Source organism: Moorena bouillonii PNG, assembly GCF_001942495.1.
GTDB classification, from domain to species: Bacteria; Cyanobacteriota; Cyanobacteriia; order Cyanobacteriales; family Coleofasciculaceae; genus Moorena; species Moorena bouillonii.
The window spans coordinates 7383039-7440709 of the sequence record NZ_MKZS01000001.1; the positions used below are offsets into that span (position 1 = coordinate 7383039).

Below are 57671 nucleotides of genomic sequence, written 5' to 3' on the forward strand. Positions count from 1 at the left end.
TGCGGCTTACCCATAAGACACTTTTTCAGGACTTTCGCTACTGTTACCCATGTCACCTCCCCGTTAACGCCAGTGTCAAGCATCTGAAACTTGTCTGATTGCGTCCTGGTGCCAGCTTCACTCTGCTAGGATGTCGCCTCGGAGATGAAACCTTAGACAGTTGAGCCTTATTACAAAAGATTTAACCCTTTTATGCAAGACCGATCGCCCATAAAGGCTCAACTGTCTTACGGTAACTTCAAACTCGGTGTGGCCAAGGTAGGGAGTCACCTGTCTCTCCAGGGGGTCGGGTTTGCACCGCCATCCAGATGGACAGTTATAACTTTTGGGGTTTTCCCCGCGAGTTACCTAAGTCATACCCCTCCTGTTTCAGGAGGCTCCTACTTAGAACAAGCCGCACTACCAGGTAAGTTTTCGGCAACCCAGGAGAAAGTGACAACCACAAGCCCACGTTCTGCCAACTTAATAGCAAGCCACTGATATACTTCAGGACTACAGTTTATGCCATTAAAGAAAATGACGACTTTGAAGGGAGACTGCTGAGGATCAGCAGGAACAATACCCATATTTTGTTCCTGATCGCTGCCTGACATCAGGGCTGGATAGAAAACTTTCAAATGAATGGTGTCATATGGAGAGGAAGCATCTTCTACTTTGGTAGACTGAAAAATTGCTCGAATAACCATACCACAAAAACTTGTTGATTCAGACTTTAATGAGCTTATCAATTACAGTGAGCTTTGAAGCACACCCATAGATGGAAGGCTAACGGCATTGAGGCTAGCGGCGCGAGACCAACTCTGGGAAAAGCCAATCCTTTCGCCTTCGGGTCCGTTTCAGTCAATGGTGTGGGATTCGTTGATCCTCAATGAGTCGTTCTGACTCAGAAATGGCAAAGTCTCCAACAGCTGACTTCTGAATAGCGGTGAGGGTAGTCTGTTATGTTTTTGGTCTTCTCCCCTGGTGCTGGGGTGACAGAATTACTGCTACAGTAGAGAATCCACTGCCCAGAGCATCCGCTGTGATCAATGGTTAGGAAACCGAGCAACCTCAAGAAATCCAGCACTTCTGTGCTTAGCAAACTAACCGTGAATTAATGATGCGTTACGCTATCACTAACGCATCCTACAAGATCGAATGATCGTACTAGCTTTATGAAAAATGGGGAAAATGGGAAAGGAATCACCTCACGCTGGTATCCCGAAACCCTGAAAAAGCGTATACTTTCCATTGATAAAATCCGGACAAAAATTCAATTTATTGCCGGGGATGGGTTTGAGGTTTGTGAGCAAAATTATCACCGAAACGATGCTATTTATTTCATTGATCCACCTTATCTAAAAGCTGGGCGCAGGCTCTATCGATATTCAACAGTTGATCATGAAGCTGTATTTCAACTTGCTAGCCAATTGGAAGGCGATTTTTTGATGAGCTATGACAATACAGAATAAATAAGTGATCTAGCAAGTGGCTATGAATTTGCTGTACAACCTATTGCTATGAAAAACACTCATCATGCTGAGAAGACAGAATTGTTGATTGGCCGAAATTTGGATTGGTTTTTAGGGTAGTTATTATGTGAAGGGTTTGAGGTCTGGGGCTGCTGGTGAAGAGGGGAAGTTAGCAGCTTGAAATTAGCCTGATACAACAGAAAAGGGATAAATCAAGATTGTGAGGTTGATGAAGGGCTTACGATCCAAGGTCAAATCGTGAAACCCGCGAATGTGGAATGACCAGGAATCTTTATAACTCCGATGCTAAAAGTCGCCCTTCCATTGGCTCGTATTCATCTTCCAACAGCCAAGTTTGGGTTTCATCATAGGTTGCTCCAGTAAACACAACCTTGTAATTCTCAGCAGGATCGTACACACGACAACTACCTGATGAATTACCCAGTAACAGCAGGATGTAGGGAGGGGATAGCATGGGGTCAATCCAAACTTCAGCGAAATCCCACTCACTATTGGCTGGGTCGAGTACGGGGAATAACATGGTATTGGTTTTTTCCATCAATCTTCACCTCTCCATAAAACAAGGGAGTGCTTGGGCTACCATCGGGGCTGATTCTGTAACCAATTGAATCAGCGAAGAACAAACCGTAACGCTCATATCCTCGTATGACTCCGGTAAACTCTCCTGTCTCTATGATGGCTTGAGCAACTCTTTCCATTGTGGCTTGATTGTTAAAAACATGAGCCGATCGGCCTCGCCTGAGTAACCGCTGTACTTGTGGTGTGCCAGGTAGATGCTTGGCAATGTGTCTAGAATCCAGAAAAATCTCACGATCGATGCCACTCATACACTAGAAATATCGAGTGTTTTGAGCATACCAAATTTATGGTATGGAGCAAGACCACAAAACCCCCTCAACTGCAGCAGACAAAAACCTCTCCTTGAGACTAGAAATACATCAGCAACTTTCGGGATGACTGATCGCCTCCACCCCCTAGAGCATCTGCTGTGATAAATGGTTAGGAAACCAAGCAACCTCAAAAATTCCAGCACTTTTGTGCTTAGCAGACTAACCGTCAATTAATGATGGGTTACGCTATCACTAACCCATCCTACTGGACTTACTGATTACTGACGGCTTTGAGGTCTGGGGGTGCTACTTAAGATCGTATTGGTTTTCTTTCTCCATGCTTGATTGAATGTTCAGCAACAATCGGAGCTTAAACGGTTTATGGAATTCTCCCATCAAGCTTTAGTCTAAACTCCAGTTCTACGATACGGCTTGCTTGCATTACCTTGAAGACTTTGCATCTCTTCTTGAACAGTTATTCCAATTTGGATAGCTTCATTGAATAACCGACCATATTCACTCGATTGCTCACTCAGCTTTAGAATCTGTAAAGGTTCTAAATTGACGGCAAAACTATTTGAAGTGAAATCTGGATTTTCTCTGAATATTTTTTCGAGTTTTAAGGCAGCAATTAAATCAGCTCTAATAATTGTCAGAGCTTCAATCACTTTTTCTTTATTTTCCAATCTATCTAAACCAACTGAACGCCCAGCCTGATCCAAGGCGTCAACTCCTTCAACAAGAGAATTAAAGTTTTTCACTGATTTATATAATCTCTTGAGATGCCTGAATTTATGGTAACCTTTTTTAGCCTCTTTAATTAAAGTATTAATTAACACAAAAGTAATTATTAAAGAAGTTGAATCTACTAAAAATTTAAAAAATCCACTAAAATCATGGTTATCAATATTCAGTGCATAAAACAATAAAAATAATTAATACAATAATAATCAAAAAAGAATATGTAAAAATAATCATAAAAACATGATTATTTTTATCATAAACTAACTCAAAAACATTTTTTTATAAGTAAGTTTTAAGCCTGTAAAACCTCTGTATGGGATATCTTTAGATTTGCAGGGTCATATTTATGCATAAGTACTTGGCAAGTTTTGTCTAAAGTTAACTGTGCAAGCAAGCAGGGATCTATAGGAGAGTATCTATAGAAAAAAGATCAAGAAAAACTCCTGAGAGGGAGCAATTCGAAAAAATAATAGGGAAAAATCAGCTACAATTAGTCAGTGGAGATGAGGCGTCAATCCTACAGAACTGATTTGATTAGCCAACAATGGAAATTAATTCAGCCTTTTTTTTACCTCTCCTAAATCGGAAACAGGAAGAGAAAAAAATTGCCTGGTTAGGTAAACAAAGAGATTTAATTAAGATTATGAGAGACGGCCAGAGGTAAGTTAATCGGTTGCTTATGTGGCACGGATTCCACTAATGTAAAATTCTCTGACTACTTAATAGTCTAGTTATAGAAACTTTCTAATGTCAAGCTCACTGGCGGTAGAAATCTTTCGGCAACGCAACAGATCGCCAGTGCTTCCAGTGCATCGACGCTTCCGATAACTGCAATTTTGTTGCCTGCAAGCCTTTTGTCTGATAACTACGGCAAGGTCTGATGGCACCGTTACTATCTCAAGCGACACCATAGTCAGTGTACGGACGTTTATAAGGAGCCTGTAAACCCAAGACAATATCCTCTCTGGGAACGCCCATCTCAACTAACTCCTCAGCAGGATTAAGATCTGTGAGATTTTGCTGGAGCCAAATTTTTCCGTCTTTGATATCTAAATGAACTATAGAACGGTAAATCCGATTACAATCTTCCCAACCCACATTCATCCACTGGTAATGATCCCGAACAGTGTCAAAAATTAGTTGTACTTCCACCTCATCATTAGAAATATCATCCTTGGCGTAGTCGTTCAGTAATCTCTGAACGTACTCGCGGTATTGAGCTACTTTCTCCATTGAACAATCACCTCTTTGGCGGAATCATACACAATTATCAAGACCTGATACTGTTGTATACCAGCATGCTTTAGCGTAAAGATCCGCTGTAAGACTTGGAAGTTATAGCACTAGGCATTAATATGTTTGACATTTCTAAACTCCGAAACCTAATCCTAGCTTACTTTTGACTTCTGACTTTTAACTTCTGACTTGCGCGTAGCGCTATATCACCCCTATTGCTCAGGAGCTCAAGCCTACACTCCCCTACCCTCGTGAGTCTAGCTAGGTCACTACAAAAGACTACAGGACGAATTATGCCTTGGAGTGTCAAACACAAAATCCGTTACAGTATGTAAATAAGCGAAGTTACCTTTTTAACCCAGGCACAATGGTATCCTCATCCTCGATTGCTGTCAGAGAACTCCCCATATTTCCCCTACCTGAAGTCGTTTTATTTCCTGGACGCCCTCTGCCGTTACACATTTTTGAATTTCGCTACCGAATCATGATGAACACGATTTTGGATAGCGATCGCAGATTTGGTGTCTTAATGTGGGATCCTGTTAAACAGGAACCAGCTACAATTGGCTGTTGCGCTGAAATTATCCACTTTCAGCGTCTTCCCGATGACCGGATGAAAATAGTAACCTTAGGTCAGCAGCGGTTTCGGGTCTTAGAGTACGTTCGTGAAAAGCCCTATCGGGTTGGACTAGTGGAATGGATTGAAGACCAGCCACCAGCTAAAGACCTCAAACCAAAGGCAAAAGAAGTGGCACAGTTATTGCGGGATGTTGTGCGTCTTTCCGCTAAGTTGACCAACCAGAAAATTGAGCTACCAGAAGACCTGCCCGATCTACCCATTGAGTTGTCTTACTGGGTTGCTAGCAATCTATACGGCGTAGCCTTAGAACAGCAGGCACTTTTAGAGACCCTAGACACGGAAAAACGTCTAGAACGGGAAACCGAAATTCTCACTTCTACTCGCAATCACTTAGCGGCACGTACTGTACTCAAAGATGCCTTAAATTAAGCTTTGATTATAAGCTTAAGAGAGAATAGACCTCGTAGCATTAGTATTTTCTTGATACTGTTTTCATCAATTACTCTCCCTTCCCTTGTCCGAAGTTTCCTATTCCCTATTCGTTGCTCCCAGCGCTATAACAACATTTTTGTTCACCGTTGACGGTTAACTGTTGACAGTCAAATTATCGACATTGATGAGGGTGTAGCTGCCAAAAATCTTGAGGATTTCCTGATCAGGGATTATTTCCTCAAGAGCGGCTTTAAATAATGGTGCATAGAGATCTGATTCCAGTTCAATAAAGAATATGTACTCACCAAGTAATCGCTTGGTGGGACGAGACTCAATCCGACTTAAATTAATGCCTCGACGGGCAAATACCTGGAGTGGTTTAGACAAGGATCCAGGTATATTAGCAGGAGGACTAAATGCTAAGGAGGTATGACTACCTCCAGGAGATGGCTTTAAACTCAGCACCCAAAATCGAGTGAAATTATCGGGATAGTCATTAATGTTAGATGCCAGTACTGGTAGAGTATAAAGCTTTGCTGCTCGTTCAGAAGCGATCGCTGCTGCATTGTGATCTTTGTCCAAAAACTGTAGCGCTTCAGTGGTGGAGTTGGTCGGTACCAGTTGCACTGATGGCAGAAACTGCTCTAACCACCGCTGACACTGAGCAAGGGCTTGGGGATGGGAATAAACCGTTTTAATTTCTGCTATGGTTGATGCCCGTGACATCAGAAAATGTCTGATTGGCAAAACCAGAGCCTGTTGAATTTGGAGCTGATCTAGTTGCCAAAGCCGATCTAGTGTCATGGCGACACTGCCTTCAATGGAATTCTCTACAGGTACCACTGCTAGATCAACTTGTTGGTTAGCTACTGATTGTAAGGTTTGGCCAATGCTGGGATAAGGACACAAGAGGGATTGTTGACCCTGTTGTTTCTGGAGTCGCTCAGCATAAGCTGTGGCAGCGGCTTCTGTATAAGTTCCTGGTGGTCCGAGATAGGCAATAGAAAGTGACATAATAGACAATATAATTTGAGTTGTGAACAAAATCGTTTAGGGAAGGGCAAGAGGCAAGAGGCAAGAGGCATGCTAGCAATAGGCATGCTAGCAAGAGGCAAGAGGCAAGAGGCATGCTAGCAATAGGCATGCTAGCAAGAGGCAAGAGGCAAGAGGCATGATAGCAATAGGCATGCTAGCAATAGGCAATAGTTAATCAAGTAGATAAGGATTTTTAGTCAGGTCAAAAACTGTAATCCTTGTATTGATGCAGTCGCTATGATAATTTTTTGGTGTGATCATAAATCAGTATTGAGTTTGATGATATAGTTGAAAATGGTATCTAGATGATGCAGGTTTAATGGTCATAAAGTAATTAATAATAAATTAGGATTAGATCAGATTTTTAGGTGCTTTGTATTGATTAAGAAGTTAACTGTAAGCTCTTGAAAAAAAATAGCCCTAAGTTAGTCAGTATATCAGTTATTAGTAGCTGTGGTATTTTTAGGCTTGTTTGGTAATCGAGGAACCGATAAACAGCAAGCGCAAATATTCTATTTTAAAAGTAAAGCAGGGTATCTTTATCTGCCCTAGTTAACGTTTATTTCTTTCATGATGGCATCGGTTTTTGAAAATTTCCAACCCCTAGCTGCGATCGCTACCACTCCTACTGGGGCTCAAATCCTGCAACCCCTCTGTCAAACTACTGGTGCAACCCTTTGGGTACCGAATTCTCTGAGCACCCTAGAACAGGTTGCTGTCTACAAGGGTTCCCTCAAAGACCACATTGCCTCCCTCTGGCCAAACCACCGTGCTTTGGTGTTTTGTTTGGCAGCCGGAGCAGCGGTGCGCTTAATTGCTCCTTTGTTAACCGATAAATCCAGTGATCCAGCGGTGGTGGTAGTTGATCAAGGGGGAGGTTTTGTAATTAGTTTGTGTAGTGGTCATCAAGGGGGAGCAGATCAACTGACACGGTTAATTGCTTCCCAACTGGACTCAACGCCTATTTTAACGGGAGCAGCAGCGGATTTAGGTCTACCTGGAGTTGATGTCTTAGGTATTCCCTTTGGCTGGTATCGGGGAGAAGGGGATTGGACTAGAGTCAGTGCTGTGGTTGCCCGTGGGGAAATAGTACAGGTAATTCAAGAGGCTGGTTCCACTCTTTGGCAAGCTCATCTTAGAGATGGACATCCTTTCTATTTCGGATTTCCAGAGGATAGCGCTACAACTGAATCCGAGTCTATCTCACCCAAAGCCAGGATTTGGATTAGTGCCACCCACCAGCAATTTGCTTCAGGATCGGATTTACCAAACGTCCAGTGGTATCCACGGGTACTGTGGGTGGGTATTGGTTGTGAGCGAGGGACATCGAAGCAGTTGATTGAAATGGCGATTCGGCAGACCTGTGAGGGTTATGGTTTATCAGAAAATGCGATCGCAGGAATTGCGACTATTGACCTGAAAGCCGATGAAGTCGGTATAGTCCAATTGTGCCAAGAGCGCCATTGGCCCTTACGCACTTTCCCAGCTGAGGTACTCCGTTCCGTAACTGTACCCAACCCATCGGATGTGGTGGCGGCAGAAGTTGGTACTCCCAGCGTTGCCGAAGCAGCAGCTCTCTGTGGCGCTAGAGAGTTAAAGGTTAGCACGTTGGAGGTTAGCACGTTGAAGGTTAGCACGTTGAAGGTTAGCACGTTGAAGGTTAGCACGCTTTCGGCAAAGCCGACGCTGCGCGAACGCGAACAACCCTTATTAGTTCCCAAACAAATAGTTAAATCAGCGAATCAAGTAGGAGCAGTAACTGTAGCAATTGCTCAATCCCCGGTAGAATATACTGGACGTTTGGGGAAACTGTTGCTAGTGGGTATCGGTCCGGGAAATCTTGAGCAAATAACCCCAGCAGCTAAAACGGCTATATCCAGCGCTGATGCTGTGATTGGTTACTCCCTCTATATCAATTTAATTGCAACCTTGCGACGTCCAGGACAAATTATCGAAGCATTACCGATTACCCAAGAAACCCAACGAGCAAAACGTGCCATTGAACTGGCTGAGTGGGGATTAACGGTAGCAGTGGTTTCCTCTGGTGACTGCGGTATCTATGGTATGGCGGGGTTAGTGCTAGAAGAATTGCGCTCTAGGGGCTGGGATGGTAAGACACCCCAGGTGCAAGTATTTCCTGGTATTACAGCGTTACAAGCTGCTGCCTCTCGTGTGGGAGCACCCCTGATGCATGATTTTTGTGCCATTAGTTTGAGTGACCTATTGACCCCTTGGGACGTAATCGAAAAGCGTCTAGAAGCCTCAGCCGCAGCAGATTTTGTGACTGCGTTGTACAATCCGCGATCGCGTAATCGCACTGAGCAGATTGCGATCGCACAACGGATTTTTCTCAAGCATCGGAAACCTGATACTCCTGTAGCCATTGTGGTTTCCGCCTATCGAGAGGATGAAAAAATCACTCTCACAACGCTTGACAAAATGCTGGAAATACCCATTGATATGCTGACTATGGTGCTGATTGGTAATCAAAGCACTGATGTTCATCAGGATTGGATGATTACACCACGGGGATATCGGCTTGAAGGTTGAAGGTTTAAGGTTGTTCGCGTAGCGTGGCCATTCGCGTAGCGTGGCCCAAAGGCCAAGGCCAAGGTTATTTGGTTGAAGGTTTAAGGTTATTTGGTTGAAAGCAGATTTGGCAAGTTAAATCAGAGAAACAACTCAAACACCTGACGACAGAAATGTTTTAGCTTCTCCCCCACTTCAGCTGATGGCTGACAATTACCGATAATTTGCCAACGCTCCACTGTGGAGAGTCGCCAAGCTTCTCCTTGATGGTTAAAGGCGGTAGCTTCCAAACCAATCAGCCGATGAGATTGATCTAACTGGTCTTTATGAAACCGAATCTGTAACAAAATACTTCGACTTTGGAAGCGTCTACTCCAGCCAGGGAAGTGAAAGCCAATGTCAATGGAGTTAGGATCCACGAGTTCTCGGGTTTCCGGGTCATTTGTCCAAGGCTTGAGGTCAGCCTTGGCATCAGGGAATTCAGACTTAAACAAATTCACAACAGCCGCAATTTTGGTGGTGACTTCTAAGCCGATTGCTTGTTCAGCTGCGTTCACGCCTAATCTCCTATGGTTAACTGCTAGTAACGTAATTTGTATCTTTTTATTACAACCTAATACAAATCTACCCAATTATTTATAAAAATTTATACTTTTGTAGTATAAGTTAAATATTTAATCAAAACTAGAACCAGGTCTTCTGACATGGAGGCATTTCCTATAACTGCCCCGCTTCTCCTACTTCCGTTCCGCTTTAGATAAATCATCCTCCTAAGTTGCCTAAATTACCACTCAGCGGTAAGCTCATATAGCAATCCCAGCTGAAAAGTGGACAGTAACAGTTCTTACTCAAAACTCAGCACTCAGGACTGACGAACTATTTTCAATGGAAGTATTGTTCACAAGTCGATCAGGATTGCCACACGACAAGCAACAGCGTAAAGGCAAAACAACCGTGTCAATCAGTGAACAATCTATAGAAGTCGGGTCTTGGGAATGGTTCTATCGGGAAGCTAAACCAGTTGGGGATAGTAGAGGAGTGCCAGTAATACTTCTTCATGGCTTACCATCCCAGAGTTTTTGCTGGTGTGAGATCATGCCAGATTTAGCTAAAGTAGGCTACGATGCGATCGCACCAGATTGGCTCGGTTCTGGATTATCCGCAAAACCGGACCGGCTTGACTTTCCCTACACACCAGATGCTTTCATTGAAGCCTTAGGGGATTTCCTTAAACACCTCGAAATCGAAAGGTTTTCCTTAGTTGTCCAAGGGTTTCTCGCCTCAGTGGGACTTCAATATGCCTTGCGTCACTCAGACCAGATTGAGCGTCTAGTGATTCTAAATACACCTGTCTCCTCGGCTGCCAAGTTACCCAGCAAAATGCAGCAATGGGGATGGCCATTCATCGGGGATATGTTAACCCAAGACCCCTTGTTAGTTGACCGAACTCTGGAAGGGGGGTCGCGCTATCGCATTGAAGACAACTATTTAGATCTCTATCGCAAGCCCTTTCTGAAAAGTTCCGATCCTGGACGTTCTCTGGTAGCGACTATCAAGAATATCCAGATGAACCAGTCTATGGCAGAAATTGAATCAGGTTTCCGCAACTGGGAGAAGCCAACCTTAATTATTTGGGGACTCAAAGACCCTTGGCTTCCGGTTGAGCAAGCTGAGCAATTTGCTAATCACCTTAAGAATAAGGAATTAGTGAAGCTGGAGGAAGCTGGACATTACCCTCAGGAGCATTGGTCGAAGGAAATTAGTGAAATCCTGGTGCCGTTTCTACGACGCAAAGCTTGAATTATAGCTCTACCGTACCTGTTATGCTCAATAAACAGTCTGTAAAAGGGAACAGGGAACAGGGAACAGGGAACAGAGGAAAGAGGCTGTATTCAGTAATTTTTGTTAGTTGAAGAGCCTAATTTTATTTTTACAGTAAGCTTTCTGAGTTTTTTAACTGGAACTTTAGGATAAAAGGTACTGAAGAACCTGAATTATTCACTATCCGTGGCAATTAAAGGATGTTGCGATCAGCAGCAAATTCTAGACAAGCTCTAATGTCTGTTTCCGTCAATTCTGGAAAGTCATCGACAATTTCGGCGTGAGACATACCAGCTGCTAGCCAGGCTAAAACGTCATAAACCGTTATTCGCATCTGCCGAATACACGGTTTCCCAGCTCGCTTATCCGGTTCGATGGTAATAATATTGCGATCGCTCATTTTGCCAATAGGTTCGGTCTGATTAATCTGAGTTAATAGCAGACTACCATTGTGCTGTAACGGAAAAAAGCCTTAACAACTATAGCGCTATTGCTGATCCCTGCTGCAAAGCTCCCTGCTTCCATTAACCCACTCCTAGGTGTGCAACCCAAGGCCGCGCCTTGGAGGCGCGCACCAAAGCGTGAATTTAATAATTAGATGCGGAAAGCGCGCCTGAATTAACAGATAGGCTGAACATATTACCCAGTAAGGATTATAGCTTGCATGTGACCTCCCCAGCGCTCCATAGAACATCCCTACATTATTTTTTATCAGATATTTATTGAAAAAATATCCGGTATTTTTTGATAATGATGTTTACTTTCTCTTTTTCAAAACACCACTGCAACCTGTAGCACCCAAAGCTAACAAACTAAAAATAGCAGTTGGTTCAGGTGTAGATACTGGTGTAGATGCTGGGGTATCTGCACGTAAAGTGTATGCAATGTCTCCTGCACCAGCTCCTTGAGGAATATCGTATGCAAAGAAAGCTTCACTAAGGTCAAAGAAACCAGCTATAAAAGAGAATTCATCATCTGACCAACTCAACCCTAAGAAATCACCATCGAAAAATACAGCTTCAGGATCGGATAAACTATTAGTTTCAGTGTAGTTAACACCACCAAAGTCAAAACTGATATTGGAGACTGATAAAAATTCTTCATCTATTCCCGTTAGTCCTGAATCATCAAACTCAAAAAATCCAGAGTAGGTTTCACCAGCTAAAACACCTGAATCTATACTAACTTCCAAATCATAAATCATGGAAGCTGCATTAACAGGATTAGCCTGAATGACAGTGAAGCCAAGAACTGCACTTGTGGCAACGAAAGATAACTTTTTTAAAATGTTAGTCATGTTTTTTTGTAAAAGGGATCAAGTTTTTGTAGTTTGCGTAGATTTAAAACCTGTTAAACACCCTGTAGCTTCTAAACTATGGCAAAATAATTACTTGCTTTTCTATTAATTTATAAAAATTGACTAGCAATAGCAATAGTGACAACACTCATGTATGAAATAAAATTTAAGATGCAGTAATTGAGTGAAATTACTTATTTAGTTTTTTTAAAAAGCCTTTTATTGAGAACTAGTTAATAAATGAGTATTAGCGGTAAATAAAAAAGAACATTTTGCTAAAAAACAACTAAAATAATCATGATTTTATACAATGCAAATTTTCACAAAAAAAGCAGATAATAAAAACTATAATAAAAACTGCCGAATATTCATTTAGAGTTAGAGTATCTTCCTGAATATAGTCCTAATTATAAAGTTGACATGCTCCCAGCAGCGTCTACCTGAGCAGCTCGTGATTTGATTAGTATTTCGCCAACCAAGATCTTGCTGAAAGTAGTGCTTGGATAGGTAAGCTTCGATACAATCAGTGGTCAAGCTGCCGTATTGGGTATTAAACTTTGCGTTTGATGTAACCAATATTAGGTTATAGTACGTGACGAACCTTAAATAGTTTTCCCGATCGGTTGGCTAGCGAACAAACAATGATGATGAGAAGTTATCGGTCTATTCTGACTGTGATTCTGGCAATGGTGATGACCTTTTTGGTCAGCTGTGGTAGCCCAAGTGCCACCAAGGCTCCTACCTACACCCCTGAAAAAATTGCCCAAATCCAGACAAGTGCTACTAGAGTGCTTGAGCTTCGCGAGAAAATGCCAGTTCTCGAAGCCAACATTCAAGACGAAAACTGGGTAGATATTAGTTCATTTATCCATGGTCCGTTAGGAGATCTAGGGCGCAGCAGTAACTATCTGAGTGGTCAACTCCTTCCCAAAGACCAGAAAGCTGCCAAGCAAGCGGCTGAAGTATTGTTAAAATCTTTGGTGAAAATTGACGAAGCTTCTGTAGAGCGCAACTCCCAGCTGGCACTCAAAAACTACGAAGCAGCGTTGAAAAACTTTGATGACTTTTTGGAATTAATTCCCACTAGTTAAAAAGTTATGAAGTATGAAGTGTGAAGTATGAAGTGTGAAGTGTGAAGTGTGAAGTGTGAAGTGTAAAGTGTGAAGTGTGAAGTGTGAAGTGTAAAGTGTGAAGTGTAAAGGGTAAAGGGTAAAGGGTAAAGGGTAAAGGGTAAAGGGTAAAGGGTAAAGGGTGAAGTGTAAAGTGTAAAGGGTAAAGGGTAAAGTGTGAAGTGTAAAGGTGGAATAAAAACCTTATCCATAAGCATAATTCATAATTAACACTTCTGAACTAACACTTCACACTTCATAATTCATAATTCATAATTCAAACTTTAAACTTTAAACTTCATAAAATTGTGAGTAAAGTCGCTATTATTGGATGCGGTATCGTTGGAGCAGCGATCGCATATGAACTTAGTCGGGTAAATGGGCTAAGTATCACTGTCCTCGACCAGCATATGCCAGCACAAGGCTCTACTGGTGCTGCTTTAGGGGTACTGATGGGTGCCATTAGTAAGAAAGTCAAGGGTAGGGCGTGGCAGCTGCGCCAAGCCAGTATCCAGCGCTATCAGACCCTGATTCCTGAATTAGAGGCACTCACCGGATACCAGATTCCAGTCAATCGCAACGGTATCTTGAAGCTGTGTTTGCCTGGAGAGGACTTGGCGTCTTGGGAAAAACTAGTACAAACTCGCCTCTCCCAAGGTTGGCAATTAGAAATTTGGGATGTTCCCCAAGTTAAGCACCGTTGTCCTCAGCTAAGTCAAGATAAATTTATTGCTGGAATCTATTCTCCCCAAGACCTACAAATTGATCCAACTGCCCTAACCCAAGTATTAGTGGCTGGTGCTGAGGCCAATGGAGTTAGGTTTAATTTTGGAATCACAGTAAAAGCATTTGAATCTATAGGTTCCGATCTCAACAATTCTCTCAATTGCTCCCAAATCTATACTGATGCTGGAACCCTAGAAATAGATTGGCTAGTAGTGGCTGCTGGGTTGGGTTCATCTGGGCTGATTAAGATGCTCCAAGCACCAGATAAGCAAGTTAGTCAAGATCTACCTGTGACTCTGAAACCAGTACTGGGACAAGCCTTAAAATTGCGGCTCCCTCAGCCAATGGGATATGAAGATTTTCAGCCGGTGATTACTCGTGATGATGTTCATATTTTGCCAGTGGGTAAGCAAGACTACTGGGTGGGCGCAACAGTTGAGTTTCCCGATGATGCAGGTAATGTAGAAGCACAACCAGGGTTACTGGAGGTGGTCAGACAGAATGCGATCGCATATTGCCCTCCTCTAGCCACAGCAGAGATTATCCACACATGGTACGGGTTACGCCCTCGTCCAGAAGGACGACCTGCCCCTGTCATTGATCAACTGTCTGGTTACAATAATGTTTGGTTAGCAACAGGTCATTATCGCAATGGTGTACTCCTCGCTCCGGCTACGGCACAACTAATTCTGAAAGAAGTAATTGAGTCAGGAAAATAGTTATAGGTGCGACAATCACGCGAATTTAATTCTTAATGGTAAGAGCGCACCTATTGTTTTTGTTGAGAGTTAATCTTGACATTTCACAGTTAACCGTCAATCTTCAAAAAACACCGATCAATTAAAATATATAGGTTGAATGTTCATGAACTGATCTTTGTAGGAGGCGCGGCGCAACCTCTCACGTTTAACCCCAATGGGGTGTCAGGGGAGTATCCAGCCGTGAATTTTTGATGAAATCTCGATGGTTAATCACGAGTTTGCTGATGGTGCTGATGAGCTGTGGCGAGTCGCCGACTCCACCACCTAAGACAACAACAAGTCCCCAACCGATGCCAACCCCGCCTAATTTAGAGGACACATCTAAATCTGGCAGTTCAAAGCCCACAGCCAAACTGTCTCCTCCGGCATCAGATGCTTTTACTATCTCTGCTAAAGGAATTGGACCGGCTAAGTTGGGAATGACTTTGGGACAGCTAAAACAATCCCTAGGGGATAAAGCAAAATTTGAGGTGAAGTCACCGTTTATTGTCGGTTTCGATGCGATCGCAGTTATCCAATCAGGACAACCCCAATACTATATTCTTTACCCGATGGGAACACCTATGGGTAATTCAACCGTAATGGAAGCGTTATTCACCACAAATCCTAACTATCGCACCAGCAAAGGTGTTGGCCCTGGCACACCCCTAAAACTAGCTGAGGAAGCCTACGGTGACGCTACCTTGTCCTTTAACTATGCCAGTGAGTCGAGGGAATACGTCAATTTTGCCAACCTATCAGAAGATATAGCCTTCCGCATCGGAGTAGCCGCCAATGATACTAAGAATCAGTTTTCTGGCCTTTATGCCTCACCGTTGAAAGAATATAACCAAACCCAGAACTATCGTGACTCAGCGACAATTAAATCCCTAGAAGTCTATTGCAGAGATAAATGTCCTTCACCCTAAATACTCATGTACGTGAGCTTAACATCTAAATGCATGAGAGCTCATTTAATCAACAAGCGTTTGAAATTGCTCTGGAAGCAGTAAGGGAAAAGTTGCCCCTCAACTCCCCAGGTATGGGGCAATTCCCACCAATTCCCCTACAGGTCTTTGACACTCTCCCATCCACCAACCAAACCCTTTGGGAATTGCTCAACCAAACTGCAACAGTTCCCACCATGGTTATTGCTGGGGAACAGACAGCAGGGCGGGGACAGTGGGGACGACAATGGCAATCTCCAAAAGGTGGACTCTACTTATCATTAGCTTTAGCTCCCAAGTTACAGGCATTGGACAGCGCCCAGCTAACCATGTGTAGTGCTTGGGGAATTGCTACAGCTTTGAGAGCTTACGCCATACCAGTGTCTCTGAAGTGGCCCAATGACCTACTGCTTAAGGGACGTAAACTCGGAGGTATTCTAACACAAACCCGTGTCCAACAGGGTCAAATTACCAAAGCAGTCGTGGGTGTCGGAATCAACTGGAGCAATCAGGTGCCGGAATCTGGCATCAATTTGCGCTCATTTTGGCAACCCGAGCCCTCTCCCACTGTGACGTCTATAGAAATGCTGGCTGCCATTGTTTTACAAGGACTACTGTCCGGATATCAACTCTGGTCAGAGGAAGGAATGAATAGTTTGCTACCACGATATCTAGCGCTATTCAATTATCAAGGAAGCCAGGTCATGGTAGAAGGAAATCCAGGCATCATAACAGGGGTAACCCCTAGGGGCGAACTGCGAGTGCATCTACACGATACTCCGACCCCAAAAGAAATTTTGCTCAAGCCCGGTACAATCAGTCTTGGCTATCGTAGTTGTTGAGAACTCTTACGGTTAAGGGTCAAATGTTAAAGGTTAACCATTAACAAACAGCGATTAAGGTTAATCAACTAATCAACAAAACAGCAATTATGGCGTTGCTTAATAATGGAATGATTTTAAGATTAGGTGCGCGCCTCCAAGGCCGCGAGCAATCCCTCGCGGCCTTGGGTCGGACCTGTGGAATGGGCATCAGGCGTGGAACAGGCATCTTGCCTGTTACAGTTTCGCACCTGTGGAATGGGCATCAGGCGTGGAACAGGCATCTTGCCTGTTACAGTTTCCGGGCGGGCAGGATGCCCAGTCTACTCCTATTCATTCCAAGACTGACGCAACGCCGGAATTATGGCTGATGGCTGAGCCGAGCGAGTATAACTGTGTAGTAATTATTTAGTGAGTCGTAAATGACCAAAGAAAACTCCCCTGGTAGCACCCTGTATAGCATTTTCTACCGATGCCCAAAACTCATCCATGGACTGAGTGTGATGAGTAGTATTGGTGTCCTCAGCAGCGGTATGGTTGTGGCAAAAACTCAGTCACCCATAGAAGCTGTATCAGTAAACACGACTACCAAATCTATAACGGAAGCAGGATTTGATCCAACTCTTATTGCTGCTTTGCCTAAACCTACAGCCCCAACCTCTTTTCCGGTGCCAGCTGTGCCAGTGGCAAAACCAGCCCCAGCAAAAGCTCCTTCAAAACCAGTAGCAGCAACTAAGGTCACTAAACCCATTGCCCCACGAGCACCAAAAGCTGCCCGGAAATCAGTAGCTCCCTCCGTGGCTATCAAGGTCAAGAAACCTATTGCTCCACCAGCTAGGAAATCTGTCCCAACAAAAGCGATCGCAGTCAAACCAGTACAGCGTAGAACCCAATTCTCTGTACCAGCTAAAGCCACTGTAGCCAAGCCACCGAAAGTCAAGCTCAATCCAGTAGCATTACAGCCTAGAGTTCCAAAAGCGGCTGCTAAAAATAGCTATATTGACCGCACAAACTACAATGTTGGTGCCACTAAACGGTACACTCCCCCCTCGGCAGTTGTTTTAACTGAACGGTCAAGGGGTTGTCGGACTGTAGCCAGAAATGGGCAACTCAGGGGGAATTGTGGTGTTGCCCCGAGGCGTCAACCAATTGCTATCACTGGAGGTAGACGGAACGGTAGAGTAACTCAATTACCCAGACCACGAGTAATTGGTACTCAAACTGCTAGATATAATCCCGTTCGACCAGTCCGATTTAATTCAGTTCAACCAGTCAGATTTAATCGGGTTAAACCTGTCAAGAGTCGTCCAGCTAAATGGGTTCCTCGTGGGATTAGCGTTGCTCGGCGGAATCGGTCTGTCCGTAAACTTCCTACAGCCTTAGCCTACTACAATCTCACCCAACGACCCTCAGGACTGGCCAATTTCAGGCAATCCAGCTTTGTGTTCCCCGTAACCATTCCTTCTGCCATTAGCTCCCTATTCGGCTGGCGGATTCATCCGATTTCCGGTAATCGCCGTTTCCACGCTGGTACAGATATAGCAGCACCCCTAGGTACTCCAGTTGTTGCTGCCGCTGATGGTGAAGTAGTAACAGCTGACTTCTTAGGTGGCTACGGTTTGACCGTTATGGTGCGCCATGAGGAAGGTACCCAAGAAAGCCGCTACGCTCACCTATCAGAAATCTTCGTCCAACCTGGGGAATGGGTACAAAAAGGAACTGTAATTGGGCGCGTTGGCAGCACCGGTAATTCTACTGGTCCCCACCTACACTTTGAATGGCGGCATGCCACTCCCCAAGGCTGGGTAGCAGTGGATGCTGGCTCCCATTTGAAATATTCTTTAGGTCAACTAGTCCAAGCCCTACAAGTAGCCCAAAATACCTCCTTTTCCCTACGAGGATTTTAGGCTGCTGATGGGGTGATGGGGTGATGGGGTGATGGGGACAGAGTTATATCAGCAGCACCAGTTATATCACCATCTCAGTCTCCAGTCCCTTGTCACCCTTCACCCTTTACCCTTTACCCTTTACCCTTCACCCTTTGCATGCAACCATGCAAGCCTTTATTTAGACAAACTTTCCCACCGAGCTTCCACCATCATTCGCACCACATCCGGCATTTTGTATTGGGCTTGCCAGCCTAACTTATCCCTTGCCTTAGCTGGGTTAGATTTCCCTAAAGCCAAATCAGTCGGTCGGAATAAGTTGCTATCGGTCACCACATGCTCTTGCCAGTCCAAGTCAAGTGTAGCAAACGCCGTTGCCACGAAATCTTCTAATTTATAACTCTCTCCTGTCGCTATTACATAATCATCTGGCTGGTCTTGCTGTAGCATTAAATACATTCCTTGAACATATTCAGGAGCCCAACCCCAGTCACGCTTAATTGCCATATTGCCCAAACGAAGCTTCTCTTTACTACCGTTAGCAATCCGACAAGCAGCACTAACAATTTTTTGGGTCACAAATCGTTCTGGTCGTAGGGGAGACTCATGATTAAATAAAATACCAGAGCAGGCAAATAACCCATAGGCTTCACGGTAGTTAGCTACTTCCCAAAACGCTGCTGCTTTAGCAACACCATAGGGACTTCTGGGACGAAAGGGAGTCTGTTCATCAGCGGCTTTTTCTCCAGTATCCCCAAAGCACTCACTAGAACCAGCGTTATAGAGTTTAATGGGAGCACCAGTAAAGCGAATTGCCTCTAATAAATTAATCGTGCCAGTTGCTATGCTTTCTAGGGTTTCTACCGGTTGTCCAAAAGACAAACCCACTGAACTTTGCCCAGCCAAGTTGTAAACTTCATAGGGTTGGAATTTTGTCAGCACTTGCAATACACTACGAAAATCCGTGAGTGTCATTGATTCCAATTTAATTTGGTCTCGGATACCCAAATACACCAAGTTCCTAAAGGAAGACATTTGAGCATCCCGTGACGTGCCACAGACAGTATAGCCTTTGTCTAAAAGCAATTTCGCTAAATAGGCTCCATCCTGACCAGATACTCCACAAACCAGTGCCTTTTTCATTAACTTTTCTCAGAAAATAAACGATTCATGTCATGATAGGATTAACTATCCATGTTAGATATCAAGAATCGCAGTGTACAATGAATAAAGAAGAATATCGATAAATATAACTATAAATAGGAATAGATATAAATAGATAGATTATGAGTGAAATATTAAGGTTATGGTCGGCAATATATAAACGGGAGGCAAGCTCTAAATATAGATAATATTAAGTTGATTGCCGAGGGAAATCAAACGATAATAGCATAACTTATAATTTTGAAATTATAACTATTCTTGAAAAACTATTTGGTTGATACTGTTATCATTAATTATTATTCTCTGTTACCTGTTTCCGACAACGGCGACGAAGTCTATTGTTTTATTAAATAACTTTGGTTCTATTTTAAATCGTCACAAAAAAAAAATAAGACACCCTTCTGCCTTGATGAATGGCAAGCTACTAGTCAAGTATAACCTGCTAACTTAGAGTTGACAAAGGGAAACAGATTAGCGTCAGTGCTATTATGTGGGTATTAATAATTAACTATGACTAATTACATATACCAGCAGTTGGTTCGATGGGGAACTTTCCAGCGACGAGTATCCTCTAAGTAGAACAAATAAGTAGAACAAACCGATAACGGCTCTTTAACAATGTTGCTCTACCAGGCTAATCTATGTGTTCACCAATTGTCAGTTGTCAATTGTTATCAAATCCCAACCACAATCAGAGACGTCATAGTAGTGAGTGCGCTTTACCTATAGCTTGCCGATGAAGGGATGAAACCCTAGACCAGATCAAGCTCACCAATAACCAATAACCAATTACAAATGACAGGCCAAAGAAAGCGTCAACGAAGCCTAAACAACCCTAAACACATTGGTGAGGTGGCTTGAGTGACAACATATTCCGGATTTTATGAACAATTTAGTGTGTCTTTATCTAGCAAGAGTCAATATGTTTATGATCAATACAGTTAACCCAGGGAAAAAAAGACCCCTTGATATATTAAGCCAAATTGCTAAGAATCACAGTAGTGTAAAACCAGGATTGACTAGACCAGTGGTGGGTGTAAGCTTACTGGTGGTTTCCGCTATTACCCTACCTATACCTACCCTAGCTCAAATCCCTTCAATCAAGGTACCAGCTTCAACATCCCCGAGCCAGGTACCAGCTCCACCATCCCCGAGCGAGGCACCAGCTCCACCATCCATTGCTGACTTCATTAAGGTGAATCAGAGTAACACGGTATCAGCAGCCACACCCCCTGTGCGTAACTCTTTACCACCAGACAGAGCTTATACCCTTGATGCTGGAGATGTTCTTACCCTGAATATCTTTGATGTTGATGAATACAGTGGTCAGTATCAAGTACTGGTGAACGGTTCCCTTAACTTACCCTTGATTGGTAGTGTATTTGTAAGGGGAAAAACTCTCGATCAAGCTAGCGAACTCGTCACCAGTGCCTTTTCAGTTTACATCAAACGCCCAGTAGTTTCCTTGAGTCTGGTGAAACCCCGTCCTTTAAAAATTTCCGTGGCTGGGGAAGTGAGTCGCCCTGGAGCCTACACCATGGGTCTGAATGAAGGACAGCAATTTCCCTCCCTGACTCAAGCGATTAATTTGGCTGGGGGGGCTACCCTAACAGCAGACGTTAAGCAAGTAGAACTTCGGCGTCTTGAAGGCTCTGGGCAGCGCAATACTTATTATATCAATCTCCAGCAATTGATTAATAGAAGTGATATCAGGCAGGATGTTACCTTGCGGGATGGGGATGAAATCTTGCTCCGAACTACTACTGCTATCAACCCAGAGCAAACCCGTCTATTGTCCAATGCCAGTTTTGCAGCTAATGCCAGCCGTCCCATTCAAGTGGCTGTGGTGGGGGAAGTGGTTAACCCAGGAGCTTATGTGGTCAAGGGAGAAACTCTGGGTAATAATAACATTAACATCGGTAGTGCTGATATCCGTAGCACCAATGCACCACCAACTGTAACTCAAGCGATCGCGATCGCTGGAGGCATTACCCAAGACGCTAATGTTCGCCAGGTTAAAGTGCGACGTTTGACCCAAGGGGGTACACAACAAGAAATTGCCTTGGATTTTTGGCAATTGTTGCGACAGGGTGACCTAACTCAGGATATCCTCTTAAAGGAGGGAGATACAATTCTTGTCACCAAAGCTGACGAAATTGCTCCAGAGGTAGCATTGGCATTAGCAGATTCCAACCTTTCTGCTGCTGCTATCCCGGTCAATGTGGTTGGTCAAGTTAAACAACCTGGTAATATCGAAGTCAAGCCCAATGCTCCTTTGAATGAAGCCTTGCTTGCCGCTGGGGGATTTGATGACGTTCGTGCTGAAAAGGGTTCTGTTGAATTAGTTCGCCTGAATCGCAATGGCACAGTTGAAAAAAGAGAAATTGAAATCGATTTTACGGCTCCAGTTAACGAGGAAACTAATCCGACCTTGCAGCCTAATGATGTGATTATTGTTAAACGGGATGGTGCAGCAACAACTGCGGACAATGTCGAAAGGATTTCGAGACCTGCTAGTGGTATTTTCTCCCTAATTGAATTACCAATTAGATTATTTAATCTTCTATTCTAGTTTAGCTGTCAGCGATCAGTATTAAGCATTCAGCTTATTTGCTGAATGCTTAGTGCTTACCAATTTTAATACTGAGTTTAGAGATAAGTCTGATGAAATGGAGAGTCATTCTTGAGCCTGATCTAGATAACGGAGACTGGGCAGCTTGGTGCCCCGAACTTCCTGGTTGTACTTCCTGTGGTGAAACTCAAGTAGAAGCAATAGAAAATATTCGTATTGGCATTCAGCTCTACCTTGAACCTGCCCCCCTTGAGCTGCCGGAAGGTTAGTGGACAGTAGGTAAAAGTATCACAAAGGTTGCCAAAGCCTCAAGTAATTTGCTATAATTTAACTATGATATTAGTGCCACGACCTTGTCTTAATTAAAATTTCCCGAAAACCAAGGGTTTTGTAGTGACATTGGATCTGGTTCTAGAAATTTAACGGCGCACGAGGAATATTTCTTCGTGCTTTGGGAGATACCCCCTGGCGTTCGAATCAGCTTGCATTGGCGGGCTAAAGTTTATATTGGTAGACTTTGGTAGCTAAAAAGTATCGGTTCTGTGACTTGCGAGGTTATTATTTAATAATATCTATTTTAACCAGAGGCTCTAGTAGCTAGAGCCTCTGGCTAAGTTTTAACAATCGATCAGTTCTGGTGTCTAGTTCAGAATTTGACTGCGGATAGAAATAAAGTCCTGATAAGCAGGTGATTCTAAGGCTTATGGACGAAATATAGCGGTTTTGTGGCAGTTTTGAAAGGCTAACTTGATCCCAAAATAACGTTCGACTGCACCACGAATCGCATCCCCACCTATCATCCGCAATAGCTGGGCTCGATCTTGCTCAGTTGGTGGTGGTACCGAATGCTCTACCCATTCCGCTTCACCCTGTGCCAATTGCTTGGCCAGGTCTTCCACAACTCCAAAGGCATAAGGTAACGATTGCCTGATGCTGTCAATAAAAGCTTCTTGATTAACCTCACCCTCCTGTGCCTGCTTCAAAAGCTCTGGAGTAATGTTCAGTGACATAGGCTTTTCCTGAATATCCCTAATGAACAAAATAGTTATCAGAGGTTCACACTTAGTTGGCTGAACCTCCCAGGGAACAGTATATGGTGATAATGATTATTATTGTTCATAATAATCATTTTTAGTAAAGAAATATTACGATGCAGACGATTAGAGACGTACTATGCTATGCGAGTGGGCTTGGTCAGTGTTGGGAGAATGCGATCGCACCCCATCCTAGTAGCAAAAAGATGACGCGCCAGTAAACCGACTTGCAATGCAGCCAAACTCTCCGCTACTTGGGGAATATCTCACTGAAACTCGATCAAAAACTCCCCCCCTTCTACTCCAGCATGTTTATAGCTGCCGCCAGTTTTCGGTCTGTAAACCAGGCACTCGATCAAATTCCCGCTGGTTTGCAGTAACCATAAGAAGATTATACTGAAGCGCAGTAGCCGCTATCAAAACATCGTAAGCACCGATCGGCTGTCCTTTAGATTTGAGGATGGCACGGATCTGAGCCGCTTGTTGAGCTTCGGTGGTGTTGAAAGGAAGAATCCTCACAGAAGCAAGAAAGCTGGCGATGATCGGTTCAACTTTCTGAGCTTGTTGAGGATTGAGTGCCAAGCCATAGCGTAACTCCATGACCGTAATAGCAGAAACAGCAATGTCCCTAGGTGGCGTTTCCTTGAGTCTGACTTGAGTCCCAACTTCACCTTTAATAAAGTCGCTAATGACACAAGTATCGAGAAGATATCGCATCAGAATAATTCCGGTTCACGAGGTGGCAGAAGTTGATCACGATAGGACTCGAAAGCCGGGAAATCAGGAATTCCTTCATAAGACAATACGACATCAGACCACTGGGAAATAGAGCTAGGTGCCGTTTGGATTAGCTGGCGTAACCCTTGCAGAACGAGGGTTTGGATTGGGACATTTGATTGAACTGCTTGGCGAATGAGGTCTTCTTCGAGATCTGGAGGTAGGTCGATGGTAATTTGCATAGGTCAGATTCTTGGTATTAAAGTTTTGAATTTTTATTGAAGTTGAGAAGCTTGCGCTCTATAAGGCATTATTGTCCGAACCTTAGTTCTATGAAAAAAGTTCCTAACCTTACATATACGCAAATTAATGCTGCTCTGTAACCAGACGGATTGATAATGCTTCGTAAACGGAGTAGCCAGATTCTAAATGCTTCCCTCCAGGGCATTTTTAATGTAGCTTCGGTGGCAGAAGCCCACCACAGATCAGCTAATCCTACTTATGTTATCTATGATAGTGACACAAACTAGGTAATCTTGCCGCTAGTGGAGTACGACTATCGTGGAGTACGACTATCAAAGTACCTGTGCTGGGATGATTGACAAGGGTTTACCTGCTATTTTAGCTTAGTGTTTGGCTAGGGGGTTAGAATTTGCCGAGAAAGCTGAAGGTTCTACCCATGTTTGCCAGACATAGGGTACAAAGAGAAGATGGTAAACCGATGATAGAGTATGACTTTTGCTAGTTTTCTCTACCTGTCTAGGCTACAGTTCCTTAATACGCTTCTTGATCACTATCATTTGGTGCTTGTCCACTGTAGTACTTTTGTCGAATGATTTTAGGCTCTGGTAAATCAAATATGTCAGATCGATTACCTTCAAGAGCAAGATTTCTGGCAGTAACGAGCATAGGGTCATTTCTATTAACCTGGAACTCTTCTACAGCTTTAGTTTCAAACTGTCCCAAAATCAATAGATAGTTTTTCTGTAATCTTTCTGGTGGTTTAGATCTAAGAGCAATCTTTACTGCTTCAATATGATCCCTTTGTTTAAAGTCATTATATTTGTGTCCTAGATATAACCAGGTTTCAGTTGCCATCAGCTTTTCGGCAATACTAACTGAACTATCTAAACTAGTAGCAAATTTAACAATCAATTCCCATTCTTGAGCATAGATATTTGGTAAGAAGCGCATTGCCCTGATTGTAACTGCTTTTAGATATTCAACAGGCTGTTCAATCTTTTGATAATGTGTGAGTAAGCTTCTGATTTCAGCTAGATAGCCTTGCTTAGCTAGATTCTCCAGCACATTGAGAGGATTGCGAATAATCCAATAATGTGTAAGTAAAATTTCAATAAGAGATTTAATTACATCTCTAAAACCTAAAACAGAAAGTTTGGTTAACGCAAATCGAATATACTTGATGAGCTTACGTGACCTACCAGAATTATCATCAGAAGCACGTAGTTCGTTCCAATTTTTACAGAAGAGTTCAGATAATTCTCTCTGCAAATCATTTCGACTATCAAGCCAATCAGTGTTAGCACTAATAAATTGATTATACCATTGAATAATCAAGCCGTTATTATGTTTATTTGGTGGTTTAACATATTTTAGTTCTCCCTCTTGATTTAAACGCTGTTTCCTATTTAATAAATCCTTGTATCGACGTGTTGGGTTGAAAAGATATTTATAGATATTACGACTAAGATCTATATTAGAAACATAGATATTGATAGACTTTAAGCAACTTTGGTATAGTTCGATGCAATACCACCACAAATCATCATTATCATAATAAGCGTCTACAAGTATATCACGATGATCAGAATTTGAAATCCAAAGTGGATTAACAATACATTCATACCACTTGTGTAGATGATTGAGGCGATCATCTTCTTGAATTTGCTCTAATAATTCAGGAATACTATTTTTATCAAATATTTCTGTTTTACCTTGATTGAGATTTAAACCTAGATCTTTAAGGTTTTCTTGGACAATAGTTTTTACATCTTCAAGATCGCTTGGATCTGGAATAACAATAACCATATCATCAACAAAGCGATGAAACTCAGCATGCCATTCATTGTCAGAAGGGCTAGAACCAAATTTTTCATCAATAGGAGTTAAGTAAATATTTGAGTAAAAACCCGATCCAACATTGCCTTGAGTTATACCTCGGCCAACTGTATGGTCATCAATGTTATTGGATAGCAAAACTCTTATCAACCATCGTAAACGTTCACTTGTAACTCTCAACTCTTTAGCAAGTTCATCACACAGTTTTTTTTGAATAATTCGGGTGTAGTAGGATTCAATATCAATTCTTAAAACTAGACCCTTAATGTTTCTATTTACACTATCTTTTACTCCTCGGATGTAATTACGATAATTATCATACCAAGAAGTATATAAATATTCATTAGAAGTATCTTGAATCCTGTATGCATAGCTTACTGAATTTAATCTGGATGCTCTACTGCCTAATTTCTGAATAATGGCCACGGATAAAATTTCTTCTTCAATCCGTGAAAGTCCTCTTGGACGAGTCTTTTCCACATTCTTAGGAAATTTATAAGACATGCTTTGATCTACTAATGATGAGACAACATCACTAGCATAAGCACATAATTGTTCTTGTAAATTTAAAATATTTGAATCTAAATTAGTTTCAAAAATACGCAGTTCAGTCTCATCATATAAAGACTCCGATAATAGATTGCGACGTGCCCTGGCCCAGGCTAATTTGAGATTCTTACGACTGATAACTTCTTCCCAATCTTTATCTTCTGCTCGATCTGCACTCGATATTGTCTGAAAATCAGCATAAAAATTAGTTTCATTATTTACTTTTTCTTTTTTTTTATCTCTACAATAGCAGTTTTGTGGATTTTCAAAATAAACAATATGATTATCTGAACTAATTTCATCAATAGTATGTCGATTACCTACAATTTGATGTAGGGTTCTAATCATTTCCTTAATTCTTTCCTCCAAAGTTACTTTACTCTTTGTTTCCAATTGCACTTGGTGTTCCATATTTTTAGTTCCAATAGTGACAAGGTGCATCACATCAATTGGCACAGTTTCTATCAAGTGTTTGTAAGCCAGAGCTTCAGAAGTTCCAAGACCTAAGTTATCCTCTGTAGATGAGCCGTCAATATCAATACCTAAAGACCTTAGTTCATCATAATCTTCTTGATGAGTTCTGTAGGTTTGACTGAAGGGAGAAATAACATTTAACTGCATTACTAAAACATTGGAAAAACAGGGTAGTTCAGATGATGACAGTTCACTCTGTAGAAATCTTTCTATTTTAGCTGTAGCATCAGGAAAACCCTTATCTATATATTTAAATTCTATATTGACTAGATCAGAACAAGATGATTTTAAATTTTTCATCATCTTAATATAAAGACCAATAGCCCGGAAGCTTGGATCGATTCCAATAAAAAGGATATTTACTTCATTGGTAAGATCGCCTTTCTCCTTTAGTTTAATAACTGTTTCTAAAAATGCTGCAGAACCAGCACCAGCACCACAACCCACATCTAAGACACAGACTTTTTGTCTATGTGTTAGCCAAGTTATAATTTGTTCTGTTCCAATAATGGACTCTAATGTATGTGCTGCTTTGAAATAATGTTTATGAAATAAAGCATAATATTGGAACGCAATATGTTTCCAATCAGTTTTGTGAAGTTTATTTTTTAAGTTCTTGTAGGCTACAGTTTTGTATCCCTTGGCTTGCTCAATACCATCAAGCCACTCATGTACAGCAGTGTAAGCATCGGCAACAATAGGATGAAAAGGGCGATATTTAGGTGGTTGTTCAGTCACTGAATGCACTCCTTTGGTATTTGATTAATAAAGTTACTAATTTCTTTGGAAAAACCGCTGGCATCTTGGGAATAAGCTGATATAAATAACCTCTGTTTTGCCCTAGTCATAGCCACATAAAACAACCGCCTTTCTTCTTCAAGATTATTATCACGAACACTAAAATAATTAGGGAATTCATATTGAACAGCACCGGCAATGAAAATACTGTCAAACTCTAAACCTTTGGATTGATGAACTGTGATAATTGGAACTTGATTATTGTCTTGAGAAACTCGATCTAAGTTTTTAGCAAGAGCGGTAAATTCAAGAATGCTACGTAAAGCTGTGTCAGGGTGCAAATTTAGATCGTCCTGTGCTTGGAAAAACCGTAAAAGATTGTGGATATTTTGTAGGCGTTTCTTTTCAGATTGATAATAATTATATAGTCCAGATTCTACAAATAATTTATCCAGCAAATCTGAAGGTCTTAATGATTGACTGACATCGCGCCAGTGCTCTAACTGTTCAGCAAGTCCTTCAAATAGCTCACCATAACGGTACACTAAAGCTTGACGATAATCCGCTCTTCGTTCAACCAAAGGTATGAGTAGCGCCAACAAATCAATCGTGGTTTCCACATCATTCATTGCCTTATGGCTAGGTAGGTGGGTAAGATTGAGATGCTCTGCCAAAACTTCCAAACTGTAGCGTTCAGATTCAATGAAACGATTCGCTAGTTCTAGGGTGTCCTCCCATTGCAGCTTTTTTGGATAACTAACACCAGCTTTTTGAGCTTGAGCTGCCACCATCTTAATATCAAAGCCCACATTGTGTCCAACTAGCAGAGAATCCCCGATAAACTTGAAGAATTCACCAAATACATCCTTAGCATTTCTACCATTTTCTGTCAAGAAGCGATCGCTATGTCCGTGTATTCTTTCCGAGTCACCAACGCTGACGGTATTAGTAATGTAAGCGTGAAATATAGCCTGTTTTTTCCCATCAACTAGACGAATTGCTGCAATTTCCACCACTTCATCTTGACTCACTGAAAACCCTGTTGTTTCCACATCAAAAACTGTTACGACTCCAGATGAATAAGCCCTTAAAAGTTCACTAAAAGGATCTCCATCTGTAAATGTACGGCTTGATACCATGTCAGTTAAACTAAATCCACAATTTTTGCCTTGTTCAATTACAGCTTTAATCCTCCCATCACCAATTCCACGACTTGGACGTAGCAACATCCGACGCATTGCCCCTGCATCAAAAGGATTTATAATCAGACGTAGGTAAGCAAGAGCATCTTTGACTTCCTGTCGCATGAAAAATTGGAATCGCTCAACTGTAATACAAGGAATACCCATGCGCTCCAATGTCTGACTGATAATCTCTGTGCGTTTATGGTTACGAGCAAGAACTGCTACTCGACTATAAAAAAAATCCTTTTGCTTACTTGCTAGTTCCTGGATTTGTTCACCAATCCACTCTGCTTCTTTCCACTCATTATTTGCTAAATGGACTTGAATCAACTCACCATCTTTACACTCAGGCGCTGGTGTAATGTTTGTTTGTCGATGTTCAAAGGAATCGGCAAATCCAGAAGCAGCATTAAGCAGGACTTTTGTTGCTCGATAGTTCCTGGTTAAAGAATAGCTTGTAGGATTAAAATCATGATAAAATTGTTTAATTACCTTCTCTGGTTCAGAGCCTCGCCATTGATAAATAGTCTGATCTAAATCTCCAATCATCCCTAAATTACCACTGTTGGCAGCCAAGTGCTTGACAATACCATACTCTGACAGATGGGTGTCTTGAACTTCGTCAACTTGAACAAAATCAAACTTATCTGCCCAACGTTGGCTAATCTCTGGTTCATGGTGTACCATGAGACGAACATAAAATATCAGATCCGCAAAGTCTAAGGCATGACGCTTTTGAAGGATAGTTTGATACTGAGCAGCACCTTGAGCGTAGTTATTACCTAATGGGGCATATAGATTTTCAACCAGATTATCTAGAGATAATTGACAGTTTTCAGCTTGAATTTTGCACTTAACTAAGCTAGAAAACAACTGCTGGGCATCTCTATCTGTAAATACATGGAAAACTTCCTTAACCAATTCGAGACAATCATTATCGTCATAAATCACAAAATCTGTTGGCAGTCCAATCTGACGAGCTTCCATCCGTAGTATGGAGGCACACAAACCATGAAAAGTCTTAATTGTTAGGTGCTGTAGTTGTTCTGGACAATACTGAGATAACCGCCCGCTCATTTCCTTGGCAGCTCGATTGGTAAAGGTCAGGCATAGAATTCGTTGAGGAGAGATACCCTGATTAATTGCACATAAAACCCGCTCTGCTAAAACACGAGTTTTGCCTGTACCAACCGGAGCAAGTACCAAAATTGCGCCTTCTACGTGGCTAGCGATCGCATTTTGTTCTCCGTTAAGCTCGTTGCTGAACATGAAGAGGTGTAACTAAATTTTCATTGTAGTTAATTCTTTGGTGTTGCGTCAGTAGTAGAATGCTTAACCAGAAAGGTAAATTTGTTTATACTTTAAAAATCACTAATCACTGCATCAATGCATCAATAAATATGACATGCACAGGCATTGCATGGTTTTATTTTTAGGAAACCATTCCTTGGATCAGCAACGCCGATTCTTTTTTTCAGGTGATAGTTCAACAATTACTTTCTTTTTACTCTCACAAACTGCCCTATTCCCTCAAGGGCATGAGGGCTACTTTCCTTATCCAGTCTGCTTTATGACTTACTTGTCGCCCCCGCAGGGAGCAGCAATAACAATACCTTTGACCAGGCTTTTGTGTAATATTTGGCTCACTATCTTACTGCTGAAGCCTGGTGTGGTTTTCCCCTTATATCTTTTCTAGTATTTAGACTAGAAGTTGATGAGTTGCGATTTTACTTCTAGTTTAATACTTATAATTTTTGGTTGATTGTCAATTTTCCATTAACAATCAACCAAAGGCGATTAACCATCTTATTTTATCAATGATTACCTGGACTTTCAATCCTTAAAGCTTAACTTCAATATCAACTCCAGCAGGCAAATCCAATTTCATCAGAGCATCAATAGTCTTTGAAGAAGGCTGATAAATATCAATAATCCGTTGGTGAGTACGTGTTTCAAAGTGTTCCCGAGAATCTTTATCAACGTGAGGCGATCGCAAAACACAGTAAATACGACGTCGAGTGGGTAAGGGAATTGGGCCAATAGCTGTAGCATTTGTGCGGTTTGCTGTATCTACAATCTTCTCACAGGAAGTGTCCAGCAAGCGTCGATCAAAGGCTTTTAGTCGAATCCGAATTTTCTGCTGTTGAATAGTTGCCATTTTTTTAATTTTCTAGGTTCTTTTCTTAGCTAAAATAAACATGAATAAAGAGCAGAGAAGCTAGAGCTTCCCTGCTCCTGCTCTATATTAGAGTACTGCTATTCGAGAATCTTACTGACCACACCTGATCCGATGGTGCGACCACCTTCACGGATAGCAAAGCGCATTCCTTGTTCAATCGCAATGGCGTTGATCAGGCTCACTGTCATTTTGATGCGATCGCCTGGCATCACCATCTCAGCTGTAGAGCCATCGTCGGCAGTAAAGGCATCAATAGTGCCAGTCACATCAGTGGTTCGTACATAGAACTGAGGGCGATAGCCAGAGAAGAAAGGAGTATGACGTCCACCTTCTTCTTTCTTCAGGACATATACCTCAGATTCAAACTTGGTGTGAGGGGTGATTGAACCGGGCTTGGCAAGTACCATACCCCGCTCAATGTTCTCTTTTTGGATACCCCGCAGCAGTAGCCCAACATTGTCTCCAGCCATCCCTTCGTCTAGGGTCTTCTGGAACATTTCCACACCAGTTACGGTGGTGTTACGGGTCTCTTTAAGCCCGATGATTTCTACCGTCTCACCAACTTTCACCTTACCCCGCTCGATTCGACCGGTGGCAACAGTTCCCCGACCAGTGATGGAGAAGACATCTTCCACTGCCATCAGGAATGGCTTATCCACATCCCGCTCTGGTGTGGGAATGTATGAGTCTACATTCTCCATCAGTGATAGCACCACATCAGTCCACTCATTGTCACCTTTGCCAATGCTTGGATTCTCGGTCAGGGCGTTTACAGCCATTAAAGCTGACCCAGCCACAATCGGGATATTGTCCCCGTCAAAGTCGTATTCGCTCAACAGTTCCCGAATTTCGAGTTCTACTAGCTCTAGGAGTTCTTCATCATCTACTTGGTCTTTCTTATTTAAGAAAACCACGATGTTAGGAACTCCCACCTGCCGAGCTAGGAGGATATGTTCTTTAGTTTGTGGCATGGCACCGTCAGCGGCAGAAACCACCAGAATTGCCCCATCCATTTGCGCCGCACCCGTGATCATGTTTTTCACATAGTCAGCGTGGCCTGGGCAATCCACGTGGGCATAGTGGCGATTTTCGGTTTCGTACTCCACATGAGCAGTATTGATGGTAATCCCCCGTGCTTTTTCCTCAGGAGCTGCATCAATTTCCTCGTAGTTCCTCGCTTTTGCCTTCCCTTGAGCCGCCAATGTCATAGTAATCGCAGCAGTTAGGGTAGTCTTGCCGTGGTCTACGTGACCAATCGTGCCAATGTTGACGTGGGGTTTATTCCTTTCAAACTTTTCGCGTGCCATGAATTACATGTTCCTTTTTTTTGTTATGCGTTCCCTTGATTCTTAGCAATGATGGCTTCTGCCACATTGCGAGGTACTTCATCATAGGTTTTAAACTCCATAGAGAAAATACCCCGACCTTGGGTCTTAGACCGGATATCCGTAGCATAACCAAACATCTCTGCTAATGGAACTTTAGCAGTTACTTTGGCAATGCCGTCTTCAGAACCCATACCTTCAATTTGACCACGGCGGGAGTTGAGGTCACCCATGACATCCCCAAGGAAGTCTTCGGGCACTTCAACCTCAACTTTCATCATAGGCTCTAGGAGTACTGGCGCAGCCTTCATCACAGCATTCCGCATGGCCATAGAACCAGCAATCTTAAATGCCATTTCTGAAGAGTCTACGTCGTGATAAGACCCATCTACTAGGGTAACTTTCACGTCGATCACTGGATACCCTGCTAGAATCCCTGATTCACAGGCTTCCTTCATCCCCTGTTCAGCAGGAGAGATGTACTCTCTCGGTACAGAACCACCTACAATCTTGGAGACGAATTCAAAACCACTACCAGTATCTCCTGGTTCCAATTCAACAATAACGTGACCGTACTGACCTTTACCGCCACTTTGACGGATAAATTTACCTTCCGCCTGGACTGATTTACGAATCGTCTCTCGATAGGCTACCTGGGGAGCGCCCACATTCGCTTCTACCTTAAACTCTCGCAGCATCCGGTCTACCAGGATTTCCAAGTGCAGCTCACCCATGCCCGCAATCACGGTTTGGTTGGTTTCTGGGTCAATACTGACCCGGAAGGTAGGGTCTTCTTCAGATAGGGCTTGGAGGGCTTTGGATAGCTTCTCCATATCCTGCTTGGTTTTTGGCTCTACTGCCACCGAGATCACTGGTTCTGGAATAAAGAGAGATTCCAAAATAATCGGAGACTCTTCGTCACAAATAGTATCCCCAGTGATAGTATGCTTTAAACCAACGGCAGCACCCAAGTCTCCAGCCCGCAACTCCTCTACTTCAATGCGGTCATCAGCCTTCAAGACAATCAAGCGAGATATTCGTTCCTTCTTACCCTTAGTGGAATTGAGGATATAGCTCCCCTTCTTGAGTACCCCAGAGTAAACCCGCAGGAAAGTTAGGCGACCATAGGGGTCTGCCATAATCTTGAATGCCAGAGCTGACATAGGAGCCTCGTCATCAGCCACCCGCTCGACGGTTTCACCCTTAGGCATAGTACCTTGAATTGGCGGAACATCAATCGGAGCTGGTAGGTAATCAATAACCGCATCCAACAGCAGCTGAACCCCTTTGTTCTTGAATGCAGAGCCACACAACATAGGAACGATTCTGCCCTCAATGGTTCCTTTGCGCAGGGCTTCACGAATTTCCTCTGCCGTGATTTCCTCTCCTTCAAGGTACTTCTCAATTAACGCCTCATCAGTTTCTGCCACCGATTCCACTAGTTTGGCACGGTATTCTTCGGCTTGCTCTTTGACCTCTTCAGGAATTTCTGTATCTTCGATGTCAGTTCCCAAGTCATTGGTGTATATCTTGGCTCGCATCCGCACCAAGTCAACAATGCCTCTAAATTCGCTTTCACTACCAATCGGGATTTGGATGGGAACAGCATTGGAGCGCAATCGGTCACGAACTTGCTCGTAGACCTTGAAGAAGTTTGCTCCTGTGCGGTCCATTTTATTAACAAACGCAATTCGAGGTACCTGATAGCGGTCTGCTTGCCGCCAGACGGTTTCAGACTGAGGCTGGACACCACCTACAGAGCAAAACACAGCAATCACACCATCCAATACCCGCATGGAGCGCTCCACTTCAATGGTGAAGTCAACGTGACCGGGAGTATCGATAATATTAATCCGATGCTCTCGCCAGTTGGTGCTAATTGCAGCAGCAGTGATCGTGATTCCCCGCTCCCGCTCTTGGTCCATCCAATCAGTTACAGCTGTACCTTCATGGACTTCACCAATTTTGTGAACAATTCCGGAATAAAACAGGATTCGTTCAGTTGTTGTTGTTTTGCCCGCATCAATATGAGCTGCAATGCCGATATTGCGTGTTTTATCAAGCGGGATGGTGCGTGCCACGGTTACCTCCTTTGTCTGGTGCCACCATTTCCTCACCAGGTAGCTATCTATTTACAATTTTATACTTTTTTTAAGTTTTTTTAGGCATTTGTGGACATTATCCTATAGCTACCAGGTTCTTGTTCTAGGCTTTTTAGGATAATTAGTACCGATAGTGGGCAAAAGCTTTATTTGCCTCTGCCATTCTATGGGTTTCTTCACGCTTGCGAATAGCATTTCCGGTTTCATTGGCAGCATCCATCAGCTCATTAGCCAATTTGCTAGCCATGCTCCGACCGGAGCGACTTCTGGAGAATTTAATCAGCCAGCGTAGGGCTAGAGTAGTCCCTCGCTCAGCCTTTACTTCCATAGGAACCTGATAGGTTGCCCCACCAACCCGGCGAGCCTTGACTTCTACTAGAGGGGTCAAGTTACGCACAGCTTTTTCAAAGGTTTCTATGGGATCAGCTCCAGTTCTTTCTTCAATGATTTTCATTGCGTCATAGATAATTCGGTAGGCAAGGGATTTCTTGCCATGACGCATGAGTCTACACCCCAACATACAAATCAGGCGACTGTTATAGACTGGGTCAGGGGGGACAGGACGCTTTTTAACAACTGAGCGACGAGACATAAGTAAGCTTAAGAAAAAATCAAAAATACAGTGTACTATTAAAAATTACCCAAGGCAAATAACTACACTCCTGTGATTAACCCTAGTGTGATTAACCCTGGTGTGATTAACCCTGGTGATACAGTTAGCTTTTGACACTCCCGTCGCTAAATCGAACGCGCCCCGCGTCGGGCAAAGCCCGTAGATTATAGCGTTCGCGTAGCGGCTCCTAGGTCGCTGGGATTCTTAAGAATTTTACACTCTTAATGGCTGAGCCAAACAGCCTCTAAACCCTCCAATAAAATTATTGGGCTTACTTTTTAGATTTTTGGTTTATGCTTGATTCAGAGGCTTTTCAGCTTGCGCACAAACCGCTACTCTTTCGAGGGCATTAATTATTAATAATGCTCAAATTATCAAGGAAGCGCAACAGTTCTAGTCTCCAATTCCCAAGGGTCAGAAGTTACCGCAAAAATAAGGCAGCCTTTATGGTTGGTCGGTTATGGGTAAAAGGGTTAAAACTTTATGATTAAGGCTGCCTTATTTTAAGGTTTCGTCTCCGGGCTGTGTGGGTCACCTGCGGGAGCACTTTATACGCCCGGTCTTCCGCTAAGTCGGTCGGCTATAACGGGAGTCCCCTTGGGGTTTAGATGGGCGTGGGTGAGAACACAGCAACTCTATTGCTGAAAGTCTCTTACTTTAGAGGAGTCAATTCTCGTGAGTTTACTTAGGGCGCTTTGTCCCATACTTAGAACGACCTTGACGCCGATCCTTAACTCCTGCCGTATCAAGGGTACCCCGAATAATGTGATATCGCACTCCAGGTAAGTCCTTAACACGACCACCTCTGATCATAACGACGGAGTGTTCTTGTAGGTTATGACCAATACCAGGAATATAGGCTGTTACTTCAAATCCTGAAGTCAGACGAACCCTTGCCACCTTTCGCAAGGCTGAGTTGGGTTTTTTGGGTGTAGTTGTGAACACCCTAGTACAAACACCACGGCGCTGGGGACATTGTTTCAGCGCTGGGGACTTAGTTTTCTTCTTAGCTTTGAAGCGCTCGCTACTAATGAGCTGCTGAATGGTGGGCATGAGTTACGGCTTAATAAACATTGGTTGATTGAACTTAATCAACTACAAACAAACCAAAGGTAATTATATCGCATTTAACACTCTGGTGTCAATCTGAATCCTTTGATGGGTCTACACGAAAGGAATTACCGCAGCCGCAGCTTTCTGAAGCTTTAGGGTTATGGAAGCGAAACCCTCCTCCCATCAGGTCTTCTGAGTAATCTAGAGTTAAGCCATTGATAGTTTTTAGGCTTTCCGGGTCTACGATGACACTGATGCCATCACAGTCATAGACCTGATCCTCAGAATTGATCACTTGCTCAAAGTCAATAGTGTAGTAAAAATCAGCACACCCACCCTGGCGGACACCTAGACGCAATTTGGCGTCTGGGTTTTGACGCTTGGACTGTACACGTCTAATCTCACTCGCAGCAGCTTTACTCAGTTTAATCATTAACGATACTAACTATACGCAACAACTAGCACCAGCTAATGTTACCTCAAAAAGGAATAGTCATTAATCATTAGTCATTAGTAATTGGTCACTGCCAAGAGGCTTTTTTTGACCTACTAAAAACTTCTAACTAATGACTAATGACTACTAACTAAAGAATTGTCAGCTGTCAGCCGTCAAGATTAAACGAATGCTTACCTCTTTTATTCAAAAGCTTAAAGCTGATTGCTGATAGCTGATTGCTTACAAAAACTTACAACTAATGACTTAATCTATTTGTCTTCTGGTTTGCTGCGAGCATAGTCATCTTCAAAGCGAATAATGTCATCTTCTCCGAGGTATTCTCCATTCTGGACTTCAATTAAAACGAGGGGAATAACACCAGGATTCTCTAGTCGATGAGCATAGCCTTGGGGAACATAGGTTGATTGATTTTGATGAATAATTTCTTCTTTATCGCCACAAATAACTTTAGCTGTACCACTGACAACAATCCAGTGTTCGCTCCTATGGTAGTGCATCTGCAAACTTAAGCGATGACCCGGCTTGACTTCAATGCGCTTGATTTTGTATCCCCGTCCTTCTTCTAAGACAGTGAAAGACCCCCAAGGTCGTAGTTCGGTAGCGGCAACGCCTTCAGCTACTCGGGATGACTGTAGGGTAATGGCCGAAACTTGAGAAATTTCTTTTGACTGAACCATGGTTTTGTTCCTGAAAACGTCTAGCTAAGTGATTTTGGGAAAGTTTACTAATTGCTTACTAATTCTAGGTTAGACAAAATCAAGGGTAATTGACTATCGAAAAATCTAGCAAACTATAACTAAATTTTTCAGGCCAAATTAGTGGATTCCCTGAATTTATATAAAGTCTTTACACTCTTATATAGTTATGTTTACCTAATTATCAGCTGAATAAACCTATAGTTAAGGGATTCGTGATTTACAAAAATCTTAATAAATCTGAACACTTCATACTTCCTTCATAGTTAATACTTAATACTTAATACTTCTTAAACTATCAGGGAACAGGTGTAAAAAAGATGCCCAGACCGTTGTTAACTGGTGCTGCTGTATAGGGAGACCGATCTAGGAGTTGACCACCTAGATAAAGTCCAGTTGAGCTACCCCCGTCAAGATTGAGGGCATTAATGGCTCCCAATTTCTGCATCAACTGAGCTGTTTCCCTTAAGGTTGGGCCGTCTCCAGTATGACTATACTGAAAAGCAGCAATAATCAATGTGCCATTAGCAGTGGTTCCGATAGCACTGCGTGGAGCAGACTGCTGAATAAAGGCATCACTAAATTGTTCCGATTTGCCATCCAAAACAATTTTTCGATCTTGTAGTAGCAGTGGTCCACCACCGAGAATATGGGGGTAGCCATTGAAGTCAGCAGGAAACGTACTCCCCTCAATTCGCACTTGGGTACCGATACTAAGATCATGAACGGCTGTGCTGTTGGCTCTAAGGGTAACTAGATAGCCATTGGGGGGGATAGGAAAGGCTTGCTGACCGGCAAGTCCTCCAGGCAACAGATGGGTGACCGAGTTGTTCTGGACAACTACAATGATTTCATGATCAATTAAGGGAGTGTAGGTTGGTCCGAAGGCGGGAGTGTAGCGGGCAATGCCAGCTTTGACATAACCACTGTTGACGAATAGTACTGGCAAACGTTTCCGGTTTGAGGTAACTAAGGTTTCGGTGAGGCTGAGTCGTCCCAGTTTAAAGTGACCGCGATCATTCCAAGCGATCGCTCCCCGATTCAAAATTGGACCAGATAACCATCGACTGTCACGGCGAATTGCTCCTAAGGGCAATTGGTTGTTACGGTTGAAAAAGCCAGCATTAATTGCAGCAGATGCTTGCCACCACTGAGCAGCTTTAATTAGTGGGGCTGTTCCCACTTGGGTCGTAGCATTACTGCCAATGGGTCTGAGGCGTAACCGGTGAGATTTGGGGTCAACCTCCAGCCACACCACTGGGAAGCTAGTATCTTTGAGACTAATCAACTGCTGACGCCACTGGATGCCGGGTGCCCAGAGAATATTTTTCTTTACCATGGCATCGGGTCGCAAATCAATCACCAATCGAAAAGGGTTAGGCAAGGTGAAAACTCGCAGACGTTTACCTTTGGGGAAATCCACCCTGAGCCTAGTTTGGTTCTGATGGCTTTCTAAGCGGATAACCGGTTTATCCATAGGAGCACCCACGGAAATGGGAGCTACATCTTCAGGCCCTTGGATCTTGGTAGCCTCTAGAGCATTAAAACCCTTGACTAGTGACAGGTCCGCTGAGGCAGCTACTGTAATCACACCTTCAGTGCGTCGGTCATTGACTTGCCAGAAGGTTGGGCGGTCTAAATCAAGAACAATACGATTACCCCAAGGCTGACGTCCCTGGCGAATAGCCTTCACCCTGGCTGGCATGGAAGAGATATACAGCTTATCCCCGTGAACTTGTAACTGCCAACCTGCTGTTTTGGCAAAATCGGTAATATCTAGATATCGATAAGCACCACTAACTTGGCTGGGGAAGACTACTGATGTACTCCGGGGTTTAGAAAACCACCGAATCGGTTGCTGGGTAAAATCTTTACTATTGAGCATTTCTATCCCCAAAGTTTGCATCGCTCCTACATCACTGATGCCAGTGCGCACTGAGGTTCCCACCAGCCACTGCTGCCAAGGTAAGTTGATCCGCTGACCATTTAAATACACTTGAAACCCTTGTCGGATCACCTGGGGGGGGACAGAGAAAAATTCTACCTCTAAGGTGTTATCAGGCATGGGTGGTAGCTCTTCCAATAGTTTCTTCCCCTTTAAAACTAGGATGTTCTCCTGGGTGGTTTGGGATAAACTTTGAACGAGGACAGGGGTCTCTTCATCTGCTGGGGGCAACTGGTTAAGTAACTCTTTAAAGCTATTTAAGATTAAGGGTTCAATTGCTCCAACTCGCCTATTTGCCGTAGCTACGGATGCTGGGAATAGAATTAGGAGCAAGAGGGTAATGGCTAGCTTGGAGATCTGAGTCCACACTTTTGTAGTATCAATTCCGGTCTTTGGTGTTACTCTAGTCACCATCAAAGGGTTCCATTGAGCATTGGTTGCAGCTAGTAGCCTGTTTCCTCAAAGGACTGATTTGGCTTAAAGCTATCCTTTCATAACCTAAATCAGTCAGCAAAAACTATAGAGAATGTCTAATTTCACATACTCTTCAACTAAGTTCTAGGCATTTAGGCTCTAGGCATGTAGCCTAAGGGGGTTTTAAAAAAGTATGAAGGGCTCCAGGTCAAGCATGGAGGCTCTCAACTCCCCCTGTTCTAATACCTAAGACCATTAGCCTAATACCTAGGCATTTAGGGAGGAGATGCCACCTGGTCTAAACTAATACTGTGATAAAGGCTACTTTGATCAAGGCTACTGTGACAAGATCAAGTCCTGTCAGTGAAAAAGAGTCGTTAAGAAAGCTATTTTGAGTTTCGCTCAATGGTCTTGATCACTGCTACGGTAAATCCACCAATTTCTTCCCGAGTAAAATTTTCAGTAGGTTTATGGAGAAATTAGGTATTGCTATCCCTAACCTATTTCTTATATCATGGCTATCCACCTATATATGTAAGTTTCTAGGATTTATGCCAGCGTCATGGAACCCTGGTCACTTTGGTCATCAGCTAGGTGGTTAGTTGCATGGCATTGTTGAAGCACTAAGCGTGTTGCTACTGGTAAAACCTGATGAGGTTAACTACATCCCTTGCTCTGTGTCGGAGGATGTAGCTTTTGTGTCAGCAGCTGACCAGATTTCATTGGATACTCAGGATAGGAGTTTCTAAGGGAAAAAAGCTTGATAGATTGTTCAACCGAGGGAATCGGGATTAGACCCAACCAACTTCTGGCTCACCATTGATGGTAAATCATTGTTGATTTTTTCAGCCTAGTAGCAGTCTATAGGTCACTGCTACTAGGTTAATAGTCCTCAGTCTGTAATGAAAGCATCACTAAACACCGTGAATAATAATTGGATGAATAATATCGATAATCAGAAAAACCAGGAAGATCTACAACAGTATCACACAAGGATACCGTATCCAGGTCAACGTTGGTTGGTGGAGGAACGAGATGCCTGTGGAGTTGGCTTTATTGCGTCTGGGCAGGGTATCGCTACTCATAAATTGATTGAACAAGCTCTAGTGGCACTGGGTTGTCTAGAACACCGGGGTGGGTGTAGTGCTGACCAAGATTCAGGGGATGGTGCAGGCTTATTGACTGCTATTCCCTGGAAACTGTTGGAAAAATGGTTCACTGAACAAGGCATTGACCAGCCTCCTACGGAACAGTTGGGAGTTGGGATGGTATTCTTGCCTCAGGATAAGAGCTTGGTTAGCCAAGGTAAGTCCATTGTTGAGGAAGTCCTTGCTCAAGAAGGCTTAAAGGTTTTAGGCTGGCGTGTGGTACCAGTATGTTCAGAGATCCTGGGTATCCAAGCGAAAGCTAATCAACCCCATATGGAACAGTTGATCGTAGCTTCTGAAGGGGAGATAGGAGATGAACTGGAGCGTTTGCTGTTCAAAACTCGCTGTCGCATTGCTAAGGCACTAAAATCTCAGAGTACCATCCGAGTGCCTGAAGATTGGTATTTTTGCTCTTTTTCCAGTCGCACGATTGTCTACAAAGGCATGGTGCGCTCAGCGATACTTGGAGAGTTTTACTTAGACTTAAAAAATCCTGATTACCAGAGTGGGTTTGCTGTCTATCACCGACGCTTTAGCACCAATACTATGCCCAAGTGGCCCCTTGCTCAACCGATGCGGTTGTTGGGACATAATGGTGAGATTAACACTCTGTTGGGTAATGTCAACTGGATGATAGCCCGGGAGGCTGACTTGGCTCATCCAGTTTGGGAAAAAGGGTTGAAGGTTAAAGGTTCTCAAACTAACCTTAAACCAAATAACTCCTTAGATGAGATCAAGCCTATTATCAATCCAGAAAACAGTGACTCAGCCATCCTAGATAATGTATTTGAATTACTGGTGCAATCTGGACGCAGTCCTCTGACCGGATTAATGATCATGGTGCCGGAGGCTTACCAAAATCAGCCGGATTTGGATAACTATCCGGAAATTGTTGATTTTTATGAATACTACAGTGGAATTCAGGAAGCTTGGGATGGTCCAGCGCTATTAGTATTCAGTGATGGGAAAACAGTGGGAGCCAGCCTAGACCGAAATGGATTACGACCGGCTCGTTATAGCATTACCCGGGATGGCTATGTGGTGGTGGCATCAGAAGTGGGGGTAGTGGACTTGCCAGAATCCGAGATTGTGGAAAAGGGCAGACTCGGACCAGGGCAAATGATTGCTGTTGACCTGGAAAGCAACGAAATTCTAAAAAACTGGGATATCAAGCAACGGGTAGCGGCTCAACAACCCTATGGTCAGTGGCTGAAGCAGTACCGTGTAAAATTGGAACCCCAACCCTTTACTGAGGCTCCTGAACAAGAGGCGGCTAAGTTACTGGGTCAGCAGACCGCTTTTGGCTACACTGCTGAGGATGTGGAGATGATCATCCAGCCGATGAGCACCCAGGGGAAAGAACCTACTTTCTGTATGGGAGATGATATTCCCTTGGCGGTACTCTCCAATAAGCCTCGGCTACTCTATGACTATTTCAAACAACGCTTTGCCCAGGTCACTAACCCACCCATTGATCCTCTACGGGAAAGTTTGGTGATGTCGTTGAGTGTAGAGCTGGGTGAGCGAGGGAATATATTAGAAGCTAAGCCGGAGTACGCCCAGTTGTTAAAGCTGGAAACCCCAGTACTCAATGAGGCGGAGTTGGCAGTGGTGAAAGCCTCAGGGTTTGAGACGGCTGAACTCTCTACTCTATTTGAAATTGCTACTGGTCCAGGGGGGCTAGACGTAGCTGTGAATCGTCTGTGTGACCAAGCGGCTGAGTCGGTAAGGGCTGGTAAAACGATTCTGATTTTGAGTGATAAAACTGCTGGAGGGCTTTCTGAAAACTACTCCTATATTCCACCGATGTTGGCTATAGGTGCGGTTCACCACCACCTGATCTCTCAAGGATTAAGGATGAAGGCATCTATTATTGTGGAAACGGCTCAATGCTGGAGTACTCATCACTATGCTTGCTTAATTGGTTATGGTGCATCAGCAGTTTGTCCTTATTTGGCTTGGGAATCGGTACGGAATTGGTGGGCTAATCCTAAGACTCAGAAATTGATGGGCCAGGGGAAACTGGAAAGCCTGACTATAGACCAAGCTCAGAAAAATTATCGCAAGGCGGTACAAGCAGGTTTATTGAAAATCCTATCTAAGATGGGAATTTCCCTATTATCGTCTTACCATGGCGCTCAGATTTTTGAAGCAATTGGCATTGGTGGGGATTTATTGGCACTAGCCTTTAAGGGAACTACATCTCGGCTGGGAGGTTTGAGTATTGCTGATTTAGCTCAGGAAGTGATGGAGTTTCACAAGCGGGCTTTCCCCCTGACAGCTAAGAAACTGGAAAACTTTGGCTTTATCAATTACCGTCCTCGGGGCGAGTATCACATGAACAGCCCTGAAATGGCTAAAGCCCTACACAAGGCGGTTTCCTCTTTCGTCCGTGACCAATCCTCTAAGAATGGTAACGGTAAAAATCACAAAGAGTTGGAAGTTAGCAAGTTGCAGGTTAAACCTTCAAGCCTTGACGCTAACAAAGAAGCTTACGACCACTACGATGTGTATCGGAAACTGTTGGAAGAGCGTCCAGCAACTGCACTACGAGATTTGTTGGACTTCAACAGCGACCAACCTACTATTCCGATTGAGGAAGTAGAACCTGTTGAGGAAATTGTCAAGCGCTTCTGTACCGGAGCAATGTCCCTAGGCTCTCTATCCCGAGAAGCTCACGAAACTCTAGCTATTGCTATGAACCGGATTGGCGGTAAATCCAACAGTGGTGAAGGGGGAGAAGACCCAGTGCGCTTCAGCATTCTGAATGATGTGGATCAGACTGGTCATTCTCAGACTCTACCTCACTTAAAGGGATTACGTAATGGGGATGTTGCTTCCTCTGCGGTTAAACAAGTAGCATCTGGTCGCTTTGGAGTAACACCAGAGTACCTGATGAGTGGGAAGCAGTTAGAAATTAAGATTGCTCAAGGTGCTAAGCCAGGGGAAGGGGGTCAGTTACCAGGTAAGAAGGTTAGTCCCTACATTGCTAAGCTGCGGCGTTCCAAGCCAGGAGTAACCCTAATTTCCCCACCACCCCATCATGATATCTATTCCATTGAAGACCTAGCGCAGCTGATTTTTGATTTGCATCAGATTAACCCTCAAGCTAAGGTATCTGTGAAGTTGGTGGCAGAAATTGGGATTGGAACTGTTGCGGCTGGGGTAGCTAAAGCTAATGCGGATGTAATCCAAATTTCTGGTCATGATGGGGGTACTGGAGCATCTCCCCTGAGTTCGATTAAGCACGCTGGAGCGCCTTGGGAACTGGGAGTAACTGAAGTACATCGGATCTTGATGGAAAACCAACTACGCGATCGCGTTTTGCTGCGGGTAGATGGTGGCTTAAAAACTGGTTGGGACGTACTGATGGCTGCCTTGATGGGAGGACAAGAGTACGGTTTCGGTTCGGTATCGATGATTGCTGAAGGTTGCATTATGGCACGGATTTGCCATACCAATCAATGTCCTGTAGGGGTTGCTACTCAGCAAGAACGCCTGCGCCAGCGCTTTACCGGGGTTCCAGGCCACGTGGTCAACTTCTTCTACTTTGTGGCTCAGGAAGTGCGATCGCTTCTTGCCAAACTAGGTTACCGTTCTTTAAAGGATATCATTGGTCGGGCTGATCTACTCAAAGTTCGGGAGGGCCTTGAGTTGACTAAGACATCTATGTTGAATCTAGATTGTCTGACTCAGCTGCCTGATACTCGCACAGACCGCAGTTGGCTCAACCATAACGATGTCCACAGCAACGGACCAGTGCTAGATGATCAACTCCTGGCTGACGCTGACCTGACGAATGCTATTCAAAACCATGGGTCTGTGACTAAAGATGTTGACATTGTCAACACTGACCGTACTGTAGGGACTCGTATTGCTGGGGTAATTGCCAAGCAGTATGGTAACAGTGGTTTTGATGGACACATTACTCTGAACTTCAAGGGGGCTGCGGGTCAAAGCTTTGGTGCCTTTAACCTGCCTAGTATGACCTTGATTTTAACTGGTGAAGCGAATGACTATGTAGGCAAAGGGATGCATGGTGGTGAAATTATTATCAAACCACCGGCTGATGCCACCTATGACCCAGCTAACAATGTAATTGTAGGTAATACCTGCCTCTACGGTGCCACTGGCGGAACATTATTTGCCCATGGCGGTGCTGGTGAGCGGTTTGGTGTGCGCAACTCCAAAGGCTATGCTGTGATTGAGGCAGCTGGTGATCACTGCTGTGAATACATGACTGGTGGTGTAATTGTAGTCTTAGGGAAAGTGGGACGTAATGTCGGTGCTGGTATGACTGGTGGTTTAGCCTACTTCCTAGATGAAGAGGATAGTTTTCCGGCCAAAGTGAACCAGGATGTCAAGATTCAACGGGTAATTTCAGCCGCTGGAGAGCAACAGTTGAAAGGCTTAATTAAAGACCATGCCACTCGGACTGGTAGCCCGAAAGCCCAGATGATTCTGGACAACTGGTCTGAATATCTGCCCAAATTCTGGCAAGTGGTACCCCCTTCTGAGGCGGATACTCCTCAAGCCAATCCTGATGTGGTAGAAGAACGGGAGTTAGTTTCTTCGACAGTAGGCTAAAGCAGTTAAAGGTTAAAGGTTCCAGGTTGGATTGGGTTACCAGTTGCAGGTTAGAAGGTTGAAGGTTGGTTTGATCACCTTTAACCTTCAACCTTTAACCTGGGAAAGAGAATATTAAGCAAGGTAACAAACATCTTTGAGTGGCGGGACTCGTCGATGGAGTGATTACGACCTAACCTAGTAAAATCCTGGTTTTGGATGCACTGGGATAATTGCCAAGCCTCTTGAGAACCCTTGCCTTATTCCGGTGCATTGATAATTAGAGAGTTAGCAAACCACTCTCGATGACGAGCGCACTGGCGATACAAATCACCTCCCCATGCCATGCCATGGGGAGGTTAGTGAATCTGACATGCTTCGGTCAGAAGATTAGTATAATTCTCAAAAGTCTGATTTTTATAACCTTCAATATATGCGATCGCTAATTCGCTGATAGAGCTCATGACTGTATTTTTGTTAACTCTTGACCCTTAACTGCTGACTATTAACAGTCAATTAAAAGCTGTTTAATTATTTAAAATTAATTAATTTTATTAACTAATAATAGCAACTTTATGAGTATCTATGGCTGTTAATTGCTAAGTATTACCATTAAGCATTACTATGAAATAGTTTACCTATTTTCAGACAGGTTAATACCAAATCCGCGCTGATTTTATTATGACGATATTAAACTTGGATTTGGTATAAATGAATGATGAAGTTGTTAGATATCTAAATTTCTGGGAATAACATCTCTTCATCGCCAGGAAATGCCATAATGCGTATTTTAAAGCAATCGCAATCAAGTGTGAGACCATAGGGGCTTGGATGATAGTTACACCCTGGTGGGGGTGGTGGATAAATCTGCAATTTAAATCCATGATCAGCCTTGTCTGGAGGTGATTTGATACTGAGTCTTCTACTGCCTTTAATGGATTTGATATCTTCCTCACTTAAATCAAAGCTAATTGGCTCGAAGTTATTGAGATCTTCGATAGTCATTGAATTTATTTCTTGATTGTCATTGTTCATAATTTATAGTCTTTCCAATGTTGGATTAGCCGATTTCTTATCTGGTAAACTAGATAGACAGCAGAAATTAATACCCAATTGCAGGAAGGATGAACCTTGACTTTTGATCTTGGGTGTCACAGGTATGCCCTGCTACAACCACAAGGAAGGTTGTAGACCATAACAAGAGCAGGACTTACGCATTCAATCTACTTCTAGGGTGCATTATTAAGGCACCCTACTAGATAACTACACCATAACTACATAAGCGCGTTTGGTACCAAGTTTTGGGTAAGTCATGAACTTTGGGTAAGTCATGATCAGTTAACCGTTAACTTATCAACAGTTAACAGTATTGTTTTGGTTGAAGATTTCAATCTCGGTTTGCTAGGTTAATTTGGGTAGATAACTTATCGAATAGGATAACTAAATTTCAGAAAGCTATGTCGCCATTTTGGCGGTAAATTTAATAAAGCATACTAAGGTCAACAATCAAAGCCTCCAAGGTTAGGTTAATCTCAAGTTGAGCATAACTGATTACCTATTTATGGGTTTAAAGTTGACCATTGACTGTCAAAAGCTAACGGTTAACCGTTGATAAGTAATTACATGTCACTTCTGTTCTTTTTGTGCTATCTCCAACTCTTTTCGTGCCATATCCAACAATTCCGGTACAGTCACAAACTGGTAACCTTGCTTTCTCAATTCAGTAATAATTACCGGTAAAGCTCGTATCGTCTTGGCACGATTGCCGCCACCATCGTGGAGTAGCACAATTCCTCCCGGTTTGGCTCTGCGGAGAACATTATAGGTCAACCGACGTTGGTTTACCGAGTAATCCTCTGAGTCAGCTGACCATTTTACAATCACGTAATTTTTTTTTCGGGCGTAAGCCACTAAGCCATTGTTCATTATCCCCCCAGGGGGTCTAAACAAAGAGGTCTTAACGTTAATAGTTTTGTAAATCCTTGCTGTGGTATTATCAATTTCCTTAGCAGCTGCTAAACTATTATGATAGTAATAACTATGGTTCCAACTATGGTTGCCAAGGGCATGACCATGGTCTACAATTTTCTTAAGCTCTTCTGGATATAGATAAACATTTCTCCCTACCACGAAGAAAGTTGCCTTAACATCATATTTTTTAAGGATGTGTAGCACATCGTTAGTCATCTTCGGCCAAGGACCATCGTCAAAGGTCAAGGCAATGACTTTCTGTGGAGTTTTAAGCTCAACGTCCTCGATATATTTTCCCCGAAATTGCGGAGGAACATAGTTAATCTGCTTGCCTCTCTCTTGCTCTGCCCATTTAGCAATACCTTGCTGCAAACCTTTATCTGGCGGCTTAGTTAACGTTTCAACCTTCTTTGAGTCAGTTTGCTGCTGTGGCATTTGCCTAGTGATTAGTGCAGCAATATTTTGGTTAGCCCATCGACTTGTTTTCAAGGTGTAGCCAGCCATACAACTTAGAATAGCAGCAATTATAATCCATGTACTGCGCGACCAGAATAAGCCCTCACGTTTTGCCAAAATTGGTCTCCTTTGCTCCTGCCAAAATACCAGGAAAGTAAATTATCATCTTTAACTAACCATCATCTTATATAGTGGTGGCTAGCTGTTGCCTAATTGTCTGTTTAATTGTCTGTTTAACATTAGCGGTCAGCCATCCGGTGACAATTGCTGATAGTAGATATTGACAAGAGAATCGGTAACTTCTGCAATACTCATACCATCGGTTTGTACTTCAATAGCATCAGCTGCCTTGCGCAAGGGGGCTACAGCACGGGTGCTGTCCTTTAGGTCACGCTGTTGAATCTCCTGCTCCAGCTGTTCTAAGCTGACCTCTTGCCCCTGGTTTTTCAGGTCTTGCTGACGGCGACGCGCCCTTTCTTGAACAGAAGCTGTTAAGAATAGTTTGACTTCTGCATTGGGAAAGACATGGGTGCCAATGTCACGACCTTCAGCCACTACTCCTCCTTGACGACCCCAGCGTTGTTGTTGTTTGAGTAACTCACGGCGTACTGAACTCAAAGCAGCCACTGTAGACACTTTGGCAGTAACGGACTGTGAGCGAATGACCTGGGTAACTTCTTCTCCATCAACCCACACCTGAATCCCAGACTCTCCTGGTTGATTATTACTCAGATTAATTGTACACTTACTGACTAATTCTGCGATCGCAGGCTCATCCTCCAAGTCAATACCTGCTTTGAGCACCCGCCATGTCACAGCCCGGTACATAGCACCAGTATCAAGATACATCAATCCTAATTCTTTGGCTACCAAACGGCTAACGGTAGATTTTCCAGCTCCAGCCGGACCATCAATGGCCACAATCGGTTTACGGTGGGACAGGAGTATATTGTCAATTAAACGAGTTGTACCTAAGTGAACTGCGATCGCTAATAATCCTTGCTCTTCAACCTGTTCGAGGGGGGTCAGAGTAACAGGATGTACTAATTCCACATACTCGACCTGGATATCCTGGGTTCCAGCTAATTCTGACCTAACCCTCTCAATCAGATTGATGCGATCGCATAATCCACCTTGAAACGCTTTCTGAGCACTACGCAACCCTTGATAGAGTAATGATGCTTGGGCTTTTTGTTCTGGTGTCAGGTATTGATTGCGAGAACTACACGCCAGTCCCGACTTTTCCCGCACAATCGGACAAGGAACAATGGTCACTGGTAACTTTAAATCTGCCACCATACGCTGGATGATTGCCAACTGTTGGGCATCCTTTTGACCAAAATAGGCTCTGTTTGGTCGTACCAGATTCAACAGCTTGACTACGACAGTTGCCACACCCTGAAAAAAACCAGGACGAGAGACAGCACATAGGACAGAGGTCATGGTTTTGGGTGGAATCACTTGAGTCAATTCATCACCCTTGTCCGCAGTGGGCATTGAATTATCACCATACAACTGGTCTATAGTGGGAGCAAAAATTGCATCAACTCCAATCTGTTGGCAAAGTTCTTGATCCTGAGCCAATCCACGGGGGTACTCCTGAAAATCCTCTGTCGGTGCAAACTGAAGAGGATTAACAAAAATGCTAACAATGACCAGAGAATTTTCTCGTCTTGCCCGCTCAATTAAGCTTAAGTGACCGCTGTGCAAGGCTCCCATAGTGGTTACCAGACCCACTTCCTTGCCAGGACCTTGACGTTCTAAGTAGCAGTGTAATCCAGCAGTTGTTGTAAACAGGTGCATAAGACTCTAGAGTTTAGATTCATCCGCGCTTATGCCCCACGTCCGCACCGAAGATCGGCGTGGGATGAATGGCGGACAGGAACTTTGATACTTTGTTTGTTACCGTCTATAATGAAAATAGTAGGGTAATAAAATTAAGAGCTAACCGCCACCTACTAACTGCAAATACTAACTGAAAATAGAACGAGTTGTATTGTTCCGGTGCGGAGGGGCATCCCGTGTCGTCAATAAAGCTTGCCGTTCGCGTAGCGTGGCCAAAGGCCTTGTATCCGTTCGCGCAGCGTCGGCGAAAGCCGATACCGTTGGGTGGAGTTGGCAAGAAGCCCACACTGTAATCTCTGATAAGCGTGTGGGAGTATGTCACATTCTTATCGATGTTAGCAACATACTCTTAATAAATATAAATCTCCAGGAATTGCCAAGTAATTCCTGGAGATTTCTTTTGACTAATAACTAATTAATTCAATAAAGAATTTCTATATGCACAGGCCCAGTGCCAGAGCTGACCAATCCAATTATTCTGGCAGCTCCTCTGGACAAATCAATAATCCGACCCCTGACATTTGGTCCACGGTCATTAATCCGGACAATGACGGAGCGACCATTTCTGAGATTAGTCACTTTGACTCTAGTGCCAAACTGCAAGGTACGATGAGCAGCAGTCAGAGCATATTGATTGAATCTTTCGCCACTAGCAGTGCGCCTGCCATGAAAAGCTGAACCATACCAAGAAGCTACCCCCCTTACACTCCATCGCACTCGGCGACGGCTACGCCTTGAAATCGTTGGTACTGTTAGTGGTTGCAGTGTCTGTGATGAAGCACTGCTTTTGTTGAGAGAAGAAGCATAGCCGATAAGCATAGCGTTTCCTTGGAGATTAGAATCCGGAGAAGCTATCTTCTCAAGTGACTTTGGAATCCCGTCAGTAGTGATTAGCTCAGGCGCTGGTAAGCTTAAACTAGCAAGAGTTCTATATTGAGCTGGAAACTCGGCAACATCAAACATCTGCACTTGTTGACTTGAAAGTTTTTCAGCATCTTGAATTGTGGGAGATTTCCCCCCTGCCATCAGTGGTAAGTCAGGGCTATCTTTAGCTGTGTAGTCAAAGCCCTTAGCTGATGAAATATCATAGGTGCGCTTTCCGTAGGCGAATTTAATTCGCCACGGGTCGCACCTGTTGATAACAACGTACCCAAAACTGTTGTTATCAAAGAACCGGTGATCCAACTCCAACTTTTTTGATTCATATTTAGGTAGATAAAACATTATGATTTCAGGCATTTCAGTGCTAAATAAAGCTGGCTTAGCACTCGAACTTGCAAAAAAAATACTTAAACTAAACTTGTTTGATATTACAATATTAAGCAAATATTTCTATAAATATTAGAAGACAGCCTTTTCAGATCTAGTGAGGTATAATTAAGATACTATAATTTGAGCCGAGCCAAGAAAGAAGTGAGACCTTATTCTATTGATTTACGTCATAAGATTATCAATGTGTATGAGAATGAACCTATTTCTCAACGGCAGTTAGCCAAACGGTTTGGAGTGGCTTTGAGTTTTATTCAAAAATTACTGAAACAATATCGAGAGACGGGCTCTATCGCTCCTAAAGTTCGGACAAAGCAAACTCCAACGAAACTCAATGATGAACAACTGGCAGTACTGGGTAGTCTGGTAGAAAAGCATAACGACGCCACCTTGGAAGAACTAAAAGAGCTACTAGCAGCATGATTCGGGAGTCCAGATCAGCCGCTCCACAGTATATAATATGTTGAAAAAGCTTAAGTTTACCTTAAAAAAAAACCTTTCATGCGGATAAAAAAGAGAGTGCTCGAGTGCAAATTAAGCGAGTAGAGTTTTGGCAGTTAGTTCAAGGGTTTCTGGCGAAAAACCTGATATTTATAGATGATAATGGTGTGAATCTGGGGATGACTCGGTTACGAGCCCGCTCTCTAAAAGGAGAAAGAGCTCATGGAAAACGTCCTCACCACCGAGGAAAAAATGTCTCTGTGATTGGAGCTATAGGGTTTAAAGAAATCCTTGCTAAAGCCGAGGTGATGGGAGCAGTGGATAGATTAACATTTGAAGCATTTATTGCCTGTAAATTAGTTCCCAAACTTTGGAATGAAGCTGTTGTCATTATGGATAATTGCTCAATTCACTTGTTCGCGTAGCGTGGCCTTTTGGCCAGCAAAAATATCGAAGAATTAATTACGGCAGCAGGGGCTCGTCTAATTTATTTGCCACCCTATTCACCAGACTTTTCGCCGATTGAGCATCTTTGGTCAAAGATTAAATCGATACTACGGTCAATTGGAGCGAGGAATTATCCGTTCCTTGGTGGATGCAATTGATGAAGCTTTTGAGCAAGTCTCTCTGAAAGATATTAAAAATTGGTTTACCCATTGCTGTTATTGTACATCATTAGACTAAAACAGGCTGTAATAAATTAAATTTTAGTACTCCTTAAAAAACGGAATTTAGCTAACTTTAAAAAAAAAAAAAGCTCAAACCTAAGCCAGGAATCAACTTATCGATTTTTAAAGTTTAGTTAAAGTTGGAGTTTCTGAAAAAGCGATGCAGAGGTGTGACCCGTGGCGAATTTAATTACGGGTCAAACGCACCATTACGGTCTTGGGGAGCCAGTGCGGTCTTGGGGGGAACCCCCACTCGCGCTTTGCATGGCTGACAGGTGCGGAAGCAGTATGTCACAAGCCTCACAGCTTAGTTGCGCTTAGGCTATCCACTTAAACAATAAGCATTCAGCTAACCCCCTAGGCTGAATGCTCATCTTAAGCAGGCACACGGATGATACTAATACTAATTCTCGTGTCTACCTGCAACAAATTTTTTTTCACCTTTGGTAATGGGTAATTGGGAATTGGATTACAATTAGCCATTAGCCATTAGCCATTAGCCATTACCGTTCAAGTTAATATAAAACCTCTAGACGCACAGCAGCAGTGCCAGATCTTTCAACTCCGATAACTCGGGCTGCTGCTCTGGAAAGGTCAATAACGCGATTTCTGCTGTGCGGTCCACGGTCATTAATTCGCACAATGACGGAGCGACCATTTCTCATGTTAGTCACCCTCACCCTAGTCCCAAACCGCAAGGTACGATGAGCAGCAGTCAGGGCGTATTGATTAAATCGCTCACCACTGGCAGTGCGGCGGCCATGGAAACCCGGACCATACCATGAAGCCATACCCCTCATCTGACTTCTTACTCGCCGACGAGTGGTACTCCTAGCTACTTTCTGTACTGTTCGTGGTTTTGGTGCTGGCGGTAAGTCCGCAATTTCTGTGAGAGGGGGAGCATAACCGATCAGCCGTCGCAATCGATTAGTAGCTTGTAGAGCATCTTCAGCCAGGTCTTTGGTGGTATCTGGCAGAATTGTATTCTCATCAACTTGGACTAATTCTTGCCCATTTACTTGAATGCTGTAGCTTTTGTAGGAACCATTCCAACGGACAGTGATTGACTCAGCATTGACATTGTTGCCATGAAGTTCATTGATCCGAGCAGCAACCACTTGAGCCCGCCGGATTGAGTCATTTTCTGACCCATTAGCATCCGATATCGTAGCGTTGCCTGGGGCAACAGAAGACGGAGTTGCTATCTTTTCAACCTCAGTAGCAACTATGTCTTTGGTAGGGTCAGCATTGATTTCCTGTGAACCTAGGAAAGTCAGAACAGGAATACTACGGACATACAGTGTAGCTGCCTGACGTCCTGCAAGTTCATAAGCATAAATATTGGTAATGATTTCATCAGGTTTAGCAGTTCTCAGTTGCTCTGGAAACTCAGCCACTTGAAACTCTGGTGTTGGCTGAGCTGGTAGTTTTTCTATTGCTGCAGTTGCGCTAGATGGCAATTCTTCTGCCAGTTGAGCATCAGAATTTCCTGTCACAGTCTGAGTAACTGTCTCAGCGGATGAGACAGGAATTGATATTGTTGCACCGAGAACTGTTGTTAGCACAGAAACGGTGATGCCACCCCAAATTTTTTGATTCATAGGTCTGTAGTCTAAGATAATTGGCAGTTTTAGGCATTATGGTGCTGCAACAAACGCAGTAACATAACTTCAACTTGCCCATTAACTCCTCACAAATGGTTATTTCCTCACAAATGGTTATTAGTGATTTAACTAAAAACCTGGAATAGACTACCATAAAGTTTCTGATGGTGGAATCCCCATTTTATGAAGCTGTTACCAAGAACTTGTCAAAATTGACGGTTGTAGATTGACCACAAACTAAGTTATATTAGTGGTTAGAGCTTTTGTTAAATTTTTGTGAAGTAACTCCAAGAATAGTTAATTCTTATCAATCCCATCAAGATCTGTGAAATAACTAATGAATCAGCTTCAACAAATTTCCGACCTAAAGTAAACTTGAATACAGACTAGGTGCAAGCAATTCTGGTATATAAGGGCACTTACCACAGCGTTTACCACGGCGTTTACCACGGCGCTTACCACGGCGCTTACCACGACCTTCCTCAACACACTACTGATCTCACCCTATTTGCACCCTAGGTCTTGATCGACGCTACGCTGTAAAATACATCCTGCATTTCTAGCTCAAAAGCATTTGTGTGTTCCCATGGATTATCGAGACGCTGGTGTTGATATTGAAGCAGGTCGAGGATTTGTTAAGCAAATCCGTAGCCTGGTAAAAAGTACCCACCGTTCGGAAGTATTAGGTGGACTGGGTGGCTTTAGTGGTTGCTTTCAGCTGCCAGTGGGATATACTGAGCCAGTGTTGGTATCTGGAACTGATGGAGTTGGTACTAAACTCAAATTGGCTCAAGACCTTAACCGCCATGACACCGTTGGCATGGATTTGGTAGCCATGTGCGTCAACGATGTCTTGACTGTTGGTGCGGAACCCCTGTTTTTCTTGGATTATTTAGCAACTGGCAAGCTCAATCAACAACAACTGACTCAGGTTGTTGCCGGTATTGCCCAAGGTTGTCGTCTGGCTGGGTGTGCTTTACTAGGAGGGGAAACCGCAGAAATGCCTGGTTTCTACGAACTCGCCGAGTATGACCTAGCAGGGTTTTGTGTAGGAATTGTGGAAAAGAGCCGTATGTTGGACGGTTCCCAAGTGCAAATTGGAGATGTGGCAATTGGTTTGGCCAGTCAGGGCGTCCACAGCAATGGTTTTAGTCTGATCCGGAAAATTGTTCAGGATTCCCCAGACAACGCTCTTTCCTGGGACATAACTCCGGAATTGTTAGCTGGTAAAAGCTTAGGGGAGGAATTGTTGACACCAACTCAGATTTACGTGAAACCGGTACTTGATGCTCGTAGGGCTGGTATCGAGATTCACGGTATGGCTCACATTACCGGCGGCGGTATCCCAGAAAACCTCCCTCGTTGCCTGGGTGCTGGACAATCCGTCCAGATTTATCCCAACAGCTGGGTGATTCCACCAATTTTTCAGTGGCTAGCTCACACAGGTCAGGTTAGTCCTCAGGCAATGTTTGATACCTATAATATGGGGATTGGTTTTGTGCTGATTGTTCCTCAACAGCAGGTTGAGGAAACCCTAACATCGTTTAATTCACAGCAGGTAAATGCATGTAAAATTGGTGAAGTAATCCCAGGGGATGGTGGTGTTGTTGGTCTACTTATCCCGTGATCGGATCAGGCTTCTGGGTGGGGAGTCTCTCAATCATTCTCTCAATCAGAAGTTGACACTCCCCACTGATAGAATCAGGGGGATTCTTGGTTCAACGAGTCAGCTTGCTCATCCAGGTCATAACCAAGAAGAGTAGAGGCCAATTCTCCCCAAGCGTTTCGAAAAGTTCCGGTGTGCCCCACCGTACTCAAGGCTCTCGTTAAAATGTTTTTGGCAGCGTTGTGGTCTCTGTCTAACTGGCAGCCACATTTACAAATATGGGTTCTAGTTGATAGAGACTTTTTAACCACTTCACCACAGTTGGAACAACTTTGACTCGTGTAGGCGGGGTTCACTGCAACAGTTATCCTGCCAAACTTTAGACCAAAATATTCCAACCATTCTCGAAATTGATACCAACCTGCATCATTAATAGATTTGGCAAGACAGTGGTTTTTAACCATATTACGAACCCTCAAATCTTCATAGGCGACCAGGTCGTTAGACCGGATTACGCAGCGCGCCAATCTCTTAGCGTGCTCATGGCGTTGCCTACTTATTCTAAGGTGTGTCCTACCTAGTCTATTAATTGCTTTTTTACGGTTAGCAGAGCCTTTCTTTTTTCGAGAAACTCGACGTTGATAAAACTTTAAACGTTTTTCCCCTTTTCGGTAAAATCGTGGGTTAGGTTCTGAGTATCCATCAGAGTCTGTGTAAAACTCCTTTAAGCCAACGTCCAATCCAATAGTAAACCCAGTGGCTTCTAGTTGTTCTTGGTTCTCTACTTTCACACAGAACTGGACATAATAGCCATCAGCTCTCTGGACAATCCGAACTCGTTTTATTAGCTTCTGCTCGAATCTCCATAAGTCCCAGGTACCCTTGAGCTTGACTTTTCCGATACCCTTCTTGTCGGTGAATTTTATGGACTTCTTATCTGGGGATAACTTCCATCCAGATTGCTTATACTCCACTGACCTAGAATGTTTCTTGAAACGAGGATAACCCTTCTTTCCAGGAATTTTATTTTTGCAGTTATCAAAGAAACGTTTTATAGCGCGTTCTACGTTCTCAACAGAGGCTTGGCAAGCATGACTGTTGAGGTCTCTGACAAACTTGAATTCGTCTCTTAGTTGAGTGTTGTAACGATAGAGTTCTTTTTTCCCTGTACCACGATTGTCCATCCAGTACCGAAGTACTTTATTGCGGACAAAGCGAGCCGTTCTAATGGCTTCATTTATTGCCAACCTTTGAAGCTCTTTGAGAACAGCCTTGAACTCCATGACCAACACTCGTGTATCACCTCCTTGGGTTCTTACTTTACTTACTATTATAGACTACAATCTAGATTTAAAAGTCCCCGAACAGTTAGGGAATAAATTCCCGTTCGGGCTAACCATTAAACTAAGCCGGTGAGTCGCCTCACCGACTCGTCTTCAAAACCGTACGTGACACTTTCGTATCATACGGCTCCTCATTATAGGAACCATTGACATTGGTACCTCTAGAATGGATTTTCATCTAACTCGTTAGAGTTGATTTTTGTTCCATGTTTGATGTCATGGCAATGTAGGTGTAACAGTTCTAAATTTTTATCTAGGTCGTTTCCACCCTTAGCGCGTGGTATTATGTGATGTTTTTCCAATAAATCGCCATCCCTGAATGTAAGTCCACAATGGGTACATTTCCGGAAACGAAACCTTAGATAGTGGAGCCTTACTACAACAGACTTCAACCTTTTACGCATAACCTACCAACTATAAAGGCTCCACTATCTTACGGTAACTTCAAACCCTTCTTGCCTTTTCAAAAGCCTTCCCTTTTGACTGGTCATCTCAGGATGTTTCCTCATTCTGAAACTCCAATAAATTAGGTCTCCATCATAGGGGCTTCTGGTATCTCTGACTTTTGTGTGCCTGATGATTTTTGTTTTGGCATGTTTTGGGAGGTAGTTACCTTCCTTTGTCATGAATACCCAATTATCGACCTTGGGAGATTCCCATGGTTTTTCTGCCTTTTCTATTTTGGTTCCCCAATATTTCTTGTTTGCCCAGGTTCTTGATTTATTGGGATGTCTCCTATATCCCCATCTTTTGAGATTATTCCAGAGCATGAACCCTAAATCGTTAAAGGTTTCTTTACTACAGACTCCACTGTAGTAGTTACACCATCCACGTATAATGGGTTTGAGGTGGCTTATTAATGCCTCCTGTGGGGCAGCTCTATGTTGTTTGATAACTTCTGCGAGCTGTCCATAATGTTCCAGAATTTTCTCTTTTGATGGTTTGATGATGGTTTTAAAACCTTGTTTGGACTGGTTTTTACCTGTTTTATATTGTCGGATGTTGAATCCAAGGAAATCAAATCCATCAAGAGTATAGGTAATCCTGGTTTTACTTGGTTTTAATTCCAGACCCATGTTTTTTAACCATTCATTGATGATTCTTTGACATTCTTCTACCACAGTACGGTCTTTGTGCATGATGACAAAATCATCTGCGTATCGAATTAGATTTAATGCCTTTTTATTGGAAATTTTACTTCCTTTTAAGGTTTCGGCATAATGTTTAATTCGTTCTTCCATTCCATGGAGGGCTA

General features: G+C 43.3%; 42 protein-coding genes and 5 pseudogenes (1 of these 47 only partly in view). 15 read left to right on the forward strand and 32 right to left on the reverse strand.

Going from position 1 to position 57671, the window contains the following annotated elements; all coding sequences use genetic code 11:
- Window positions 1-401: 401 nt before the first annotated feature.
- Window positions 402-686 (reverse strand): annotated as a pseudogene (locus BJP37_RS30090) (dienelactone hydrolase); the annotation flags it as partial.
- Between the two features lie 468 nt (window positions 687-1154).
- Here BJP37_RS30090 and BJP37_RS30095 point away from each other — a divergent pair.
- Entirely contained in the window at window positions 1155-1451 is a 297-nt protein-coding gene (locus BJP37_RS30095) for a DNA adenine methylase (RefSeq protein WP_075904409.1), read from the forward strand.
- Between the two features lie 292 nt (window positions 1452-1743).
- Here the strand turns inward: BJP37_RS30095 and BJP37_RS30100 are convergent, their stop codons facing one another.
- From BJP37_RS30100 to BJP37_RS30115, 4 genes are all read right to left on the reverse strand, one after another.
- A complete protein-coding gene (locus BJP37_RS30100) occupies window positions 1744-2010 on the reverse strand; it encodes a hypothetical protein (protein WP_075904411.1) in 267 nt (88 codons plus the stop codon).
- Window positions 1961-2299, reverse strand: a complete 339-nt coding sequence (locus BJP37_RS30105; RefSeq protein ID WP_070395690.1) for a DUF6972 family protein — start codon at window positions 2297-2299, stop codon at window positions 1961-1963. Before BJP37_RS30105 ends, BJP37_RS30100 begins: the two co-directional genes overlap by 50 nt.
- Window positions 2300-2709: 410 nt before the next feature.
- A complete protein-coding gene (locus BJP37_RS30110) occupies window positions 2710-3228 on the reverse strand; it encodes a hypothetical protein (protein WP_075904414.1) in 519 nt (172 codons plus the stop codon).
- 715 nt (window positions 3229-3943) lie between these two features.
- On the reverse strand, window positions 3944-4279 hold the full coding sequence (locus BJP37_RS30115; RefSeq protein WP_075904416.1) for a XisI protein: 336 nt from the start codon (window positions 4277-4279) through the stop codon (window positions 3944-3946).
- A gap of 370 nt (window positions 4280-4649) precedes the next feature.
- Between BJP37_RS30115 and BJP37_RS30120 the strand changes: the two genes are divergently transcribed.
- Entirely contained in the window at window positions 4650-5291 is a 642-nt protein-coding gene (locus BJP37_RS30120) for an LON peptidase substrate-binding domain-containing protein (protein WP_070395693.1), read from the forward strand.
- A gap of 156 nt (window positions 5292-5447) precedes the next feature.
- Here BJP37_RS30120 and pheA read toward each other — a convergent pair whose 3' ends face one another.
- The gene (gene pheA / locus BJP37_RS30125; RefSeq protein ID WP_075904418.1) at window positions 5448-6308 is read right to left on the reverse strand and encodes a prephenate dehydratase; all 861 of its coding nucleotides are present in this window, start codon (window positions 6306-6308) and stop codon (window positions 5448-5450) included.
- A gap of 594 nt (window positions 6309-6902) precedes the next feature.
- Here pheA and cobJ point away from each other — a divergent pair.
- The gene (gene cobJ, locus BJP37_RS45250) at window positions 6903-8879 is read left to right on the forward strand and encodes a precorrin-3B C(17)-methyltransferase (protein ID WP_075904420.1); all 1977 of its coding nucleotides are present in this window, start codon (window positions 6903-6905) and stop codon (window positions 8877-8879) included.
- A 119-nt stretch (window positions 8880-8998) separates the two neighbouring features.
- Here cobJ and BJP37_RS30135 read toward each other — a convergent pair whose 3' ends face one another.
- Window positions 8999-9415, reverse strand: coding sequence for a Tery_1686 family protein (locus tag BJP37_RS30135; protein WP_075904423.1), 417 nt, complete (start codon window positions 9413-9415; stop codon window positions 8999-9001).
- Between the two features lie 397 nt (window positions 9416-9812).
- Here BJP37_RS30135 and BJP37_RS30140 point away from each other — a divergent pair, with 397 nt between their 5' ends.
- Window positions 9813-10658: an alpha/beta fold hydrolase gene (locus tag BJP37_RS30140; RefSeq protein ID WP_075906601.1), complete on the forward strand. Its 846-nt coding sequence runs from the start codon at window positions 9813-9815 to the stop codon at window positions 10656-10658.
- A gap of 214 nt (window positions 10659-10872) precedes the next feature.
- On the opposite strand, the gene BJP37_RS30145 is transcribed toward BJP37_RS30140, so the two are convergent.
- The gene (locus BJP37_RS30145) at window positions 10873-11079 is read right to left on the reverse strand and encodes a DUF433 domain-containing protein (RefSeq protein ID WP_075904425.1); all 207 of its coding nucleotides are present in this window, start codon (window positions 11077-11079) and stop codon (window positions 10873-10875) included.
- Window positions 11080-11436: 357 nt separating this feature from the next.
- Window positions 11437-11976, reverse strand: coding sequence for a PEP-CTERM sorting domain-containing protein (locus tag BJP37_RS30150; protein WP_075904427.1), 540 nt, complete (start codon window positions 11974-11976; stop codon window positions 11437-11439).
- Window positions 11977-12620: 644 nt separating this feature from the next.
- On the opposite strand from BJP37_RS30150, the gene psbQ reads away from it, so the two are divergent.
- From psbQ to BJP37_RS30180, 6 genes are all read left to right on the forward strand, one after another.
- On the forward strand, window positions 12621-13067 hold the full coding sequence (gene psbQ, locus BJP37_RS30155) for a photosystem II protein PsbQ (RefSeq protein WP_229415495.1): 447 nt from the start codon (window positions 12621-12623) through the stop codon (window positions 13065-13067).
- Between the two features lie 326 nt (window positions 13068-13393).
- Entirely contained in the window at window positions 13394-14530 is a 1137-nt protein-coding gene (locus BJP37_RS30165) for an NAD(P)/FAD-dependent oxidoreductase (protein WP_075904433.1), read from the forward strand.
- Between the two features lie 233 nt (window positions 14531-14763).
- A complete protein-coding gene (locus tag BJP37_RS30170) occupies window positions 14764-15480 on the forward strand; it encodes a hypothetical protein (protein ID WP_229415496.1) in 717 nt (238 codons plus the stop codon).
- Window positions 15481-15509: 29 nt separating this feature from the next.
- Window positions 15510-16340, forward strand: a complete 831-nt coding sequence (locus BJP37_RS30175) for a biotin--[acetyl-CoA-carboxylase] ligase (protein ID WP_075904435.1) — start codon at window positions 15510-15512, stop codon at window positions 16338-16340.
- Window positions 16341-16572: 232 nt separating this feature from the next.
- Window positions 16573-16731, forward strand: coding sequence for a hypothetical protein (locus BJP37_RS40305; RefSeq protein ID WP_158069827.1), 159 nt, complete (start codon window positions 16573-16575; stop codon window positions 16729-16731).
- Window positions 16732-16741: 10 nt separating this feature from the next.
- Window positions 16742-18226: a M23 family metallopeptidase gene (locus BJP37_RS30180; RefSeq protein WP_081431381.1), complete on the forward strand. Its 1485-nt coding sequence runs from the start codon at window positions 16742-16744 to the stop codon at window positions 18224-18226.
- Window positions 18227-18382: 156 nt separating this feature from the next.
- Here BJP37_RS30180 and BJP37_RS30185 read toward each other — a convergent pair whose 3' ends face one another.
- Window positions 18383-19348, reverse strand: a complete 966-nt coding sequence (locus BJP37_RS30185; protein ID WP_075904439.1) for a GDP-mannose 4,6-dehydratase — start codon at window positions 19346-19348, stop codon at window positions 18383-18385.
- 904 nt (window positions 19349-20252) lie between these two features.
- Here BJP37_RS30185 and BJP37_RS30190 point away from each other — a divergent pair.
- Entirely contained in the window at window positions 20253-21941 is a 1689-nt protein-coding gene (locus BJP37_RS30190) for an SLBB domain-containing protein (protein ID WP_229415497.1), read from the forward strand.
- Window positions 21942-22033: 92 nt separating this feature from the next.
- Window positions 22034-22210 (forward strand): type II toxin-antitoxin system HicB family antitoxin, encoded by a 177-nt coding sequence (locus tag BJP37_RS37795; RefSeq protein ID WP_075904441.1) that lies wholly within the window; start codon window positions 22034-22036, stop codon window positions 22208-22210.
- Window positions 22211-22582: 372 nt separating this feature from the next.
- Here the strand turns inward: BJP37_RS37795 and BJP37_RS30200 are convergent.
- The 13 genes and pseudogenes from BJP37_RS30200 to BJP37_RS30260 all read right to left on the reverse strand — a co-directional run bounded on the left by BJP37_RS30200 (window position 22583) and on the right by BJP37_RS30260 (window position 39499).
- Window positions 22583-22951 (reverse strand): annotated as a pseudogene (locus BJP37_RS30200) (SCO5389 family protein).
- 336 nt (window positions 22952-23287) lie between these two features.
- The gene (locus BJP37_RS30205) at window positions 23288-23692 is read right to left on the reverse strand and encodes a type II toxin-antitoxin system VapC family toxin (protein ID WP_075904443.1); all 405 of its coding nucleotides are present in this window, start codon (window positions 23690-23692) and stop codon (window positions 23288-23290) included.
- Window positions 23692-23934 carry a hypothetical protein gene (locus tag BJP37_RS30210; protein WP_075904446.1) on the reverse strand — a complete coding sequence of 81 codons (243 nt, stop codon included), beginning with the start codon at window positions 23932-23934 and terminating at the stop codon, window positions 23692-23694. Before BJP37_RS30210 ends, BJP37_RS30205 begins: the two co-directional genes overlap by 1 nt.
- Before the next feature lie 532 nt (window positions 23935-24466).
- The gene (locus BJP37_RS30215) at window positions 24467-27532 is read right to left on the reverse strand and encodes an RNA-directed DNA polymerase (RefSeq protein ID WP_075904448.1); all 3066 of its coding nucleotides are present in this window, start codon (window positions 27530-27532) and stop codon (window positions 24467-24469) included.
- Window positions 27529-29985, reverse strand: coding sequence for a 3'-5' exonuclease (locus BJP37_RS30220; protein WP_075904451.1), 2457 nt, complete (start codon window positions 29983-29985; stop codon window positions 27529-27531). The genes BJP37_RS30215 and BJP37_RS30220 overlap by 4 nt, the downstream gene beginning before the upstream one ends.
- 571 nt (window positions 29986-30556) lie before the next feature.
- On the reverse strand, window positions 30557-30874 hold the full coding sequence (gene rpsJ, locus BJP37_RS30225; protein WP_008179644.1) for a 30S ribosomal protein S10: 318 nt from the start codon (window positions 30872-30874) through the stop codon (window positions 30557-30559).
- Window positions 30875-30972: 98 nt separating this feature from the next.
- Entirely contained in the window at window positions 30973-32202 is a 1230-nt protein-coding gene (tuf, locus tag BJP37_RS30230) for an elongation factor Tu (protein WP_075904453.1), read from the reverse strand.
- A gap of 23 nt (window positions 32203-32225) precedes the next feature.
- Window positions 32226-34301, reverse strand: coding sequence for an elongation factor G (fusA, locus tag BJP37_RS30235; RefSeq protein ID WP_075904455.1), 2076 nt, complete (start codon window positions 34299-34301; stop codon window positions 32226-32228).
- A 142-nt stretch (window positions 34302-34443) separates the two neighbouring features.
- Window positions 34444-34914 (reverse strand): 30S ribosomal protein S7, encoded by a 471-nt coding sequence (gene rpsG, locus BJP37_RS30240; protein WP_008179641.1) that lies wholly within the window; start codon window positions 34912-34914, stop codon window positions 34444-34446.
- Window positions 34915-35616: 702 nt separating this feature from the next.
- The gene (rpsL, locus tag BJP37_RS30245; protein ID WP_071106977.1) at window positions 35617-35988 is read right to left on the reverse strand and encodes a 30S ribosomal protein S12; all 372 of its coding nucleotides are present in this window, start codon (window positions 35986-35988) and stop codon (window positions 35617-35619) included.
- An 88-nt stretch (window positions 35989-36076) separates the two neighbouring features.
- Window positions 36077-36421: a HesB/IscA family protein gene (locus BJP37_RS30250; RefSeq protein ID WP_075904457.1), complete on the reverse strand. Its 345-nt coding sequence runs from the start codon at window positions 36419-36421 to the stop codon at window positions 36077-36079.
- A gap of 272 nt (window positions 36422-36693) precedes the next feature.
- Window positions 36694-37122, reverse strand: a complete 429-nt coding sequence (locus BJP37_RS30255; RefSeq protein WP_075904465.1) for a cupin domain-containing protein — start codon at window positions 37120-37122, stop codon at window positions 36694-36696.
- A gap of 316 nt (window positions 37123-37438) precedes the next feature.
- Window positions 37439-39499, reverse strand: a complete 2061-nt coding sequence (locus tag BJP37_RS30260; protein ID WP_075904468.1) for a phosphodiester glycosidase family protein — start codon at window positions 39497-39499, stop codon at window positions 37439-37441.
- A 938-nt stretch (window positions 39500-40437) separates the two neighbouring features.
- Between BJP37_RS30260 and BJP37_RS30265 the strand changes: the two genes are divergently transcribed.
- A complete protein-coding gene (locus BJP37_RS30265; protein ID WP_075906612.1) occupies window positions 40438-45234 on the forward strand; it encodes a glutamate synthase-related protein in 4797 nt (1598 codons plus the stop codon).
- A gap of 714 nt (window positions 45235-45948) precedes the next feature.
- On the opposite strand, the gene BJP37_RS30270 is transcribed toward BJP37_RS30265, so the two are convergent.
- The 5 genes from BJP37_RS30270 to BJP37_RS35050 form a co-directional block, all read right to left on the reverse strand.
- Window positions 45949-46218 (reverse strand): hypothetical protein, encoded by a 270-nt coding sequence (locus BJP37_RS30270; RefSeq protein ID WP_143727867.1) that lies wholly within the window; start codon window positions 46216-46218, stop codon window positions 45949-45951.
- A 621-nt stretch (window positions 46219-46839) separates the two neighbouring features.
- A complete protein-coding gene (locus tag BJP37_RS30275; protein ID WP_229415498.1) occupies window positions 46840-47757 on the reverse strand; it encodes a polysaccharide deacetylase family protein in 918 nt (305 codons plus the stop codon).
- Window positions 47758-47886: 129 nt separating this feature from the next.
- Window positions 47887-49443: a bifunctional pantoate--beta-alanine ligase/(d)CMP kinase gene (locus BJP37_RS30280; RefSeq protein ID WP_075904474.1), complete on the reverse strand. Its 1557-nt coding sequence runs from the start codon at window positions 49441-49443 to the stop codon at window positions 47887-47889.
- A gap of 106 nt (window positions 49444-49549) precedes the next feature.
- Complete coding sequence (locus BJP37_RS37810; RefSeq protein WP_143727868.1) at window positions 49550-49807, reverse strand: hypothetical protein; 258 nt, start codon at window positions 49805-49807, stop codon at window positions 49550-49552.
- A gap of 98 nt (window positions 49808-49905) precedes the next feature.
- Entirely contained in the window at window positions 49906-50724 is an 819-nt protein-coding gene (locus BJP37_RS35050; protein ID WP_081431382.1) for a septal ring lytic transglycosylase RlpA family protein, read from the reverse strand.
- A 174-nt stretch (window positions 50725-50898) separates the two neighbouring features.
- Here BJP37_RS35050 and BJP37_RS35055 point away from each other — a divergent pair.
- A pseudogene (locus tag BJP37_RS35055) lies at window positions 50899-51879 on the forward strand (IS630 family transposase).
- Between the two features lie 499 nt (window positions 51880-52378).
- Here the strand turns inward: BJP37_RS35055 and BJP37_RS30300 are convergent.
- Complete coding sequence (locus BJP37_RS30300; RefSeq protein WP_075904476.1) at window positions 52379-53464, reverse strand: septal ring lytic transglycosylase RlpA family protein; 1086 nt, start codon at window positions 53462-53464, stop codon at window positions 52379-52381.
- A gap of 589 nt (window positions 53465-54053) precedes the next feature.
- Here BJP37_RS30300 and purM point away from each other — a divergent pair.
- On the forward strand, window positions 54054-55094 hold the full coding sequence (purM, locus tag BJP37_RS30305; protein WP_075904478.1) for a phosphoribosylformylglycinamidine cyclo-ligase: 1041 nt from the start codon (window positions 54054-54056) through the stop codon (window positions 55092-55094).
- A gap of 74 nt (window positions 55095-55168) precedes the next feature.
- On the opposite strand, the gene BJP37_RS30310 is transcribed toward purM, so the two are convergent.
- The 3 genes and pseudogenes from BJP37_RS30310 to ltrA form a co-directional block, all read right to left on the reverse strand.
- The gene (locus BJP37_RS30310) at window positions 55169-56365 is read right to left on the reverse strand and encodes an RNA-guided endonuclease InsQ/TnpB family protein (RefSeq protein ID WP_075904480.1); all 1197 of its coding nucleotides are present in this window, start codon (window positions 56363-56365) and stop codon (window positions 55169-55171) included.
- A gap of 212 nt (window positions 56366-56577) precedes the next feature.
- A pseudogene (locus BJP37_RS30315) lies at window positions 56578-56760 on the reverse strand (HNH endonuclease); the annotation flags it as partial.
- Between the two features lie 105 nt (window positions 56761-56865).
- Window positions 56866-57671 (reverse strand): annotated as a pseudogene (ltrA, locus tag BJP37_RS30320) (group II intron reverse transcriptase/maturase) (its annotated part continues 782 nt past the right edge of the window); the annotation flags it as partial.

Bases quoted from the DNA above. Each gene is read 5' to 3' on its own strand.
- BJP37_RS30095 (WP_075904409.1), top strand. From the start codon at position 1,155: ATGAAAAATGGGGAAAATGGGAAAGGAATCACCTCACGCTGGTATCCC.
- BJP37_RS30100 (WP_075904411.1), bottom strand. From the start codon at position 2,010: ATGGAAAAAACCAATACCATGTTATTCCCCGTACTCGACCCAGCCAAT.
- BJP37_RS30105 (WP_070395690.1), bottom strand. From the start codon at position 2,299: ATGAGTGGCATCGATCGTGAGATTTTTCTGGATTCTAGACACATTGCC.
- BJP37_RS30115 (WP_075904416.1), bottom strand. From the start codon at position 4,279: ATGGAGAAAGTAGCTCAATACCGCGAGTACGTTCAGAGATTACTGAAC.
- BJP37_RS30120 (WP_070395693.1), top strand. From the start codon at position 4,650: ATGGTATCCTCATCCTCGATTGCTGTCAGAGAACTCCCCATATTTCCC.
- pheA (WP_075904418.1), bottom strand. From the start codon at position 6,308: ATGTCACTTTCTATTGCCTATCTCGGACCACCAGGAACTTATACAGAA.
- cobJ (WP_075904420.1), top strand. From the start codon at position 6,903: ATGGCATCGGTTTTTGAAAATTTCCAACCCCTAGCTGCGATCGCTACC.
- BJP37_RS30145 (WP_075904425.1), bottom strand. From the start codon at position 11,079: ATGAGCGATCGCAATATTATTACCATCGAACCGGATAAGCGAGCTGGG.
- BJP37_RS30150 (WP_075904427.1), bottom strand. From the start codon at position 11,976: ATGACTAACATTTTAAAAAAGTTATCTTTCGTTGCCACAAGTGCAGTT.
- psbQ (WP_229415495.1), top strand. From the start codon at position 12,621: ATGATGAGAAGTTATCGGTCTATTCTGACTGTGATTCTGGCAATGGTG.
- BJP37_RS30170 (WP_229415496.1), top strand. From the start codon at position 14,764: ATGAAATCTCGATGGTTAATCACGAGTTTGCTGATGGTGCTGATGAGC.
- BJP37_RS30175 (WP_075904435.1), top strand. From the start codon at position 15,510: ATGCATGAGAGCTCATTTAATCAACAAGCGTTTGAAATTGCTCTGGAA.
- BJP37_RS30180 (WP_081431381.1), top strand. From the start codon at position 16,742: ATGACCAAAGAAAACTCCCCTGGTAGCACCCTGTATAGCATTTTCTAC.
- BJP37_RS30185 (WP_075904439.1), bottom strand. From the start codon at position 19,348: ATGAAAAAGGCACTGGTTTGTGGAGTATCTGGTCAGGATGGAGCCTAT.
- BJP37_RS30190 (WP_229415497.1), top strand. From the start codon at position 20,253: ATGAACAATTTAGTGTGTCTTTATCTAGCAAGAGTCAATATGTTTATG.
- BJP37_RS37795 (WP_075904441.1), top strand. From the start codon at position 22,034: ATGAAATGGAGAGTCATTCTTGAGCCTGATCTAGATAACGGAGACTGG.
- BJP37_RS30205 (WP_075904443.1), bottom strand. From the start codon at position 23,692: ATGCGATATCTTCTCGATACTTGTGTCATTAGCGACTTTATTAAAGGT.
- BJP37_RS30210 (WP_075904446.1), bottom strand. From the start codon at position 23,934: ATGCAAATTACCATCGACCTACCTCCAGATCTCGAAGAAGACCTCATT.
- BJP37_RS30220 (WP_075904451.1), bottom strand. From the start codon at position 29,985: ATGTTCAGCAACGAGCTTAACGGAGAACAAAATGCGATCGCTAGCCAC.
- rpsJ (WP_008179644.1), bottom strand. From the start codon at position 30,874: ATGGCAACTATTCAACAGCAGAAAATTCGGATTCGACTAAAAGCCTTT.
- tuf (WP_075904453.1), bottom strand. From the start codon at position 32,202: ATGGCACGCGAAAAGTTTGAAAGGAATAAACCCCACGTCAACATTGGC.
- rpsG (WP_008179641.1), bottom strand. From the start codon at position 34,914: ATGTCTCGTCGCTCAGTTGTTAAAAAGCGTCCTGTCCCCCCTGACCCA.
- rpsL (WP_071106977.1), bottom strand. From the start codon at position 35,988: ATGCCCACCATTCAGCAGCTCATTAGTAGCGAGCGCTTCAAAGCTAAG.
- BJP37_RS30250 (WP_075904457.1), bottom strand. From the start codon at position 36,421: ATGATTAAACTGAGTAAAGCTGCTGCGAGTGAGATTAGACGTGTACAG.
- BJP37_RS30255 (WP_075904465.1), bottom strand. From the start codon at position 37,122: ATGGTTCAGTCAAAAGAAATTTCTCAAGTTTCGGCCATTACCCTACAG.
- BJP37_RS30260 (WP_075904468.1), bottom strand. From the start codon at position 39,499: ATGGTGACTAGAGTAACACCAAAGACCGGAATTGATACTACAAAAGTG.
- BJP37_RS30265 (WP_075906612.1), top strand. From the start codon at position 40,438: ATGAATAATATCGATAATCAGAAAAACCAGGAAGATCTACAACAGTAT.
- BJP37_RS30270 (WP_143727867.1), bottom strand. From the start codon at position 46,218: ATGACTATCGAAGATCTCAATAACTTCGAGCCAATTAGCTTTGATTTA.
- BJP37_RS30280 (WP_075904474.1), bottom strand. From the start codon at position 49,443: ATGCACCTGTTTACAACAACTGCTGGATTACACTGCTACTTAGAACGT.
- BJP37_RS35050 (WP_081431382.1), bottom strand. From the start codon at position 50,724: ATGCCTGAAATCATAATGTTTTATCTACCTAAATATGAATCAAAAAAG.
- BJP37_RS30300 (WP_075904476.1), bottom strand. From the start codon at position 53,464: ATGAATCAAAAAATTTGGGGTGGCATCACCGTTTCTGTGCTAACAACA.
- purM (WP_075904478.1), top strand. From the start codon at position 54,054: ATGGATTATCGAGACGCTGGTGTTGATATTGAAGCAGGTCGAGGATTT.